The organism is Roseateles sp. GW821-FHT09H11 (genome assembly GCF_059415845.1).
Genome location: NZ_JBWKOA010000002.1, coordinates 457,445 through 510,966, shown reverse-complemented (window position 1 = coordinate 510,966; position 53,522 = coordinate 457,445). Strand labels below are relative to the sequence as shown.

The window sequence follows — 53,522 nt, the reverse complement described above, 5'->3', positions numbered from 1 at the left end:
CGCGATCTCGGCGCCGGCTTCGCCGCCGACCAGCTTCTTGATCACCAGCTGGTTCATGCCCAGGTTGGCCTGGTGCAGCCAGTAGCGGCTGACGTCGTTCGGCTGGATGTGCAGCGCGGCGAGGTGATGCTCGATGTGCGCCGCGGCGATTGGCACCACTTCCTTGAAGACCTTGCGGCCCTCCTGGCGGAAGGTCTTGTCCCGACCGTCGGGATCGCTGTCCTCGGCCTTGTTCATGAAGCCGAAGTTGTTGCGGATGTTGTTGGAGAACTGCGTCGCCAGCTTCGTGCCCAGGATCTCCCACTGCTCAGGCGCCGTCGCCAGATCGGCGCGCTCGACCACGATGGCCGTGCACACGTCGCCGAAGATGAAGTGGCAGTCGCGGTCCTTCCATTCCAGATGCGCGGACGTGATCTCCGGATTCACGATCAGCACGCACTTCGACGCGCCCGAGCGCACCGCGTTGTACGCCTGCTCCAGCGCGAAGGTCGCCGACGAGCACGCCACGTTCATGTCGAAACCGTAGCCGCCCGCGCCCAGCGCCTGCTGGATCTCCACCGCCATCGCCGGATAGGCGCGCTGCATGTTCGCCGCCGAGCAGAACACCGCGTCCACGTCCTCGGGCTTCCTGCCCGCCGCCGCCAGCGCCTTGCGCGACGCGTCGACCGCGATCTCCGCCATCAGCGACAGCTGGTCGTCCGCCCGTTCCTCGAAGCGCGGGTACATGCGCGTCGGGTCCAGCACGCCTTCCTTCTCGATCACGTAGCGCTGCTTGATGCCCGAGGCCTTCTCGATGAACTCCACGTTCGAGTGCACCAGCGCCTCGCGCGTGCCGGCGGCGATGGCCTCGGCGTGCTCGGCGTTCTGCAGGTCCACGTAGCGGTTGAACGAGTCCACCAGCTCGGCGTTGGTGATGACGTGCGGGGGCTGGTAGAGACCGGTGCCGCTGATGACGACGGAATGCATGTGGCTTGTCTTCTGATGTCGCCCGTTGCAGGGCCAAGGGGGCGAAGTTTAGCGAACTGCGCCCAAAAGCCCCCGATCGATGCATGCTGCACCGCAGCGCGGCGCGGACTTCCCGCAGCACGCGTAGAATGGGTCACCGGGCCCAAATTTTGGGACTCGGTTTTTTTTGGCCGGGTCCCAAGTCAAGCGCTCGCAGCCCAGGGCGTGCACTGCATCAACGCAGCCCGACTTTGCGACTTTGGACCATGGAAATCTTTGACTACGACAACATCCTGCTGCTGCCGCGCAAGTGCCGCGTGAACAGCCGCAGCGAGTGCGACACCTCCGTCGAGTTCGGCCCCCGCCGCTTCAAGCTGCCGGCGGTGCCTGCGAACATGAAGACGGTCGTCGACGAGTCCATCACCGAATGGCTGGCCGCCAACGGCTACTTCTACGTGATGCACCGCTTCGACCTCGATGCGATCGCCTTCGCCCGCACGATGCGCGACAAGGGCCTGCTGGTCTCGCTCAGCGCCGGCGTCAAGGAGGCGGATTACGCCCTCATCGACCGCCTGGGCGCCGAGGGTCTCGGCGCCGACTACATCACCATCGACATCGCCCACGGCCACGCCGATGCCGTGCAGCGCATGATCGGTCACATCAAGCACAAGCTGCCCGACACTTTCGTCATCGCCGGCAACGTCGGCACGCCCGAGGGCGTCATCGACCTCGAGAACTGGGGCGCCGACGCGACCAAGGTCGGCATCGGTCCGGGCAAGGTCTGCATCACGCGCTTGAAGACCGGTTTCGGCACCGGCGGCTGGCAGCTTTCGGCGTTGAAGTGGTGTGCCCGCGTCGCGACGAAGCCGATCATTGCCGACGGCGGCATCCGCCATCACGGCGACATCGCCAAGAGCGTGCGTTTCGGTGCCGCGATGGTGATGATCGGCTCGCTCTTCGCGGGTCACGAGGAATCGCCGGGCAACACCGTCGAGGTCGACGGCAAGCGCTACAAGGAGTACTACGGCTCCGCGTCCGACTTCAACAAGGGCGAGTACAAGCACGTCGAGGGCAAGCGCATCCTCGAGCCCGTGAAGGGCCACCTCGCCGACACGCTGCGCGAGATGGAGGAGGACCTGCAGAGCTCCATCTCCTACGCCGGCGGCCGCAGCCTCGGCGACCTGCGCAAGGTGAACTACGTGGTCCTCGGCGGAGAAAACGCCGGCGAACACCTGTTCATGTAAGGACCAGGCCCGCGGACAGCGAGCGCTGGTGGGGCCGGAATGATGCGAGGGGTTCCCGGAGGGATGCCCCTCGCGTCGTGGAGTGCCCGCGCCAGGCCTCACGCAGGAGTGCCCGCTCCAGCCCTCCCGCAGTTCAGGGAGCGCAGCGCCCTCCGCCCCTCCCGCTATGATGCCGCCCGTTGGTGCTCGCGCCCGGCTCCCTGCCGGCGCAGTTCAACGGGAATCAGGAGGGGCCGCACCCGCGCGGTCGTGGCCCCAACCTGAGCTGCCCCCGCAACGGTAAGCGGAAGGCGCGCCTCTTCTGAAAGCTGAGAGCGCGCGGCTCGTGTCTGAAAACCACTGGACGGTCGTCCGGGAAGGCAACACGGGTTCATTCTTCCGACAGCCCGGATACCGGCCAACAGGCGGATCGTCGCCGTCCCTCCAGGGGGATGGTGCGTCCATTCCGCATGCGGCCGCGGGGAAGCGGCCGTCTGCCGCTGCTCATCCGATTCCGACATGCAAGCCTCTTCTCCCCGCGCCGCGTTGCGCGCCGTCGCCCGTGCTTCCGCGACCGCGCTGGTCGCCCTGCCCGCCCTGTCCATCGTCTCGACGGGCGCCTTCGCGCAGTCTTCGCTCGATCCCGTCGTCGTCATCGGCACCCGCGAGCCGCAGGCGCTGAGCAAGAGCGTGGCCGACGTCGTCCTGATCGACCGCGACACCCTGCGCGACAGCGGCGCCGCCAGCGTCGAAGAGGTCCTGCGCCGCTACGCCGGCCTGCAGGTCCTGCAGAACGGCGGTCCCGGACAGACCGCCGGCTACCTGCTGCGCGGCACCAACACCAACAGCACCATCGTGATGATCGATGGTCTGCGCGTCGGCTCCGCGACGCTGGGCCAGGCGGCCTTCGAGTCGATGAGCCTCGACCAGATCGAGCGCATCGAGGTGCTGCGCGGTCCCGCCTCGGGCCTGTACGGCTCGGACGCGGTCGGCGGCGTGATCCAGATCTTCACGAAGCGGGGTCAAGGCCCGCTGAACATCACCGCCGGCGTCGCCGTCGGCGAGTACGACTCGCGCAAGGCGGACTTCGCGCTCAGCGGCGCGCAGGCCGGCTTCGACTACGCGGCCAGCATCGGTCGCGAGACCAGCGACGGCGTGTCGTCGATCCGCCCGAACGACATCAACGGCTACTACAACCCCGACCGCGACGGCTTCCGCCGCACGTCGGCCACGGCGCGGCTGGGCTTCACGCCGGCCGAGGGGCATCGCATCGGCGTCAGTGCCTCGCAGAACAAGCTCAACGCGCAGTACGACAGCGCCAATTTCAATCCGCCGGACTTCCTGCCGGATGCGTCGCCGGACTTCCGCAACCGGCTGACGACCCGCGTGGTCAGTGCCGATTACCGCGGCACGCTGTCGCCGATCTGGACGACGACCGTGCTGGCGACGCACGGCATCGACGACTCGCGCTCCGGCGCGCCGGATCCCGTGCCGTTCAAGACGACCCGTGATCAGGCCACCTGGCAGAACGCCCTGCGCCTGGCGCCGGACCAGCAATTGCTGCTCGCCTACGAGCATCTGTCGGAGAAGGCCGAAGGCGTCGTGACGGATGCGCTCAAGCGCAACAACAACGCCTACATCGCCGGCTACACGGGCCAGTTCGGCGCGACCTCGCTGCAGGCCAACCTGCGCCGCGACGACAACTCCGCCTACGGCGGCTTCACGACCGGCACGCTGGGCGCGAGCTACGCGATCACCGAGACCCTCAAGGTGCGCGCGCTCGCCAGCACCAGCTTCCGCGCGCCGACCTTCAACGACCTGTACTTCCCGTTCTATGGTCGTCCGGACATCCAGCCCGAACGCGGTCGCAGCATCGAACTCGGCGTGAACTGGCGCTCCGGCGCGAGCAGCGCCTCAGCCACGGTGTACCGCAACAAGGTCCGCGACCTGATCGTCTACAACCCCGATCCCACCGGCACCGAATGCCCGGCGGGCTTCTTCGGCTGCGCGGACAACATCGGTCGCGCCAAGCTGCAGGGCGCGACGCTGTCCGGCGCGCATCGCTTCGGCAACCTGAGCCTGACCGCGACGGTCGACTTGCTCGACGCGCGCAATGTGGAGACCGGCTCGCGGCTGCCGCGTCGCGCGGCGCATCAGGAGAGCGTCTCCGCCGACTACGACACCGGCGTGTGGAGCGTCGGCGCGTCGCTGACGGAAGTCGGCGCGCGGCCCGATGTCGGCGCGCAACTCGGCGCCTACGCGGTGACGGACCTGCGCGCGACCTGGCGCTTCCTGCCGCAGTGGCGCCTGGAGGCCAAGGTCCTCAACGTCGCCGATCGCGACGTGCAGCCGGTCTACTCGTACCAGGGTCTGGGTCGTCAGGCCTGGATCGGGGTGCGGTATGACATGAAGGGCTTCTGAGCCGCTCGAAGCTGCATGAGGCTGACTGAGGCCGCATGAGTCGCATGAGGCCGCGCGACGAATCGCTCGCGCGGCCCTTCAATCGCACCCTGCTTGACTGGTAGCGATGCCACTGCGGCATCCATCACGGCGCCTCCCCCCGACGCGGGGGACGCATTCGCGCGGAAGCCACGCGCGCGCCCTTTAGCATCCCGCCCCTTCAGCAACAAACACGACAAGTCGGGGAGTGGGAAATGGTGCGGATGTCGAAGTCCTGGGGTCGCGGCGTGATGGCCGTTCTGGCGGCGTTGGCCGTCGCGGGGCTGCTCAACGGTTGCGGGGGCGGCGGCGACGATGACTGCGAGGTCACCGGCGAACGCGCCGACGTCTACTTCACGCCCAGCGTGCCGCTCACCGGCCAGGTGGCGCAGGACGCGCTGACCTACAAGCTGAACCAGCGCAATACCTGGACGCTCCAGGCGCGCGGTATGACGCAGGCCTGTCTCAAAGGCTTGAAGGTGGAGGTGCGCGATCCGCAGTTCGGGCTGCCGGCCGGCTTCACGTTGAACGAGACGACAGGCACGATCGAGAGTCCGGTCATGTCGCGCCCCATCGAGGGCACGTGTTTCCTCAACGTGACCAATGCCAACGGCACGACGACGCAGCACAGCGCAGCCTCGATCAACCGGGTCTGCCCGGCGGACTACAAGTTGATGGAACGCGTGACCGCGGTGATCGTCACTTCGGACCGATACAACCAATCGACGCGCGTCGTGACGGCCGTGGCTTTCCAGCCGGCGCCGTAAGGCGCGGATCCTGCGTCAGGATGCCGGGCGCGCGGCGGTGCATTCGATCTCGACCCGCGCGCCCAGCGCCAGCCCGTTGCAACCGAACGCGCTGCGCGCCGGCAGCGGCCGGTCGCCGAAGAACGCGCGGTAGACCTCGTTGAAGACGCCCCACTCCGCCATGTCGGCGAGCATCACCGTGCAGCGCATCAGGTGCTCGACGCCGAGGCCTTGCGCCTGGAGCGCGGTCTCGATGTTGCGCAGCGTCTGGAGCGCCTCGGCGCGGATGCCGCCTTCCACCAGCTCCAGCGTGCCGGGCTTGTTGCCCAGCTGACCCGACAGGAACACGAACGGCCCGAAGGCCGTGCCCTCGGGGAACGGGACGCTGGCGGGGAGGACGAGGCCGCTGTTGAAGCGGTGGATGGTGTCGTGGGTCGTGCTCATCGAAGGCTCCTCATTTCGTCATCCCCATCGCCGCTTCCAGCTGGGCCGGATCAAACACCCGCCCCGCCTTGATCGTCTTCACCACCTGCCGCAGCGCGGCGATGTCCTTCAGCGGATCGCCGTCCAGCAGCACCATGTCCGCCTGCTTGCCCGCCGCGATCTCGCCGCGTTGCCCCGCCACGCCCAGCACCTGCGCCGGCGTCAGCGTCGCCAGGCGCAGCACTTCCGCGTTGGGGATGCCGGCGCGCACGTAGAGCTCCAGCTCGCGGTGCAGCGTGTAGCCCGCGAACGCATCCGTGCCCGGCATCAGCGTCACGCCGCCGTCGTGCAGCCGCTTGACCAGCTGCAGCAGCCGCGGCAGCGCCTGCCGGTACGCCTCCTCCTTGCCCGGCGGCACCGCCACCGCGCCGGACAGCAGCCGCCGGCGCACGGTCGGCGGGAAGCGCTCGGCCATGCCCTTCAGCGCCGCGGGCGGCTCGCCCGGCGCGCCCGAGTACAAGCCCTCCAGGATCGCCACCGTCGGGTCGAGCACCGTGTGCCGGCGCCGCAGCTCCGCGATGAATCCCGTCACCGGCGCGCTGTCGAGGTCCAGCTGCAGCAGCTTCTCCGCCATCACCGTGTAGCGGTCCTTGCCTCGCGTGTCGGCGACCTCGGGGAAGAAATTCAGCACGATGAAGTTCAGGTGCTGGATCTCGTCCGCGCCAGCGTCGATGAACTGCCCCGCCCGCATGAACGCGGGCACGTGGCCGCTGACGCGCAGGCCGCGCGCATGCGCCATGTCGGCGATGGGGCGCACCAGCTCCGGCTTGAAGGACGAATAGATCTTGATCTGCTCGTAGCCGCGATCGGCGTACCAGTCGACCGCCTTGCGCGCCTGCTCGACGGTCTCGACGCGCACGTCGGTCGGACCGGCCAGCGGTCCCACGCCTTCGACGATGCCGGCCTTCACCACGCGCGGACCGAGCTCGGTCCCGGCATCGAAGCGCTTCACGCGCTCGATCAGCGGGACGTTGTCGTTGGCCATGTCGCGCGCGCTGGTCACGCCGGCGATCAGGTCGAAGACGCCATCCGTGCCGGAGAAGTGCTGGTGCACGTCCCACAGCCCCGGCATCAGGAATCGGCCGGCGGCCTCGATGACCTCCGTGCCCGCCGGCGCCGGGGAAGCATCGTCGGGCTCGACGTGCACAATGAAGCCGCCGCGGATCAGCACCCGCATGTCTTCCCGCGCCGTCAGGTCGCGCGGCTCGAACAGCCGCGCATGGCGGATCAGCAGGTCGCCCTGCGGCACATGCGTCATCCGCTTCGCCAGGTCCGCGGACCAGCGCTTGTCCGCGTCGCGCTGCGCCGCGGAGAGCCGCGCCAGCGCCGGCACGTCGCGCGCCTCCAGCACCTCGAACCAGTCGTCGATCACGGCGGCGGTCTGCAGGCGCTCGTCCAGCCACACCGCCACCGGCGTGAAGTCGATGCCCGAGATCAGATGCAAGGTCAGCCGACGTCCGCCCGCCGCGATCGTCGGTCCCTTCGCGAGCGTCGCCTCGCCCGCCGGCAGCAGGGCCAGGCGTTGTCCCGGCGCCTTCAGCAGCGCGCGCGCGAGCACGCCGGTGAACTCCGGCGGCGCGTTGGCGGGCAGGTAGAAGGCGCCCGCTTCCGGCCACGCCGCGCCGCCCTGCTCCACGCGGTTCTTCCATGACGCCTTGCCGTACGCGCGGTCGAAGCGCTCGGTGAGCGGAACCTTCCAGTAGTCATTGCCTTCGGCCTCGTAGCGCAGCGGCAGGCCGCGCGCATCGAGCGTCCAGCGCGCGCGGAGCTGATCGCCGCGGCCGCGCTCGCTGAAGGCGTAGTCGACCAGCACCTCGTCGCCCTGGCGGCTGAGCGCCTGCCGGCCGACGGTCATGCCGTGGATCTGGACCTGCGACAGCTGCGCCTTCGCGCCCGGCAGCACCTGCGGCGCGGGCAACGCGGCCTGGGCGGCATGAGCATCGGCGGCCGTCGGCGCCCAATTGCGCTCGTGATCGTCGTGCGCGCGGGCGGCCGGCGCCCAGAGCACCGCACACAAGGCCACACCCAGCGCGGCCCGCGTCGCGGCATGCATGGCGGTCAGCCGGCATTTCGTCGTTCTTGTCATTCCCAGGTCTCCGTCATCAGCCGGCGGAAGTTGCCGTGCAGGATCTTCTCGATGCGCGCCGCGCGGTGTCCCCGCGCCGACAGCAGCCGTGCCAGCTGCTGGTACTGGTCCGGCCCGCACAGGTCCGGCAGGAACAGCCCCACGTCCGCCGTCTCGCCCGGCGCGCCGATGCCCAGGCTGCGGCGCAGCGCGATCTCGTCCTCAAGGTGCTTGCGGTAGGCGGCCATGTCGTCGTAGTGCGTGCTGCCGCCGTCGGAGCCGAGGCCCACGTGGTCCTCGCCGCAGACGTCGATCGCATGCTCCAGATGCGAGATGAGGTCTTCCGCATGCGGCTGCCCGCTCATCCGCAGGTAAGGCATGAAGTACAACCCGACCACCCCGCCCCGCTCGGCAAGCAGCCGCAGCTCGGTGTCGCTCTTGTTGCGCGGATGATCGGCGATTGCGCGGCAGCCGGTGTGCGTGATCGCCACCGGCTGGCGCGCCCGTCGCAGCGTGTCCAGGCAGGTGCGCTCGCTGCTGTGGCTCAGATCGACCAGCACCCGCCGCTGCTGCAGGCGCTCGACCACCTCGGCGCCGAAGGCGCTCAGGCCGTCATCGTCTGGCACCGTCGCGCCGCAGCCCACCGCGTTGCGGCCGTTGTAGGTCAGCTGGATCACCCGCACGCCCAGGTCGGCGAAGTGGTCCACGGCCGCCACGTCGGTGCCCAGCATCTCGGTGTTCTGGAAACCGTAGATCACGCCGATGCGGCCATCCCGGCGCGCCGCGGCGAGGTCCTCGCCCGTGCCCACCTTCAGCAACTGCGGATGCGCCGCGATGAACGCGTCCCAGCCGGCGATGTCGCGCTCCGTGGCGGAACGCGCATCGTCGCTGCCGGCGACATGACCCAGCGTGACGTTGACCGCATAGAGCCCCGACGCCAACGCGTCGTCCAGCGAGCGCGCATCGACGTGCTGCGCGCTGCTGGCGTAGGCCATCGCGCGACGATCGCCGGAAGTCGGCTGCAGATGCGGGAGCAATGGCCGGTTTGGGTTGTCCAGGACACCGAGGGCGTTCAGGACGGGCAGCAACGAGGGTTTCATGCGTGCGCGGACACCATGTTCTTTGAGAGATGATCGCGGCTACAGCCCCGCGATCTCCAGATCCCCGGACGGGATCGCCGACAACTCTAGAATATTATTCTAATCATGCCCACGAAGACCGCCAAGGCCGTCGCGAGGACCGAGCAAGTACTGAAGGCCGCCTATCCGGAGGACCGCGCCGAGACCAAGCGGCTGATCCTGGCGCAGGCCTTGTCGGCCTTCAACGCCCGCGGCATCGAGGCCACGACGATCGACGACCTGCGCGCGGCCAGCGGCCAGAGTGTGGGCACGATCTATCACCACTTCAAGAACAAGGAAGGCGTGGTCGCGGCGCTGCTGTTCGCGGCGGTGGACGACCAGAGCCGCGCCATCTCGGCGCGGATCGGCGGGCTGGAGGACAGCCATGCGGTGGTTGACGCGTTGATCACCGCCTATGTGGACTGGATCACCGAGCATGCGGAGCTGGCGCGTTTCTACTTCATCGCCCGCGAGGTGGTCGCGGGCGGGCCGTTCGGCGACGACCTCCGGGTGCGGATCGCGGCGCGATACGCGCCGATCGACGCGTGTTTCGCGCGCGACGTGAAGTACGGGCGCGTGATGCCGCTGCCGGAGGAACTGATCCCGGCGCTCGTGCTGGGCGCGGCGGAGTGGTACAGCCGCTCGTGGCTGGCGGGACGCCGGCTGGCGAGCCCGGCGGACCGGGGGGCGATCCTGGCCGAAGCCGCCTGGCGGTCGATCGCGCGGCACATCTGAATTCCACCTCGGCAGCCGTGTCCGCCAGGTGTGCGGCGCCTGCTCGCCGGGAAGCGCCTGGGGTCAGGTATTGAGCCGGCGCAGTTCTTCCAGGAACCGCCCCGCGGCGATGTCCGACGGCCAAGGTTCCCACGGCGTCCCACCGTACGCGGCATGCAAGGGATCCGCGTCCAGCACCGGGTGGGTGATGCCCAGCACCTCGCGGACTTCGAGCTCGGACCAGCCCGTGCAGCGCACGGCTTCGGTCGCGGCGGCGGTGCTGTCGGCGCGCTTGTGCGTGGCGTGCGTGTCGGGCGTCCACGCGGGCAGTCGATATCGGACGGCGATCGCCGCCATCAACCGGTCGCCGACAACGCGGAAGGGCTCGCCCAGCACGCGCTTGAGCGGCGAGATGCAATCGAACCCGAGGAAGCCCTCCTCCGCGTCGTGCAGGAGCTCCGCGCGCTGCAGCGCGGGCGACAAGGGTTCGCCGCCCTCGTCAGCCCATGACCGGCGCAGCGCGAGCACCAGCAGCGAATGCTGCGCGACCGACAGCGGCCAGGGCCAGACGGACTCGCCGCCCCAGCGGTAGGTGCGCGCCAGGCGCAGCGCGAGGTCCTGATCGGTCCAGGCGTCGGGGGACGGATTGATCAGGTCGAGCGCCGCCCCGGAGGGCAGGCGGATCCAGGCGCGGGGGCTGTCGGTCATGCGATCGACTGTAGCGAGCGCCGCGGCGCGCCCTGTCAGCAGGGCTCAGTCCATCTGCTCGCGCAGGGCCTTGGCCTTGGCGCGGTAGAACTTCGCCGAGGCGGCGTTGCCGGCCTTCTCGAAGCGGTCCGCGACCGACGTGGCGGCCTTCGCGGCCTCGTCGAAGGCCTGGATGAACACCTGGCGGTCGTCGCTGGGGACGAGCTTGCCCTGCTCGAAGCGGCCGGCCATGTAGCCCTGGTCGGGGATGTCGACGACGCCCAGCGCCATTTCGCCCTTGGCCACGCGGCCGAGGAACATGCGCTTCACGGCGGCGCCCTGCTGCTCCTTGAGCACGCCCAGGCCGTCGGCCCGGTCGGCGGCGCAGGCGCCGTCCCAGCGCGCCGATCCCGCGGCCCAGCCGTCGGGCAGCGTGGCCACGTTGCAGGCGGCCAGCGTGGGCTGGCAGGCGGCGGTCATCACCAGGCCCGACAGGGCCAGCAGGCGGAAGGCGGAGATCAGGCGGAGCTTCATGACGACAAGTATCCATGCGGCGACGCGCACCGGTGGGCGCGCGTCGCGGAGATTGAAACAACGGGTGTCGCGGCGGGCGGCACCCCCGGTGGTCGGGACCGACGCACGGGGCCGGCGACCGCGGTCGCCGGCCGGCAGATCAGGCGAGGTGGCTCAGACCAGGCGCGGCGCCCACTGCGCGACCAGCGAGCGGCTGGCCTCGAAGTGCATCGCGTCCTCGGTGCGGAACGCGGCACCCCAGTACCAGCCGTGGCGATTGAAGATCGGCGCGATCAGCGTCAGGCCGACCTGCACCTTGCTGTCGCCGCGGCGGTCCAGGACGCCGTTGAGGGTCAGGTCGATCGCCGTGCCCCACGAGTGGTTGGAGATGCCGGTCGTCGAGCCGCGGATGTTGCGGCAGCAGAGCATGCCGGCGGTGCCCAGCGCCGCGTAGACGGCGGGCTGCTCCTTGCGGATGTCTTCCATCACGGCGGCCAGGCTGTCGACGGCCAGGTCCAGGCCGGTGGCCTTGAACGGGCCCACCGACTTCGACACGATGTGCTTCTTCAGCTTCTCGTTGGTCAGCGGCTGGCAATCCTGCGAGTACGAGTGACGCGGCTGGCCCAGCGCCTGGACCATGTAGGACGAGGACACGGCCACCAGGCCGGGGTTCATCGTGTGCGCGTCGGGCCGCGGCACGAGCGTGGTCAGCAGGGCGCGGGCGCTGCCGGCGTCGCCGCTGGCGGCGACATGCTGGGGCGTCGCGGCGGAGGTGCTGCCGGCGCTGGTGGTCGACGCCGCCGTGGCGGTGTGCGTGGGCGTGGCCGTGGAGGTGGGGCGAGCGGCGGTGACCGGGCGGGCGGCGGCGGCCGGCGCGACGCGCGCGGCCGGCGTGGCGGCGTGCGTGCTCGAGGACTCGGCGGGCGCGCTCAGGCGTTTGAAGGTGCGGCCGTTGGGGTCGACGCGCCCGTCAGGCTTGCTCATGAAGCCGCGCTGGAAGCGCAGGATGCCGTCGACCGTCAGCGGGCCGCACAGGCCGTCGACGCGACCGCGATAGAGATGACGGGCCGTCAGCAGACGCTGGACGGATTCGACGTCGGCCTTGCGATTCTTGCCGGCGGCGCCGACGGAGTCGATGAGATGAGCTTGCACGCGGGAATCCCCTTGCTGTCTGATGTCGGATGGCAGATGCATTCTGGGCATCGACCTGCGGCGGCGACATTGACCAAGGTCACGCCGACGGGCTCGCGTCCCTTTCAGCTGTGACGGACGGTAACGCGGAGCGCCCAGCGCCCCCCCGGTCAAGCCCCCGCGGCGGCGCCGACGAGCTCGCAGAAGCGCGCCATGTCGACGTTGCCCCCGCTGATGACGATGCCGACGCGCTGGCCTTTCAATCGATCCTTCATCGCCTTCGCGGCGGCGAAACCCAGGCAGCCGGTCGGCTCGACCAGCATCTTCATCCGCGACGCGAAAAAGCCCATCGCGTCGACCAGTTCCGCGTCGGTCGCGGTGAGGACGTCGTCGACGTGCTGGCGGATCAGCGCGAAGGTGATGTCGCCCAGGTGGGGCGTCTGCGCGCCGTCGGCGATGGTGCGGGGCGTGTCGATGGTGACGATGGCGCCGCTGCGGAACGACTGCTGGCCGTCGTTGCCCGCCTCGGGTTCGACGCCGTACAGCGTCGCCTTCGGCGAGAGTGCGCGCGTCGACAGCGCCGTGCCCGACAGCAGGCCGCCGCCGCCCAACGGCGTGAAGACGGCGTCGAGCGCGCCGACCTCGTCGAACAGCTCCTTGGCGGCGGTGCCCTGCCCCGTCAGCACGTCGGGGTGGTCGAACGGCGGGATCAGGGTCAGGCCGTGCTTCTCGGCCAGGTCGCGGCCGATCTGCTGGCGGTCCTCGGAGTAGCGGTCATAAAGGACGACGTTGCCGCCGTAGCCGCGCGTGGCAGCGATCTTGGCCGCGGGCGCGTCCTTGGGCATGACGATGGTCGCCGGCATGCCGAGGATCCGCGCGGACAGCGCGATGGCCTGCGCATGGTTGCCGGACGAGAACGTCACCACGCCGAAGCGGCGCTGTTCCGGCGTGAAGCGCGACAGCGCGTTGAACGCGCCGCGGAACTTGAAGGCGCCCATGCGCTGGAAGTTCTCGCACTTGAAGAACACCTGCGCGCCGAGCAGCTCGTCGACGGTGCGCGAGGTCAGCACCGGCGTGCGATGCGCCTGACCGTCGATGCGGCGGGCGGCGGCCTCGACGTCGGCGTAGGTCGGGAGCGCCACGGGCGTGGCGGCGGCGGGGGACGTGGCGGTCATCTCTGCTCCTGAACGAAGGGCCGGGCCATCATGCCGCAGGGCTGTATCGGAACAGCGTCGGACCGGCCATTCAGGCCTGCCAGACCCCGTACCCGGCCTCGCGCAGGCCGATGGCGAGCTCCACCTCCATCTCCCGCGCGGCCTCATAGGGCATGGGGTTGTAGACCTCGTACAGCTGCGGCAGCAGGCGCAGGCCGTAGTCGAAGACGAAGCGGTTGGACTGGATGCCGGCCTTGTGCTTGTCGAAGCGCAGGTCGGGATCGAGCCCCGTCATGCCGACGTAGACGAAGGGCATGCCGAGCCGATAGTCCGGATTCGACTTGCGGAAGCGCGGCTCGTTCCAGACCTGGTCGGCGAGCTCGACGACGTAGACGTAGTGGTGATGGCGCTTCTCGCGCGGCGCCTTGGCGGCGGGCTTCGCCGGCCGTTTGGCAGCCGGTTTCGCAGCCGGCTTGGCTGTGGTTTTGGCCGCAGGCTTCGCGGCGGTCTTCTTCGACGCCGCGACAATGGCCTTCTTCTTCCGCTGCCCGCCCTCGCCCGCCATGCCGCTGTCCCCTTACCTCGATACCGCCCCGGTGCTCGCCGAGCGCGTCTTCGTCCATGAATCCGCCCAGGTGATCGGCGACGTGACCCTCGGTCCCGACAGCTCGGTCTGGTGCAACGCGGTGCTGCGGGGCGACGTGAACCGCATTGTGATCGGCACCGGCACCAACGTGCAGGACCTGACGATGGGGCACGTCTCGCACAAGAACCCGAAGAAGCCGGAAGGCTCGCCGCTGATCATCGGTGACCACGTGACAGTCGGTCACTCCGTCATCCTGCACGGCTGCCGCATCGGCAACGAATGCCTGATCGGCATGGGCAGCATCGTGATGGACGACGTCGTCATCGAAGACCGCGTGATGCTGGGCGCCGGCAGCCTGGTGTCGCCGGGCAAGGTGCTCAAAAGCGGCCACCTCTACATCGGCCGACCGGCGATGCCCGTGCGCGAACTGACCGCCGACGAGATCGCCTACCTGAAGTACTCCGCCGAGCATTACATCCGGGTGAAGGACAACTACCTGGGCGCTTGATGCAGGGCCCTGCCGGGCGCTCGGCGCCTCACGGGATCACCAGCTCCTCCGGCATGAGCTTGCCCAGATGGCTGCAGGTCGGTGCCTGTCCCGGATCGATCCGTTCGGGATCCACGCCCTCCTGTTCAGCGATGCGGGTCATGGCGCCGCACATGTGCGGGTAATGCATCGAGGCGACGCTGTCCCGGCGGTGCACGGCGCGATATTGCTGGAGGAACTTCGCCGCGCCCGGCGAGGCCGCGGCGAGCTCGGTGAGGTACCGCTTGTACGGCTCGACGATCGGCTGTCCGGCCTTGTGCTCGGTCCACATGCGGAACGCGCCGATCGCCGCAACCGCGAAGACCGCGAACCCGATCAGGATGCCCCACTCGCGCCAGAATGATTTCTTGATGACTGCTTCGGTCATGCGTCCTCCCTGTGTCGACAGCGGCGGATTTTGACCTGCCGGAACACTGCCGCATGGCCCCCGCCGATCAGACCTCCCTCTTCGATCTCGACCCGCCCGCCGACGCGCTGCCCGAGGGCATGACGTATCGTTCGGGCTTCCTGTCGTCGGGCGAGGAAAGCGCGTTGATCGAGCTCATCCGCTCGCTGCCGCTGGAGGCCGCGCAGTACAAGGCGTACACCGCGCGGCGCCGCGTCATCAGCTACGGCGGCAGCTTCGACTACGACACCAACCGGCTGCGCCCGGCACAGGCGCTCATCGAGGAACTGGAGCCACTGCGGCAGCGTGTCGCGGAATGGGCAGGTATTGCGCCGGAGGCTCTGGTGCACACGCTGGTGGCCGAGTACTCGCCCGGCACGCCGCTGGGTTGGCATCGCGATGTGCCGGACTTCGAGGAGGTCTTCGGCGTCTCGCTGGGCGCGGCAGCGACGTTGCGCTTCCGCCCCTACCCGCCCGATGCGCCCAAGCGCGCCGACGTCATCAAGGTGAGCGTCGAGCCGCGATCGATCTACGCGCTGCGAGGACCGTCGCGATGGGCGTGGCAGCACAGCGTCGCGCCGGTGGAACGGCTGCGCTGGTCGATCACGTTCCGGACGGCGCGGCGGGATCGATGAAGGCGCTCATCCGCTGATCGCACGACGACGGGCCGCTCGACATCCTCGCGCTTGACCGCGTTCGCGCGGCGCCACTACGATGACAACCGCTCCGCAGCCATCACCCTGGCACCGGGCCGTAAGCGTTTACGTCAGCCAACGCGCAACCCCACTGGCATTCCGACGCCTCAGCGTCGTGCCGGCTTGCGCATAGGCATTTCATGACCACGCACACCACCACGGTCCGTTCCACGCTCAACCATCTGAGCTTCCCCTCCCACGACGTTCCCGCGACCGCCGCGTTCTTCGAACACTTCCTCGGCTTCGCCGTGCTCTCGATGGGCAGCAGCCGCGTCGTGAAGAAGGACGCCCTCGACATCGTCATCGAGGACGCCCGCGATCGCGACATCCATTGGCCCGGCAACTTCCACATCGGGGTCGAGGTCTCGACGCTGACGGATCTGCAGCGCATCCACGCCGACATGCTCGGCGCGGGCGTGCCAATGGAGACCGAGCTGATCTCGCATGCGCGCGGCTCGCGCTTCTTCTGCTGGATGCCGGGACGGCTGATGCTCGAGGTCAACACCCGCGAGGACGCGGCGCCGGAGTTCCGCAGGACCTTCGCGAGTCAGCAGGCCTGAAGACCGACGGCTGACCGGTGACAACGGCTGACAGCTGAAGCACCGAGCCGGCGGCCTCAAGCCGCCGGCTTGGCCTTCTTCGGCTTGGCGGCCGCGTTGTTCAGCGCCGCGGCCGCCTTGAACAGCGCCTTCAGCGCCGTCTCGTCGATCTTCTCGCCCTTGCGGATGTCGATGGCGCGGCGCGCGTTGCCGTCGAGGCTCGAGTTGAAGAGCTTGCCCGGATCCGCCAGCTTCGCGCCCTTCGCGAAGGTCATCTTCACGACCTCCTTGTAGGTCTCGCCGGTGCAGATCTGGCCGTTGTGCTCGAACACCGGCGTGCCACGCCATTTCCACGTCTCCTCGACACCCGGCACCGCCTCCTTCATGAGCTGGCGCAGCCGCGCAAGCAACTCGCCGCGCCAGTCGCCGAGCTCCGCGATGCGGGCATCGATCATCTTGGAAGCGTCCACGCCAGGCACGTTGTCGTCGCTGGGCGCGGCGCTCCTGAAGGTGCTCTTGGCGACCGGCGTGACCGCCTTCTTCGCCACGTACTTCGCGGCGTGCCTGGCGGCGCCGGTCAAGGGCTTCTTCTTCGGATCGGTGGTGCTGGGCATTCGAGTCTCCGGGGTCAGTTCTTGAGCTGCTGGATACGGATCATGTTGCCCGCCGGGTCGCGCACGCCGAAGTCGCGCACGCCGTAGGGCTGGTCGGTGGGTTCCTGCACGATCTCCGCGTCCCGCGACTGCAGGCGCTGGAAGGTCGCGTCCAGGTCCTTCGCGCCCAGCAGCAGCATCGCGTAGGTGCCCTTGGCCATCATCTCGGCGACGGTGCGCTTCTCCTCGTCGGTGAGGCCGGGCGTGGCGTTGGGCGGGAACAGGACGATGGACGTGTCCGGCTTGCCCTTCGGCCCGATCGTGATCCAGCGGTTGCCGCCGAAGGCGACGTCCTTGCGGATCTCGAAGTCCAGACCGTCGCGATAGAAGGCCAGCGACTCCTCGGCGTCCGCGTGCGGCAGGAAGGTCGAATGAATGGTGATGTCCATGCGTGTCTCCAGATGGGTGGTGTCAGAGAGGTCGGCGGCCGTCGCCGCCGGGGTCCGGACCCTTGGAAGACAGTCTAGGGGGACGTCTTCTCCGGCGCTTCTCGAATCCTGATCGGACGCGTCACCTGTTTGGCGACGCAGGACGGCAGGCCTTCGGCCTCGGCCGCCGAGTCGCGGCGGTAGACGCTCGGCGGCATGCCGACCAGCTCGGTGAAGCGCGTGCTGAAGGTGCCCAGCGACGAGCAGCCGACCTCGAAGCAGACTTCGGTGACGCTGAGGTCGCCGCGGCGCAGCAGCGCCATCGCGCGCTCGATGCGGCGGGTCATCAGGTAGGCGTAGACCGATTCGCCGTAGGCCAGCCGGAACTGCCGGCTGAGGTGCCCGGACGACATGCCGATGCCCAACGCGAGCGCCTCGACGTCCAGCGGCTGGGCGTACTCGCGGTCGATGCGGTCACGCACGCGCCGCAGGCGCGCGAGGTCGCGCAGGCGGGTGCTGGAGGCGTCGGGCGTGGCTGCGACCTCAGGGGCGACGGTGGGCATTCCGGCATCCTAGCGGCGAGATCCGCCCAGGGTTTTCCCTCAACGATCCTAGGGGGTGCCTCCCCCGGATGCATACAAGGCACTCCGACGGTGCGCTTCCTAGACTGGGCTGGCCCGGTGCATCTCGCACCGCGGCACCTCATCAAGGGAGACACCATGACTCAGCCAGCTTCGCTGCGGACCGCCTGGCGGACCGCAGCCTTGTGCGCAGCCTTCGCCACCTTCGCGGCCGGCAGCGCCTCGGCCCAGATCGGTCCCGACCCCACCTCCGCCAGCCTGAACGCCACCTCGGGATCCTTCGCGGTCGCGACCAGCAACGTGACGCTCGCACGCGGCTTCGGCGGCGGCACCATCTACTACCCCACCACCGCCGGCCGTTACGGCGTGGTCGCCATCAGCCCCGGCTTCACCGCCACCGAATCCAGCATCGCCTGGCTCGGCCGCCGCCTGGCCACCCACGGCCTGGTGGTGATCACGATCAACACCAACACGACGCTGGACCAGCCCGCCAGTCGCGCCACGCAGTTGATGGCGGCGCTCAACCACGTGGTCAACAGCGCCAGCAGCACCGTGAGAAGCCGCGTGGACAGCACGCGGCTGGCCGTGGCCGGCCACTCGATGGGCGGCGGCGGCGCGTTGATCGCGGCCGAGGACAACCCGACGCTGAAGGCCGCGCTGCCGCTGACGCCGTGGAACCTCAGCACCAGCTTCACCCAGGTGCGGGTGCCGACACTCATCGTCGGCGCCGACGGCGACACGGTGGCCTCGGTGGCCGTGCATGCGCGGCCCTTCTACGCCAGCCTGCCGGCCACGACCTTCAAGGCCTATGCGGAGCTCAACGGCGCCACCCACTTCACGCCCAACAGCACCAACACGCCGATCGGCCGCTACGGCGTGACCTGGATGAAGCGCTTCGTGGACGCGGACACGCGCTACTCGCCGTTCCTGTGCGGCGCGCCGCACACGGCCTACGCGACCGCGCTGGTCTTCGACCGCTACAACCAGAACTGCCCCTACTGAGCCCGATGGAGGACGCCATGTCGCACATGTCCGATCGCAAACGGGGTCGGCGCGTCGCGCTGGCCCTCGCCGCCGGCCTCGGCGCCGTGGCCCTCCTCGCCTGGCTGGCCGCCGGCGCTCACGCGCCGGCGGTCGTCGAGGACCCGAAGACGGCATTCCCCTGGTCCCGCTCGACCGCCGCTTCCGAGGCCGTCGGCACGCCGACAGCGTCGGCCCGAGTTCCGGTCGACGCGGGCGCCGCGGGCGCCGCGGTCCCATTGCCCGCAGCGGTGCCAGGTCTTGATGGGAAGCCGCAACGCGTGTTCCGTACCGATGCACGGGGGCGGCTCGTCGTCGACCAGCCGATGCGCCTGCGCGCCGAATCGATGCTGGCGCTCAACGAAGGCGATGCGCTGGCCGCCCGCATGGAGGCCGAACTCGCCGGCCTGCCGGCGCCGGCCGCCGCGCGCGCCCGCGAACTGGTGGCGCAGTTCGAGGCCTACCAGACCGCCCAGGCCGCCGCATTCCCGCCGGGCCAGGCGCCGCTGGTGCCCGAAGAGGGACTGGCGCAACTGCGGACGATGCAGGCGCTGCGAGCCGCCCACTTCGGCGAGGAAGCGGCCCAGCAGATGTTCGCGCAGGACGACGCCGTCGCGCGTCGCATCCTGGAGCTCATGCGCGAGGACACCTCGACGGCGCGCAGCATGGAGGAGAAGGCCATGCGCGCGCAGGTCCGCTATGACCAGGAGCGCGGCACGGTTCAGCCTTGACGCGGCGGCGTCGCAGGACGCAGCATGCCGCCATGATGTCTGGCAACTTCGTCGGCCCTCGCCTGGGCCTGTTGGGCGACAGCTTCATCTACGCGAGCGGCGCCGTGCGCTCGCGGGTGCGGCGGCACTCGGTGACGCTGGCCTGCGCGCTGACGCCGCAACCGCTGAGCGTCAGCGTCGACGGGCAGCATTGGCAAGGCCGCCTGGTGGCGGTGCGTCCGTTTGCATCGCGCGCCATCGACTCCGGCGGGCAGCCGGTCGTGCTGATCGACCTCGAGCCGTCCCACCCGCGCTACAACACCTTCAGCCGCTGGCCGGATCGCGCGCCGGTGCGGGTGCTGGATGACCAGGACTTCGCGGGCCTGCTGGACTGCGCCGCCGCCTTTGCCCGCGATGCCTTGAGCGGACGGCGGCTGCGGGCGTCGGTGCAGATGCTGGTGGGCAGCGTGGCGGACAGCGTCGCGCCGCATCGGCCGCTCGATCCGCGCGTGGCGCAGATGATGGCGGGCCTCCGGCTCGACCCCGCACAGGATCTGGCCGCGCTCGGCGCGCCGGTCGGCATGACCGCCGCGCAGGCGTCGCGCGGCTTCCTGCGATCGCTGGGCATCTCCGCGCGGCAATACGCGCTGGCGGTGAAGATCCAGCGCGCAGCGATGTTCTTCGGCAGCGGACGCGCCCTGACCGCCATCGCGCAGGCGTCGGGATTCACCGACTCCGCCCACTTGGCGAAGGTGTGGATGCGCTGCTATGGCGACTGCCCGTCGCGCTACTTCGCGGAGCACCGCAGCACGCAGGACGGTCGCGTGGACCATGCCTGGCGGCAGCAGGTCAGCCTGGCGCAGGGCTTGAGCGGCGCTTGAGCGGCGCTTGAGCGAGGCTCGATCCGGAGCGCTTCGGCCCTGGCTTCAGCCTCGGCCTCGGCGCTCCGAAGCCGTTACTTCGCTGCCGCCGGGAAGGCCGGCAGCTTGCCGATGTCGCGCGGGTCGTGCTGGATGATGACCGTCGCCTTGAGGTTCTTCTCGATCTGCTTGACGCGCTGGATCGAGGCGAGCGTCTGCGCGCGATCGTCGTTGAAGCCGGGCACGCCGTCGTGCTCGTAGTTCTCGTGGAAGTGGACGGAATCGCCGCTGAGGATCACCGGCCCCATCTCCTTGAGGCGGACCAGCAGGATGCTGTGCCCCGGCGTGTGGCCCGGTGCGCGCAGGACCATGACGGTGCCGTCGCCGAAGACGTCCTTGTCCGCGCTCAGCGGCTCGACCTTGCGCTTCTCGGCGATCCACTCGGCGAAGCCTTTGGCGTTCGCGCCGGCCACGGGCGGCGTCGCGTTGATGGCTTCCCAATCGGCCTTGCCGATCAGCAGCGTCGCGTTCTTGAACAGGCTCACCTGACCGGTGTGATCGGCGTGGAAGTGGCTGATGCCCACGTACTTCACGTCGGCCGGATCGACCTTGATCTGCTTGAGCAGATCGCCCAGCGGCTTGTTGGTCGCGTTGGGCGCGGAGCCCGGCAGGTAGCCGGTGTCCCAGACCATCACGTCCGAGCCGTGCCGGATGACGTAGCAGCTGAAGGTGAAGGGCTTGCTCGTCTCGGTGTAGGCGAAGGTGTCGCTGAAGCGCCGAGGGTCGTTGGTCCCGTTGCCGCAATCGAGCCGCGTCAACGTGACCTCCTGAGCCGCCGCAGACAGGGAAGTCAGGGCCAAGAGTGCGCCCGCGGTGAGCGCCATCCAGAAGCGTGTGGTCATGTCGTCTCCTTGATCGCGGCGATGATAGCCACGAAGCAGCCCGGCGTGTGCCGGGTCAGTCACGGACGAGTCGATCCGTCAGCCAGTCACACCGGGAAGCGGACAGGGTCCGGCGCTTTTGAGCGACGTCGCCACGGACCATCCCATCAACCCGTCCGGCGCCTTGACCTGCACTGCGCCCGCGTCACAGGTCCGTCGTCCGATCACCACCAGGTCCGACTCGCGGGCGATCATCCGGGGCACGGCGCCAGGATGGCCGGAGGCCACCGCCGCCGCGTCCTGCTCGGTCCTGAAGACGGAGACGGCATCCGCCGTCAGCATCGAGTCCTCCTCGGGCTGCACTGTCTGGCAAGCAGACAGGCCGAAGAGGATCGCGATGGCCGTTGCGCTTCGGGCAACATTGAATCGGTGAAAGTGCTGCACGCCTTGATTCCCTGAAGGTTCTTTTCGCGGCAGGATTATTGAGCCGCGGGCGGCATGGCCGTCAATCCACCAGACGGTCGGCAGCCCCCGCTCAGAACAACGCGCGCGCCAAGGCTTGCGAGTAGCCCGCCTGGACCCCGGCGCCCGAGGGGCTCGCGGTGGCCTCCGGCGCCGTCGGTGGCTCGATGCCGCGTCCGGGCATCGCTGGCGCAGCCCCTCGGTCTGGCCAGGCATCGGTCGCCGCCGTCATGGCGCACCGCAGCTCCAGCCCCGGCCCTGGTATCCGCCGATGCGCGCTCAAGCGCCAGCCGTGCGCCGCCGCGATCTCGGTGCAGATCGACAGCCCCAGGCCGGCCCCCTGCTCTCGCCGGTCGGCACCGCGCCAGAAGCGCTCGAAGATGCGCGGCAGGTCCCGCTCGGCCACGCCTTTGCCCTGGTCCGCGACCGCGAAGCCGTCCGGCCCCGCCATCAGCGTGACCACGCCTTCGCGCGGGCTGTGCTGGATCGCGTTCTCCAGCAGGTTCTTCAGCAGCGTGAACAGCGCCCCGCGATCCGCCCGCCAGAAGCGCAGCGACGGGCTCACGTGCAGGCCCAGGGTCACGTCATGCCTCGCGGCCACGCGCTCCATGAACTCGAAGACCTCACGCAGTGCCGGCGTCGGATCGATCGCCTCGACGCGGTAGTTGCGCTGCTCGCTGGCCTCCGCCAGCAGCAGCAGTTGCTGCACCTGCCGCGCGACGCGGTCGATGTCGTCCAGCACCTGGTCGCGCCACGCGCCGGACTCGACCAGCTCCACCTGCGCGCGGATCAGCGCCAGCGGCGTCTTCAGTTCGTGCGCGGCATTCGACAGAAACTCCTGCTGCGTCCTGAAGCCGCCCTGCAGGCGGTCCAGCGCCGCGTTGAAGGCCTCGATCAACGGGCGCAGTTCCCGCGGCTGACCCGCCGCCGGCAGCCGGTCGGCCAGCGTGCGCGGTTCGATGCGGCGTGCGGCGCTGGAGGCTTCCCGCACCGGTTGCAAGGCCTGCCGCAGCGCCACGTGGATCGTGATCAGGAACACCAGCACGAAGGTCGCGCCCAGGGCGATCACCCCCTGCCGGAACACGTCGAAACCGATCGACTTCCGCATCAGCAGCACCAGACGATCGGTGACGGCGAACTGGATGTACCAGCGGCGCCCGGCATGGTCGTAGGGCACGGTGGCCGCGTGCATCGCCACGCCGTTGCGGTGGAAGGTGAAGGACTGGCGTCGCGGCTCGAAGGGCTTCCAGTCCGGTGCGAACGTGGTCTTCAATCCGTCGGGGGCATACGCGACCCGGCCCTCGCGGTCGGCCACGCGCAACATGACCTCGTTGCGCAGGCTGTCGAAGACCCAGGGCTCGATCGCCTTCTCGTTGATGCCGACCGGCCAGCCCTGCGCATCGAAGCGCAGATTGCGCGCCAGTGCATCACCGTTGTCCTCGATCTGGTCACGCAGCACCCAGCGCGTGAACGGCTCCCACAGCACCATGGACGCCACGCCCACCAGTACCGCGCTGAGCACCATGCTGGCCCCCAGCACCGCCAGCACGCGGTTGCGCAGGCTATTCGGCCACCGCATCTTGAAGCGCATACCCGTGGTTCCTGAGATTGACGATGCGCAGCGCCGAGCCGAGGGAATTCAGCTTCTTGCGCAGGCGATGCAGCGCGACGTCGAGCGCGTTCGGCGTCACCGCCTCGGACAGGCCCCAGGCCGCCGCCTCCAGCGCCGCGCGCCGCACCGTGCGCCCCTGCTGCTGCACCAGCGCGATCGCGATCTGAAGCTCCGCCGGCGCCAGCGCCACCGAGACCTCGCCGCGCACCAGCAGCGCCTCCTCGATGACGACCTCGATGTCGCCGAAGACGGCGCGCGACGGCCGTACCGCCACGGACCGGCGCATCAGCGCCCGCACGCGCGCCACGAGCTCCTCCATCGGGAAGGGCTTGGCGAGGTAGTCATCGGCGCCGGATTCGAGTCCGTCGATGCGGTCGTGCAGCGCGTCGCGCGCCGTGAGCATCAGGCACGGCGTGCCCTGATGCGCGGCGCGCAGGCGCTTGACCAGCGACAGGCCGTCGCCGTCCGGCAGGCCCCGGTCGATGACCAGCGCCGCGTAGCCGACGTCGCGATGCGCGACCCAGGCGGCTTCCATCGCGTGGAAGACATCGGTCGGAATGCCGGCGGCCTGCAGGGCCTGACGGATCAGGCCGGCCAGCCGGACGTGGTCCTCGACCAGGGCGATTCGGTTCATGGGCAGCGGGGGCGGAAATGCGGATGTTAAGGGCGCATCCTCCGTTCCCCCGACTTACCCGCGGCTTACCGGGCCTCGTCCTCCACGGGCTCGTGGTACTGCACCACCGGCACGCCGTCGCGGATCGCCTGCTCGTAGACGCCGAGCATGCCCAGCGCCTCGCGCAGGTCGTCGCGGATGGCGGCGGTGGCCACGACCGCTTCGTCGTCGTTGCACAGCGCACCCTCCTCGTCGTCGTCGCGCTTGAGGCGGCAGACCAGCTCGGCGATGACCGCGGCATGCTCGATGCGCTCGCGCAGCGTCTTCATCGCCACGCCGACCGTGATGTCGCGGCGCGGCACGCAGTACTCGACGTTGCCCGGCGCGAAGCGGCTCAGCGTCGGGTACATGCGCGACTGGTAGAGGAAGGCTTCGAACTCCTCGCCGTTCAGGCGCAGCAGCGGTCGCAGTTCCATCAGGCGGCGCTGCATGAACAGCGTCTTCGCGCGACGGGGAGCCGAAGCGGCGGCGGACACCGGTGGCGGCGCGGGCGGCGCAGGCGGCATGCCGCCGCCGGCGCCCGCATCGAGGGACATCGCATCGAGGGACATCGCGTCGAGCGCCCTCGCGGCGAGGTCGGCGCCGGGATCGTCGTCGAGCTCGTCATCGAGGCTGGCGTGGAAGCCGGCCGGGACACGGAAGCGGGCCGAGGCGGCCGAGGCGGCCGAGGCGGCTGAAGAGAAGGAAGGGTTGGAAGCGCCGCAAGGGCTGGCTTGAGAAGAGGAAGACGAGGACATCGGGGACATGGACCACTCCAGTCAGATCGGATCAATTCATAAACATCACCTTCGTCGGGATGACATGGACCGCGCCTGACGACGCGGGAGAGGGATCTTCCTGCGACACCCGCAAGACCTGGCACGAAAAGATCAATGAAATCGATTCAATGAAATCGTTGGCATCGGCGCCACACGGGTTCTCGCAGGAGGACCGACCTGTCTCGGTAGGCGAATCGCCGGATCCCACTCGCATGAGTGGGTGAGCACGAGTGGGTGAGCCCGCCGCTCAGGGGAATCTCACCACCGCCTCGAAGCCCGGCTGCGCGTTGCGCAGCTCCAGTCGGCTGCCGTGCGCCTCGGCAACCAGCCGGCACAGCGACAGGCCCAGACCCACGCCGCCCTCGCTGCGCGCCCGCGCCTCGTCGGGGCGGAAGAACGGCTGGCCGAGCTGCGGCAGCGCCTCCGCCGGCACGCCCGGCCCGTGATCGCGCACGGTGAGCGTCGCGCCGTCGCCATCACGTTCGACGCTCACCATCACCGGCCCGACGTCCGGGTCGTTGTGCCGCAGGGCGTTGTGGACGAGATTTCTCAGCAGCAGTTGCACCCGCATGCGATCGAGCTTCAGCACGGGCAGGTCACGGTCGACGCGCAGCGCGACGCCCGGCTGGTCCTGCTCCCGCGCCAGCGCGCCAAGGTCGCAATCGCTGACCTGCAGCGCACGGTGGCCGCTGCCCAGGCGCTCGCTCTCCAGCAGCGCCGAGATCAGCTCGCGCATCTGGCCCAGCTCGTCCAGCAACGCCGCTTTCGAAGCGCCCTCGTCGACCAGTTCCGCATGCAGCCGCGCCCGCGTCAGCGGGCTTCTCAGCTCGTGGCTGATCGCCAGCAGCAGCGCGCGCTTGCCGTCGAGCATCGCCTGGATGTCCTCGGCCATCTGGTTGAAGCGGTGCGCGAGGTCGCCGATCTCGTCGCGGTGGTAGATGGGGACGCGATGCGCGAGGTCGCCCCGCCCGAACGCTTCCGCCCCCGCCGCCAGCTCGCGCAGCGGCCCCACCAGGTGGCGGATGCCGCCGTAGGCAAGACCTGTCACCAGCAGCAGCAGCGGGATCGCCCAGAGCAGGCCGTACTCGACCTGCATCGACGCCCACAGGATGCCGATCCCGGCACAGGCCAGCACGACGAAGATCGCGATCAGCCGCGCGCCCAGCGAATGCTTGAAATGCGCATGATGCCGATGCCAGCGCTGGTGCCAGCGGTTGCGCGCCCGCATGTGCCAGCGCCAGCCGCGCTCGCGCGGGAACGGAATGCCCTTGGCCTCCATCTCCGCCCAGCGGCGCATCTTCTCCAGCTTGTGCAGGCGCCGGACCTGCCGTTCCCGGCGACGCCAGTCGTCGCGCCGCCGCTCATGGTGGCGGGGATCGTTCCAGTGGTCGTAGGGATGGCGCGGATCGTTCATGCGCCCTCCTCGCCCGCGGCCGGCAACGCGAAGCAGTAGCCCGCGTTGCGCAGCGTCTTGAGCGCCTCCAGCGGTTCGAGCTTGCGACGCATCCGGCTCACCAGGATGTCGACCGCCCGGGTGAAGATGTCGGCCTCCTGGCCGCGCAGCTGGTTCAGGATCTCGTCACGCGAGAACACGCGCCCGGGTTCTCGCGCCAGCATCACGAGCAGTTCGTACTCGGTGCTCGTCAGCTCGACGGGGCCGCTGGCCACGGTGACCTGTCGGCGTGCGGTATCGATGTCCAGGCCCACGAAGCGCAATGTCGTCGCGGCCGGCGCCGCCGCCGCCGCGGGGGACAGTCGCGTGCGACGCAGGATCGTCTGCAGTCGCGCCGCGAGCTCGCGCGGCTCGAAGGGCTTGGACAGGTAATCGTCCGCGCCCAGCTCCAGGCCGACCACGCGGTCGGTCAGGTCGCCGCGCGCGGTCAGCATCAGGATGGGGATCTCGCGCCACGGCTCCGTCCCGCCGCGCACGCGCTTGCAGAACGCGAAGCCGTCCATCTCCGGCAGCATGCCGTCCAGGATCAGCGCGTCGAAGCGCTCCTCGGCCAGGCGCGCGAGCGCGGCGCTCGGCCGCGTCACGGCGCTCAGCGCGAAGTCGAAGCGCGCCAGGTAGCTCGCCAGCGGCGCGGCCAGCGCCTCGTCGTCGTCAATCAGCAGCAATCGATGCATCGTGGCGTCCATTGTGGCCGTGCCGGACCAGCGTGATCGCCCGCTCGGGACAGGCCTTGACGCAATGGCCGCAGGCGCGGCACACGTCGGCGTTCGGCGTGAACGCCTGCTGCCAGCCGTGCGCGTAGCCGCGCAGCTTGCCGAACAGGTTCAGCTCCTTGCGCCGTTCCACCGGCAAGGTGCCGACCGAGAAGACACCGTAGGGGCAGACCTCGACGCAATCGCCCTTGCCTTCGCAGCGGTTGCGGTCGATGACCGGCCGCAGCAGCCCGGGGGGCTGCCGGCAGTCGCGGCTGTCCATCAGAGGCTCCGGTCGTCGGCGGCGTCGCGCGGGACCGGACGGTCCCGACCGTCGCGGCCATCGCGTCCCTCGCGTCCGTCGCGGCCCTCTCCCCGCCCCGCCCGGCGACGCAGCCGGCGCAGCAGGAAGCGCAGCATCTGCTGCTGGTCGAAATCCAGCGCGTCGAAGAAGTCGCCGGAGGCCGCGACCAGCGCCGGACCGGTCGCGCGCAGCGCTTCGATCTGGCCGTCGAAGAGCTCCTGCGCCTCGTCGCGACGGAAGTTCTCGGTCTCGACGAGGCGGGCAACCTCCGGGCCGCGCGCCAGCGCCTTGACCGCGCGCCGCGCCGCGGCGAGCTGGCTGATCAGCCGCTCCAGCAGTTCGGCCTGGCTGTCGCTCAGGTCCAGAAAGGCGCGGGCCCGGGCTTGCAGCCTCTCGCCGCGGCCGGCGTGGTGGGCATCGGATCCCAGGCCCCCGCCGAAGCCGCCCCACCCATGACCGCCGTGGTGACCATGGCGACCGTGGTGGCCGTGGCGACCGTGTCCGCGTCCATGTCCACCGCCATGCCCACCGCCATGCCCGTATCCAAGACCGCCCCACCCCCAGGGGAAGCCGCCGAAACCGCCGAAGCGGTACCAGGGGCCGGTGACGGGCAGCGGGCCGTAGTAGCCATCGTCACACACAGGGCCGACAGGACTGAAACGACCATCGTGGTCGAAGTGAGCGTGCTGACGTTCATGGTGGTGGCTCCAGCGTCGAAACAGATGCATGTTGCAATTCCTCGGTAAAGCCCGGGTGTCCGGGCGGTGAATCCATGTCGCCATGATTCCCATGCCCCCTCGCCAGGGCATCTCACCGCGGTATCGCTGTTTTTCGTTTTGTATCGCCGTTGCCCTGTCCGAGGGAATGCCTCAAAGGGGGGAACTGGGCGAAGCACGGAGGAAAGGCGTCGGAAACAGCGTCCCTGCTGACACGACGCGTCAGGGAGTCGGAATTCGACACGCGGTCCGCCGCCGGGCCGCCATCCCCCGTCATCCCCCTCTACTTCCCTCTGATGCCCCTCTGATCCCCCTGTGGGGTGTCCCCCGTCTCCGGCCGCCCGCCAGGGGCGTCGCAGGGCCCCGCCCCTCTACAATCGCCGGCTCACCTTGTCCCTCGCCCAGATGACACCGCCTCACGGCGGAGCGCCCCCATGACCGAACTCGCCAAGTCCTTCGAACCCGCGTCCCTGGAAGCCCACTGGGGCCCGCTGTGGGAGTCCAAGGGCCTTTATGAGCCGACGCTCGATCCGGCCAAGCCGTCGTTCAGCATCCAGCTGCCCCCGCCGAACGTGACGGGCACGCTGCACATGGGCCACGCGTTCAACCAGACCATCATGGACTCGCTGACGCGCTACCACCGCATGCGCGGCCACAACACGCTGTGGGTCCCCGGCACCGACCACGCCGGCATCGCCACGCAGATCGTCGTGGAGCGCCAGCTGCAGGGCCAGGGCCAGAACCGCCACGACCTGGGCCGCAAGAACTTCGTCGCCCGGGTCTGGGAGTGGAAGCAGCAGTCCGGCTCGACCATCACGCAGCAGATGCGCCGCATGGGCGACTCGGTGTCCTGGGGCCACGAGTACTTCACGATGGACGAGAAGCTCTCGCCCGTCGTCGTCGACACCTTCGTCAAGCTCTTCGACGAGGGCCTGATCTACCGCGGCAAGCGCCTCGTGAGCTGGGACCCGATCCTGAAGTCCGCCGTCTCCGACCTTGAGGTCGAGAGCGAGGAGGAAGACGGCTCGCTGTGGCACATCCGCTATCCGATGGCCGAGGGCGATGAGTCGCTGGTCGTCGCGACCACGCGTCCCGAGACCATGCTGGGCGACACCGCCGTCATGGTCCACCCCGAGGATGAGCGCTACAAGCACCTGATCGGCCGCCAGGTGAAGCTGCCCATCACGGGCCGCCTGGTGCCGGTCATTGCCGACGAGTACGTCGACAAGGAATTCGGCACCGGCGTCGTCAAGGTCACGCCGGCGCACGACACCAACGACTACCAGGTCGGCCAGCGTCACCAGCTGCCGATGCTGACGATCTTCACGCTGGACGCGACCGTCGTGGACACGATGGACGAGATCCCGGCCGAGTACCGCGGCCTGGACCGCTTCGCCGCGCGCAAGCTGATCGTCAAGGCGCTCGAGGACCAGGGCCTGCTGGTCGAGGTCAAGAAGCACAAGCTGATGGTGCCGCGCTGCACCCGCACCGGCCAGATCGTCGAGCCGATGCTGACGGACCAGTGGTTCGTCGCCACCCGCAAGCCGGGCAAGGACGGCAAGTCCATCGCGCAGAAGGCGATCGACGTCGTCGCCAGCGGCGAGGTGAAGTTCGTGCCCGAGAACTGGGTCAACACCTACAACCAGTGGATGAACAACATCCAGGACTGGTGCATCTCGCGCCAGCTGTGGTGGGGCCACCAGATCCCCGCCTGGTACGGCAGCAACGGCGAGGTCTTCGTCGCCCATGACGAGGCCGAAGCCCAGGCCAAGGCCACGGCGGCCGGCTACACCGGCCCGCTGACGCGCGACGAGGACGTGCTGGACACCTGGTACTCGTCGGCGCTGGTGCCCTTCTCGACGCTGGGTTGGCCGGCCAAGACGCTGGAGCAGGACCTCTTCCTGCCGTCGTCGGTGCTGGTGACCGGCTACGACATCATCTTCTTCTGGGTCGCCCGGATGATCATGATGACGACGCACTTCACCGGCCAGGTGCCCTTCAAGCACGTCTACATCCACGGCCTGGTGCTCGACGCGCAGGGCAAGAAGATGAGCAAGTCCGAGGGCAACGTGCTCGACCCGGTCGACCTGATCGACGGCATCGAGCTGGCCCCGCTGCTGGACAAGCGCACGCAGGGCCTGCGCAAGCCCGAGACCGCGCCCAAGGTCCGCAAGGCCACGGAGAAGGAATTCCCCGAAGGCATCCCCGGCTACGGCGCCGATGCGCTGCGCTTCACCTTCGCGGCGATGGCGACGCTGGGTCGCAGCGTCAACTTCGACAGCAAGCGCTGCGAGGGCTACCGGAACTTCTGCAACAAGCTGTGGAACGCCACGCGCTTCGTGCTGATGAACACGCAAGGCCAGGACTGCGGCCTGGTGGAGCACACGAAGGAACAATGCGCCCCCGGCGGCAGCGCCCACGGCTACCTGCAGTTCTCGCAGGCCGACCGCTGGATCGTCAGCGAGCTGCAGAAGGTCGAACAGGCCGTCGCGCAAGGCTTCGCGGACTACCGCCTGGACCAGGTCGCCAACGCGATCTATTCGTTCGTGTGGGACGAGTACTGCGACTGGTACCTGGAGCTGGCCAAGGTCCAGCTGCAGACTGCGCAGGCCGAAGGCAACGACGCCGCGCAGCGCGCCACGCGCCGCACGCTGATCCGGGTGCTGGAGACCATCCTGCGCCTGCTGCACCCGATCGCGCCGTTCATCACCGAGGAACTCTGGCAGACCGTCGCCCCGATCGCGGGTCGCAAGTCCACCGAGTACCTGGTCACGGCCGCCTACCCCGTCGCCCAGCCGGAGCGCATCGATCCGCAGGCCGTGGCCTGGGTCGAGCAATTGAAGTCGGTGGTCGGCACCTGCCGCAGCCTGCGCAGCGAGATGGGCCTGAGCCCGTCCGACCGCGTGCCGCTGCTGGCCGGCGGCGACCTGTCCTTCCTGCGCGAGGCGGCGCCCGCGCTGAAGGTGCTGGCCAAGCTGCAGAGCGTCGAGCTGATCGAGGACGAGACCGCCTTCAACGCGCAGAGCGCGATGTCGCCGGTGCTGGTGCACGGCGCGGCGCGTCTGGCGCTGAAGGTGGAGATCGACGTCGAGGCCGAGCGCGCCCGCATCGCCAAGGAGACGGCCCGTCTGGAAGGCGAGATCACCAAGGCCAAGGCCAAGCTGGACAACGAAGGCTTCGTGGCGCGCGCGCCGGCGGCCGTCGTGGAGCAGGAACGTCAGCGCATCGCCGACTTCAGCGCCACCGTGGCTCGGCTAAAAGATCAGGCAGCGCGCCTGGGTGGGTCGGCCTGAACTCAGGCTGGACGGCGGGCGTGGCCAGGATCTCCGAGATCCGCCGCGCCACGCTCCACGCGGCGCGCATGCGTGACTCGCGCGTCGTCGCCGAGATCCGCGGCGTGACCTGCAATCCGGGCACGCCATGCAAGGGACGCCCGGCTTCCATGAGGCCGGGCTCCATCAGATCCAGCCAGGCCGCCAGCAGCCGGCCGCCTTGCAGCGCATCGGCCAGCGCCTGTTCATCGAACAGCGCCGAGTGCGAGGTCGACACCAGCACCTGCGACGGCTTGCAGAAGTTCAGCACCCGCTCGCCGATCAGGCCGCGGTAGCGCGGGAAGTAGGCCAGCTGCACGCTGACCGCGTCGGCGGCCTGCATCAACTCGCGCAAGCCATAGGGTTCGATGCCCCACTGACCCCAGAGCGGGTCGGCATGGTGCAGGCTGGGGTCATAACCGATCACGCGCGCACCAAAGGCCGGCAGCAGCGTCGCCAGTTGGCGCGCCGACGGCGTGAGGCCGACCAGGCCGACCGTGGCGCAACCCAGCTCGCGTCCCACCCAGTTGCCATCCGCCCCTTGCACGGGGACGCGGCGCAGCAGTGCCAGCAGCGCGCCGATCACAAACTCGGCTTCCGCCGATGCCGCCGCGGTCGGCGCACGCACGACCTCGATGTTGGCGGCGCGGCAGGCTTCGAGATCGATGTTCTCCGCGCCGGCGCCGATGCGGCCCACGGCACGCAGGCGAGGCGCGCGCCGGACCATCTCCGCATCCAGCGCGATCGAGGCGGGCAAGAAAATTGCCTGGGCCTGCGCAACATGCTCTCTCAAGGCGTGCGGCGCCTCCGCCAGATCGGGTGCGGCCTGGATGACGTGGCGCTCCGCCAGCCATTCCAGGACGTCAGCCTCCAGCGGTTCCAGGACTAGCACTGCCATGAGCGGTTTGGAGAGGTTTGTTTGATTTTCTTTCAGCTGCGCCGTGCAAGAATGCCGGCGCAATTACCGTCGGAGTGTACGTAAATGGCCCTCATCAACAAGGCAATCTTCCCGGTTGCCGGACTCGGCACACGCTTTCTGCCCGCCACGAAGGCGCAGCCCAAAGAGATGCTGCCGGTGGTCGACAAGCCGCTGATCCAGTACGCGGTGGAGGAAGCCTACGCGGCGGGCATCCGTCAGATGATCTTCGTGAACGGCCGTAACAAGCGTGCCATTCCGGATCACTTCGACACCGCCTTCGAACTCGAGACCGAACTGGAAGCCGCCGGCAAGAAGGAACTGCTGGCGATGGTCCATTCGATCAAGCCGGACGACATGGAGTGCATCTACATCCGCCAGCCCAAGGCCCTGGGCCTGGGCCATGCGGTGCTGTGCGCGCAATGCGTCGTCGTCAACGAGCCCTTCGCGGTGCTGCTGGCCGACGACCTGATGGTCGGCAAGCCGCCGGTGCTCAAGCAGATGGTGGACCAGTTCGCCGAATGGCAGGCGTCCATCCTGGCGGTCCAGGAAGTGCCGCCCGAGCACACCAAGCGCTACGGCATCGTGGCCGGCGCGGCGATCAGCGACCGACTGATGGATCTCACCCACATGGTCGAGAAGCCCGCCCCCGAGGACGCGCCGTCGCGCCTGGGCGTGGCCGGCCGCTACATCCTGACGCCGGGCGTGTTCCGCGAGATCGCGACCCAGCCGCGCGGTGTCGGCGGCGAGATCCAGCTGACCGACGGCATCGCCGCGCTGATGCGCCGCGAGAAGGTCTTCGCCTTCCGTTATGAAGGCAAGCGCTACGACTGCGGCAGCAAGGAAGGCTTCCTGCAGGCCAACGTCGAACTGGCGCTGGCGCACCCGGAACTGGGCGCCAGCTTCCGCGAGTACCTCAAGGCCCTGGAAATCTGACCGCGCTGAACTTCTGACGGCAGGACTTCCCGTCACTGCCGCGTCATGAAGCACGAAGGCCACGCATCGCGTGGCCTTCTTCATTTCCGGGGATGTCTTCGACTCAGCGTCGTTTGAGCACGTGGATGTACTCGTCGCCCGCCGAGCTCTGCTCGACCAGCTCGTTGCCGGTCTGTCGCGCGAAGGCCTGGAAGTCGCGCGTCGAGCCGGGATCCGTCGCGACGACCTTCAGCAGTTGGCCGCTTTCCATCTCCGCCAGGGCCTTCTTGGCCTTGAGGATGGGCAGCGGGCAGTTCAGGCCGCGGGTGTCGAGTTCCTTGTGAATGTCCATGAGAGCGTCCTTGCCGCCGATGACCGGGGGCGATGAAGCGGATTCTAGTCAGCCCCCTCAGCCGCGAGGCGCCATCCACTTCGGTTCGATGCCGCGCCCGCGCAGCCAGTCCGCCAGCGCCTGGCCGGTGCCGGCGGGCCAGCACTCGAGCTGCTCCGGCGGCGTCAGCGTGTACTCGACCAGTTCCGGCGACAGCGTGACCTCGCCGCGCGCCGGCACGTGGTACGCGATGATGACCTGGTTCTTCTTCTGGAAGTCGTAGACGCCGATCAGCGTCGCGCCCAGCGCTTCCAGCGAGGTCTCTTCCAGCACCTCGCGCCGGATGCCCTCTTCCGGCGACTCGCCGGCTTCCATGAATCCGGTGATCAGGCCGAAGAACGGTCCCGGCCACGCCGCGTTGCGCGCGAGCAAGACCTGGCCCTCGCGGTCGACGCATTCGACGACGGCGGCCAGCACCGGCGTCGGGTTGTTCCAGTGGGTGAAGTCGCAGTTCGGGCAACGCAGCCGGGTCTTCGGGCCGCCGTCTTCCGGCAGCTCGATCCATGCCAGTTCACTGGCGCATTGCGGGCAGAAGCGGAAGCTCATGAGGCGTGGGCGCGGTGGCGCCTGCGTGTCGCGATGCGGCCATCATCCCTGATTGGCCGCGCGGCGTCAGGCCGGGAAGACGCCCGTCGACAGATATCGATCACCCCGGTCGCAGACCACGAAGACGATCGTCGCGTTCGAGACCTGGCGCGCGATCTGCATCGCGACCCAGCAGGCGCCGGCGGCCGAGATGCCCCCGAACAGGCCTTCCTCGCGCGCCAGGCGGCGGGCCATGTCCTCGGCGTCGGACTGGCCGACCAGCACCAGCTCGTCCACGGTCTCGGGCCGGTAGATCTTGGGCAGATACGCGGCCGGCCACTTGCGGATGCCGGGAATGCGCGAGCCCTCGGCCGGTTGCGCGCCGACGATGCGCACCTCCGGGTTCTTCTCCTTCAGGAAACGCGACACGCCGGTGATCGTGCCGGTCGTGCCCATCGCGCTGACGAAATGCGTGATACGCCCGCCGGTGTCGCGCCAGATCTCGGGCCCGGTGGTTTCGTAGTGGATGCGCGGGTTGTCGTTGTTGGCGAACTGGTCGAGCACCCGGCCCTTCCCGTCGCGCTGCATCTGTTCGGCCAGATCGCGGGCGTATTCCATGCCGCCGGAACGCGGCGTCAGGATCAGTTCGGCCCCGAAGGCCTTCATCGTCTGGGCGCGTTCGACCGAGAGGTCCTCCGGCATGATCAGCACCATGCGGTAGCCCCGGATCGCGGCGGCCATCGCCAGCGCGATGCCGGTGTTGCCGGACGTCGCTTCGATCAGCGTGTCGCCGGGCTTGATCTCGCCACGCTCCTCGGCGCGCCGGATCATGCTGATGGCGGGGCGGTCCTTGACCGAGCCCGCCGGGTTGTTCCCTTCGAGCTTGGCCAGCAGCACGTTGCCGCGCGCCGCCAGTTCGGGCCCCAGCATGCGTTGCAGCCGAACCAGCGGCGTGTTGCCGATGACGTCTTCCAGGGTCGGATAGCTCGTGGGGTCGAAGGCGCTTGCATCACTCATAAGCATGCATTCTCTCAGTGGAGGCGTGTTCCTGCGTGGCATAATGTCTTTCTCATTTCGTGGCTCACCGTTGCCTCCACGGCAACGCTTCCGAACCCCGAAACAGATCATGCAGGCCACCCCCGGTGGCTCCGCACGCAGAAAGTTGCCGTGACGCCCGGATGGCGAAATCGGTAGACGCAGGGGACTCAAAATCCCCCGCCGCAAGGTGTGCCGGTTCGAGTCCGGCTCCGGGCACCACCCTCCAGGTGGTCAGGTCTTGGCAACTCCTCTTCCGCGACTCCTCTTCCAATCGTTCCGCGTTTTTCGGCAGGCCGTTCCGCATGCCAAGCCACGCCACGGACGTCCTGGCCGCCTCTGTCAGGTTCCCGTCATCCCGCTGAAGGGAAAGCCGTGCGCGGCCCGGGTCGGGTCTTGCGCATGCCCGGGCTACACTGGTCCGAACGCATTGGCTTGACCTCATGTCCATTGCGCCTTCCCAACGCGCCGTCCGCGGTGCCTTCTGAAGACGCCTGCCCCATGCCCTTCATTCCTCCGGTGACCAAGGCCTTCATGCTGATCTGCGTGGGCCTGTTCTGTCTCCCGATCGTCATCACGCCGCTGGCGTCGATGAATGTCGGGATGGAGTTGTGGCCGCTGAATTCCGGCAGATTCGAGTTCTGGCAGCCGATCACCTACGCCTTCCTGCATGGCAGCGTCGCCCATCTGTTCTTCAACATGTTCGGGCTCTGGATGTTCGGCTCCGAGCTGGAGACGGTGTGGGGCGGCAAGCGCTACGCGCAACTGCTGGTGGCCAGCGCGCTGACCGCCGCCGCGGCGCAACTGGTGTTCACGCTGCTGATGGGATCGCTCGCGCCCACCGTCGGCGCGTCCGGGGCGCTGTTCGGCCTGCTGCTGTCCTACGGGCTGCTGTTCCCGGACCGGGTCATCATGCCGCTGTTCCCGCCGATCCCGATGAAGGCCAAGTACTTCGTCGCCATCTTCGGCGCGCTCGAACTGTTCCTGGGCATCACCGGCGGCAGCGGCATCGCGCACTTCGCGCACCTGGGCGGCATGCTCGGCGCCTGGCTGATGATCAACTACTGGCGCGGCAGCCGCCGGCGCTGAGCCGTCCTCGCCCTCGGCCCTTCCCTTCAGTCGTCGCGCCCTCTTCAGTCCTCGACGGCGAGCAGCCCCTCGCGCGGCGTCGGGTAGCGCAGCCGCAGGCGCAGCTCGCGCTTGAGGCGCCGGTTGTCCATCCGGCGCGATTCGTTCATGAAGCTCATCTGCATCGGCGAGAACACGCTGGAGGCGTCGGTCCGCGTGACGCGGGACGGTGGCGGCAGGCCGCACACGGTGGCGGCCAGCTCGAAGTAGTCGCCCATCAGCAGCTCGCTGTCGTCGCTCGCGTGCAGGATCCGCTGCGTCGGGCCGCGCATCAGCGCCAGCACGCAGGCGCGCGCCAGGTCGTCGGCCTGGATGTGGTTGGTGTAGACATCGTCCTCGCGCGCCAGCACCGGCAGCCCCTTGCCGAGGCGCTCGCGCGGATGCCCGCCGTCGCGGTTGAACGCGTAGATGCCGGGCACGCGCAGGATCGTCACCGGCGCGCCCGTCGCGCGGCCCCACTGGCGCAACTGGTCCTCGGCATCGACCCGGCGCCAGGCGCGGTCATTGGACGGATTGGGACGGCGCGTCTCGTCGATGCGCGCGCCCCCGCAATCGCCGTAGACCCCGCTCGTGCTCGCGTAGACCAGATGCGCCGGTGCCGCCGAGCGCGACAGCGCCTGCAACAGCCGCCGGGTGCGCTCGTCGGTCCGCCCCTGCGCGGCCGGCGGCGCCAGATGCAGCACGCGGTCCGCGAGCCCCGCGAGCCGCCCCAGCGTCGCGGCGTCGTCGAGGTTGCCGATCAGCGGGATCGCGCCGGCGGTGCGCAGTTCATCGACCCGCGCGGCGCTGCTCGTCAACGCCATCACCGTCCAGCGCCCGGCCAGTTGCCGCAGCACACGCATCCCGACATCGCCGCATCCGACGATCAGCAGACGGCTGCGGCGGCCGCGGCGGTGGACGGAGGGCGAGGCGGGATTGGCACCGGACATGGCGGGTCGAAGCGGGGCTGGGGCAAAATGGCGGGCCAGTTTAGATCGCCTTCATGGCTCGAACGGCTCGCGCCCCGGTCTGCGGACCGCGCGGGCCGTGTCGCTTCGGCTGGCTTCCCTTTCTTCAAGACATTGCGCGGACCTCACCCCGCGCCGACTCCGCATCATGAGCTTCCAGGTCACCGTCCTGCCCGCCGGCCGCAACTTCACCGTCGACGACGACGAAACCGTGCTGGCCGCGGCCATCCGCCAGGGCATCGGCTTGCCCTACGGCTGCAAGGACGGCGCCTGCGGTTCCTGCAAGAGCCGGCTGATGGAGGGTCAGGTCGTGCACGGCGAGCACCAGACCAAGGCGCTGTCGCCTGAAGAAGAAGCCGCCGGCCTGATCCTGACCTGCTGCGCCAAGCCGCAGACGGACTGCACCGTCGAGGCCCGCACCGTGCCCGGCGCCGGCGAGTTCCCGGTGCTGAAGCTGCCCAGCCGCGTGATCACCGTCGAGAAGCCGGCCGGCGACGTCGCCGTGGTCAGGCTCCAGCTGCCGGCCACGCAGAACCTGCAGTACCGGGCCGGCCAGTACGTCGAATTCATCCTGCGCGACGGCGCGCGACGCAGCTACTCGATGGCCAACGCGCCGAGCCGCCTCGGCACGCCGCCGGCGATCGAGCTGCACATCCGCCACATGCCCGGCGGCAAGTTCACCGACCACGTCTTCGGCGCGCTCAAGGAGAAGGACATCCTGCGCATGGAAGGCCCGTTCGGCAGCTTCTTCCTGCGCGAGGACAGCGACAAGCCGATCGTGCTGCTCGCCTCGGGCACGGGCTTCGCGCCGATCAAGGCGATCCTGGAGCGCATCCAGGACGAGGGCATCACCCGGCCCGTGACGCTGTACTGGGGCTGCCGGTCCCAGGCCGACCTCTACCTGCACGACTGGGCCGTGGCGACCGCCGCCGCGATGCCGAGCTTCACCTACGTGCCGGTGCTGTCCGAGCCGAAGGCCGAGGACGGCTGGACCGGCCGCACCGGCTTCGTCCACCAGGTCCTGATGGCGGACCTGCCCGACCTGTCGAAGCACCAGGTCTATGCGTGCGGCGCGCCGGTGATGGTGGAGTCCGCGCAGCGCGACTTCGTCGCGTCCTGCGGCCTGCCCGCCGAAGAGTTCTACGCCGACGCGTTCACGTCCGAATTGGATAAACACGCGGGCTGATCCGGTCCACGTAGCGCCCCGGCAATCCCGCGTTCACGGCGTGACATGTGCCATCCCGGGCGCGACGCTCCATACTTTCGCGCATGAAGCATTTCCCGCCGCCGTACTCCAGCGCCGCGCAGTTCGAACATCAACTGCAGAACCTCGGCCACACCGTCATCGCGCCCGAGAGCCTGACGCACTGGCTGCACTGCCAGGCCGGGGATCTGCGCGCGCTGCAGACCTACTGGAACGACCTGCCCCCGGACGCCTACCTGCGCGACGGCGGCCGCTACCGGTTCCGGCGGCATGCGAGCTTCGTCGTGGACTCGCAGGCCGAGCCGTCGGTGCGTCTGGCGCCGCATCGCGCGCATTGGCAGCCGGTGGACTACAACGCGCTGCACGGCGGCATCGAACGCTGGTTCGAGCCGATGGATCCCGCCGCCGTCGACCTGCCGATCTGGCCGCGGCTGCTGCTGGGACTGGCCTCGGTCGCGGACCGGCTCAAGGGCGCGCGGCCCTGGTTCATCGAGGCGCACCAGTTCCGCATCGACACGGCGGGCGGCATCGGCCGGCCCACGCCCGAGGGCGCGCACCGCGACGGCGTGGACCTGGTGGCGGTGTTCATGCTGGCGCGCCACGGCATCAAGGGCGGCGAGTCGCGCGTCTTCGAAGCGGATGGCCCGCGCGGCCAACGCTTCACGATGATGGAGCCGTGGACGCTGCTGCTGCTCGACGACGAACGCGTCATCCACGAGACCACGCCGATCCAGCCGATCGATCCCGCGCATGCCGGCCATCGTGACACGCTGGTCGTGACGCTGCGCGCGGACGCGTTCATGGGGCGCTGACCAGCGGCACGCCCGGGTCGGGCAGTTCGGCGAAGAAGGTCGAGCCGTTGCCCGGCGAGCTCATCACCCCGACGCTGCCGCCCTGGGCCTCGACGATGCGCTTGCTCAGCGCCAGACCCAGGCCGGTCCCGCGATAGCGGCGGCGTTCTTCCGAAGGCAGCTGCGTGAACTCGGTGAACAGCCGGGGCAGATGCTCGGCCGCGATGCCCGGGCCGGTGTCGCAGACCTCCACCCGGAAGCCGTGTGCCCCGGTGCGCCGGCCGCGCACGACGATCTCGCCGTTCGCCGGCGTGAACTTCCAGGCGTTGGACAGGTAGTTGTAGAGCACCTGACGCAAGCGCAGCGGATCGGTCCAGACGCTCCCCAGTCCGTCATCGATCTCCATCCGGACCGTCATCGCCTTGTCGGTGAAGCTGCCCGCCACCACGTCGACCACTTCGCGCGCCAGCTCGGCGACAGGGGTCGCTTCCGGATGCAGGTCGATCCCGCCGGCCTCGATGCGCGCCATGTCTAGGATGTCGTTGATCAACGCCAGCAGATGGCGGCCGCTGGCCAGGATGTGTCCGCCGTAGCGCTGCACCGCCGGACTGTCCGGCCCGGCGGCGCCGTCGGTCAGCAGCTGGGAGAAGCCGATGATCGCGTTCAGCGGCGTGCGCAGCTCGTGCGACATGTTGGCCAGCACCCGACCCTTCTGCCGGCTGACTTCCAGGATGCGCTTGTTCTCCAGCTCCAGCTCCGCGCTGCGCAGCCGCAGCGCCTGCGAGCGCATCCGCTCGCGGCCCTCGCGGGCGCGGACGATCGCGTAGTCGATGGCCCTCAGCAGCGAGCGCGGGCGCACGTCCTGCTTGGACAGATAGTCCTGCGCGCCGGCCGTCATGCAGGACAGCGCGAGCTGGTCGTCCTCCATGCCCGTGAGCACGACGATCGGCGTATCGCGCGCCTGCGCCCGCACGGCCTTCACGCAGTCGATGCCTTCCCCATCGGGCAGGCGCAGGTCCAGCAGGATGGCCGACATGCGCTGCTGCTGCAGCGCGCGCACGGCCTCGTCCAGCCGCGCGGCCCGCAGCACCGGACGGGGCGGCACCGTGCCGCCCTCGGCCAGCAGGTCGGTGATCAGGTCGGCGTCGCCGTCGTTGTCCTCCACCAGCAGGATCGGCCAGGGCGCGCGTCGAGGCTCGAGGGCCAGGTCGTCGGGCAAGGCGCTCATGGCAGTTTCACCACGGTGAACCAGAAGCCCTCGATCGCCTGCACGATGGACTGGAACGCCACCAGCCCCACCGGCTTGGTCACGTAGCAGTTGGCCCCCAGCTGGTAGCTCCTGACGATGTCGTGCTCGGCGTCGGACGAGGTCAGCACCACCACCGGGATCTCCCGCAGGCCGGGCTCCTGCTTGATGCGCGCCAGCACCTCGCGGCCGGTCACCTTGGGCAGGTTCAGATCGAGCAGGATGAGGTCGGGCGGCATCGCCGCCTCGAATGGCGGCTGGCGCAGCAGCCGCGCCAGCGCCTGCGCGCCGTCGACGGCCACCGCGATGTCCAGCATCAGCTTGCCCTGCTCCAGGGTCTCGATCACCAGATCGGCGTCGCCGGGGTTGTCCTCGACCAGGAGCACGCTCAGCGGCCGGCTCACGAGAACTGCTCCGGTTGGGCTGCGGGCAGCGTGAAGGACACGACGCTGCCGCGCCCCGGCTCCGAGTCGATCCGGATCGTGCCGCCATGCCGTTCGACGATGCGCTTGGCGATCGCCAGGCCGATGCCGCTGCCGTCGTATCGGCCCTGCTCGTGCAGCCGCTGGAACATCTGGAAGACGCGCTCCGCGTACTGCATGTCGATGCCGATGCCGTTGTCGCCGACCCTGAACCGCCAGCGCGGGCCCTCGCGCTGGGCCTCGACGCGCACGCGCGGCGCCGCCTCGGAGCGGAACTTGATGGCATTGCTCACCAGGTTCTGCAGCAGCTGATGCAACTGGACCTCGTCGGCCAGCACGAGCGGCAGCGGCCCGGCGTCGACGGTGCCGCCAGACTCCCTCAGCAGGCGCTGCAGGCCGTGCGTCACCGCGGCGAGCACCTCGTCCGCCGCGACCGGCGCCAGCGGCTTGCCCTGCGATCCCACCCGCGAGTAGGCCAGCAGATCCGCCACCAGCCGCTGCATGCGGCGCGCCCCGTCGGAGGCGTAACGGATGTACTTGTCGGCCCGCTCATCCAACTGGCCCGCATAGCGCTGCGCCAGGAGCTCGGTGTAGTTGGCGACCATGCGCAGCGGCTCCTGCAGATCGTGCGAGGCGACGTAGGCGAACTGCTCCAGGTCCGCGTTGCTGCGCCGGAGCTCGTCCTCGTAACGTTCCCGCGCGCTCTTGCGCTCGGTGATGTCGATGATGGAGGCGAGCGTGCACAGGCCCTCGGCGGTCTCGATCGGACTCAGGCCGATCTCGATCGGCACCTCCTCGCCGCCCTTGCGCCGTCCGAAGAGGTCCCGCCCCGCGCCCATGGGCCGCGTTTCCGGCTGCGCGAAGAACTGCGCGACGTGACGCGGGTGGTCGCCATGGAAGCGGTTGGGGATCAACAGCTCCACCGAGGCGTCGAGCAACTCGTCGCGGGCGTAGCCGAAGAGCTCCTCGGCCTTGCGGTTGACCAGCCGGATCCGGCGCTGGCGATCCACGAGCACGATGGCGCTCGGGATCGCCTCCACGATCGACCGGTACCGGTCGTCGCTGCGATCAGTTGACATGCGGAGCCTCCCTGACGATTGGATTCGTCTTGTGTCCTTCTCCGATGGATAGGTGTAACACGTCGTTGCTCGTGCGCCAATCGCCCGACATGGGGACCTCGGGGTGCTGCGGCGCGGGCGCGACAGGGCGGCTTAAACTCCGGGGCCGGTGCGCCACAAGCGCAGCGGACCCCGCCGGATCGCCGCGATCCGGTCTTCTTCAAGCATCACAAGTGCAGGTTCCCATGAACGCCATCACCGACATCGCCCGCGCGCTCGCCGCCGGCTCGACCGACGCCATCCCCTCCTCCCTCTTCGGCCTGCCCGACCAGGCCCCGCACGAACGCGTGCTGCTGGCCGCCGATCCGGTGACCGGTCTCAAGGCCATCCTGGCGGTGCACAGCACCGCGCGCGGCCCGGCCTTCGGCGGCTGCCGCTTCTGGAGCTACGACAACGAACTGGCCGCGCTGAACGACGCGCTGCGCCTGTCGCAGGGCATGAGCCTGAAGAACGCGCTGGCCAACCTGCCCTTCGGCGGCGGCAAGGCCGTGATCATCAAGCCGCAGGGCGACTTCGACCGCGCCGCGCTGTTCGCGGCCTTCGGTCGCGCAGTGCAGTCGCTGGACGGCGCCTACATCACCGCCGAGGACGTCGGCACCACCACCGCCGACATGCTGGGCATGATGGCGCACACGCAGTACGTCTCGGGCATCCCGCGCGACGGCGCCTTCGGCGGCGACCCCAGCCCCAAGACCGCGTACGGCGTGTTCGTGTCCATCGATGAAGGCGTCAAGCGCGTGCTGCGCCGCGAGTCGCTCGAGGGCGTGCGCGTGGCGCTGCAAGGCCTGGGCGCGGTGGGCTGGCACCTGGCCGAATACCTGCACCGCGCCGGCGCGAAGCTGGTCGTCGCCGACGTGAACGCCGAGAAGGTCGCGCGCGCGCAGACCGAGCTGGGCGCGAAGGCCGTCGGCATCCATGAGATCCTGGCCGCCGACGTCGACGTGGTCGCGCCGTGCGCGCTGGGCGCAACGCTGAACGCGCAGTCCATCCCCGCGCTGCAGGCCGCGCTGATCGCCGGCGCCGCCAACAACCAGCTCGCGACCGCCGCCGACGGCGACGCGCTGCAGGCCCGCGGCATCACCTACCTGCCGGACTACCTCGTGAACGCCGGCGGCATCATCAGCGTCGCGCGCGAGTTCCGCAACGAAGGCGAAGAGAACGCCGTGATGGCCGAGGTCGGCCAGATCCGCGGCCGCGTCGCCGAGCTGCTGGACCGCATCCGCGTCAGTGGCCAGACGCCGGCCCGCGAAGCGGACGCCTGGGCGCGTTCGCTGCTGGTCAAGCCGGCCTGACGACACGGGAGCCGCCGCGCTCCTCGATGACAACGGCGCCTTCAGGGCGCCGTTTTTCGTCTGCCTCCACCACCGTCCGAGGCTGTCCCAACGATGGCTCACGCAATCCGCGTGCCCGCCGCGCACACCCCGTTACATCGGACCGTGTGCCTGATTTCAGCGATCCGGTTGCCTCCCGTCCCCGCCAGGGACTTCATCTCCCCACGCCGGGCTGCCGGTCGCGCACAAGCCCGATGGCATCGACGTATACCGCCGCCTGAGTTCCGCGCAGCCCGTTGCGGAGCCGAACCCAGGAGACCGTCATGACGACGTCCATGAAGTGCTTGAAGTCCATGAAGTCCTTGCCCCTCGCGGCGCTGGCGATCGCGGCCGCGAGCCTTGCGATGCCCGCCGTCGCGCACGACATCGTCTACACCGCGCCGCTGAGCGGCGCGGCCGAGTTCCCGCCGAACGCCTCCGCCGGCACCGGGCTGGCGCGGGTGACCTTCAACGACGACGACTTCACGATGCGCGTGCAGGTCAGCTTCGCCGGGCTGACCGGCACGACGACGGCGGCGCACATCCACTGCTGCACGGCGGTGGCGGGCGCCGGCAACGCGGGCGTCGCGACGACGACGCCGACCTTCCCGAACTTCCCGCTCGGCGTGAGCTCCGGGAGCTACGACCAGACTTTCGACCTGACGCAGACCAGCAGCTGGAACGCGGCCTTCATCAACGCCAACGGCGGCACGATCGCGGGCGCCTTCGCGGCGCTGTCGACGGGGCTGGCGGGCGGCAGTGCCTACCTCAACGTGCACTCGACCTTCGCGCCGGGCGGCGAGATCCGCGGCTTCCTGACTGCGAGCGCGGTGCCCGAGCCGTCGAGCTACGCGCTGATGGTTGCCGGCCTGCTGACGGTCGGCGGACTGGCGCGGCGACGCGCGCGCCGGTCCTGACCCTCCCCCCCCCCAGTCACCGCTGTCATCCCTCGACACACGTCGGGGACACGCCGAGCGTTCGAACCCCGCCCGGCCTCTGTATGCTCGCCCCACAGGAAAGTCCCGCATGATTCCCCCGTGCTGACGCGGCTCCGATTTGGGATGCAGCGCCAGGCGCAAACCGGAGCCATAGCGGGGCTATGGCGAGGATTTGCAACGACGCGATGCGCCCAAATCGGTGCCGCGGCAGCACGGGGGAGGGGCAGGGAGATGGTGATCGAGAGGTTCTGGTTACGCTGGCCCGCGGCGGTACTTGTCTTCGTCGCCGCGACCTGGCTCAACCTGTTCCTCCAGCCCGCGCTCAACAGCCGCGAGCCGCTGCTGCCCTACTTCCCGTCGCTGGTGATCGTCGGGCTGGTCTGCGGCCTCGCCCCGGCGCTGACCTTCCTGGTGGCGGCCAGCCTGGCGATCCTCTACTTCTGGATCGAGCCGGTCGGGCAGATGTTCCCGGTCAACTCGTTCGCGGACGCGGCGATGGTCGTGCTGTTCCTGCTGACCGGCTCGCTGGTCGCGACGGTCTCGGCGTGGGCGGGCCGGCTGATGCAGAAGGAGCGCAACAGCCGGCGCCGTCTCAACCTCGCGCTGGCGGCGGGCCGCATGATCACCTGGGACTGGGACGCGGTCACCGGATTCGCCACCACCGGCGGCGGCGCGAAGCAGCTGTTCGGGCGGAACTGGGCGTCGATGGACGACATGCTCGCCGGCATGTCCGCGCAGGACGCCGCGCGCTTCCGCGACCGCTACCGCTACGCGACGGAGAGCGGCGGCCGCTTCAGCCTGGCCTGCCCGATCACCCGCGCGGACAACGACGAGGTCGTGTGGACGCAGTTCGACGGCTACGTGAGCCTGGACGCGAAGGGCCGCGCGGTGCATGCCTACGGGGTCGCGGTCGACGTCACCTCGCAGCAGGAGGCGCTGCGCGCGAGCCAGGCGGCCGAGGAGCGCTTCCACCTCGCACTGCAGAGCGGCAAGGTGATGGCATGGGAATGCGACGTCCAGGGCCGCTACACCTGGGCCTTCAACACGCCGATGGGCTTCACGCGCGAGGCGCTGATCGGCGCGGAGGTCGGCAGCCTGGTCGGCGAGCCGGAGTTCGCCGGCATCGTCCGCGAGGCGGTGATCACGGGCCAGGCGATGAACCTGGCGCAGCGCACGACGCACGGCGGCAGGACCTACCAGCTGCTGACCTCGCTGCGGCCGATCACGGCGCACGACGGGCAGGTGCAGCGGGTGATCGGCGCGACGGTCGACGTGACCGAGCTGTCCGCCGCGCAGGAGGAACTGCGTCGCGAGAGCGAGCGCAAGGACTCGTTCCTGGCGACGCTGGCGCATGAGCTGCGCAACCCGATGGCGCCGATCCGCTACGCGGTGGCGATGCTGCGGCAGTCGTCGTCCGACGACACCCGCGCGCAGGCCACGGACATCATCGCGCGGCAGTCGGCGCACATGGCGCGGCTGCTCGACGACCTGCTGGACATGAGCCGCATCACGCGCAACGTGGTGGAGCTCAAGCGTCAGGTCATCGACCTGCGCACGGTGGTGAGGCAGGCGCTGGAGGCGATCGAGCCGCTGTACAGCGAGATGAAGCACCGCGTCACGCTGTCGCTGCCGCCGACGCCGGTGCCGGTCGACGGCGATCCGACGCGGCTGCAGCAGGTGCTGGGCAACCTGCTGGACAACGCGGCCAAGTACAGCCCGGAGCCGGGCGAGGTGCACGTGCACGTGGCGGTGGTCGCGGACCGGGCGCAGATCACGGTGACGGACCGGGGCGTGGGCATCGCGCCGGCGATGCAGCCGCGGGTCTTCGAGCTCTTCACGCGGATCGACGCGCGCGGGGCGGCGCCGTCGGGGCTGGGCATCGGCCTGGCCGTGTCGAAGCAGCTCGTGCAGCTGCACAACGGCACGATCACCGCGGCGAGCGAGGGCCTGGGGCACGGCAGCCGCTTCACGGTCACCCTGCCGCTGGCGGACAACGGGCAGACCCCGCACGCGAACGAGCCCGGGGCCGGCGGCGACGGGACACGCCCGACGGCGACGCAGGCGCAGACCCTGGTCCTGGTCGTCGACGACAACGTGGACGCGGCCAACACGCTGGCCGAGGTCCTGCGCGGCGTCGGTTATCGCGCGACGGTCGCGTACAGCGGCGAGGAGGCGCTGGCGGTGTTCGACGACACGCAGCCGCGCGTGGTGCTGCTGGACATCGGGCTGCCGGGGCTCTCCGGGACGGACGTCGCGCGGCGGCTGAGAGCGACGCGCGGCGCCGAGCCGCTCGCGCTGATCGCGATCACCGGCTGGGGTCAGCGCTCCGATCGCGACGCCACGGCGGCCGCGGGCTTCGACGCCCACCTGGTGAAGCCCGTGGAGTTCAACGAGCTGGAGCAGGTGATGCAGGAGCTGCTGGACGCCAGCCACTGACCGGCCGACGGCTCAAGCCAGCAGCGCCGCCCCGATCACCAGGCCCACGACGCCCATCAGCAGCAGCGGCAGATAGAGCCCCGCCAGCAGCCCGCCACGCCAGATCCCGCCCCACCAGCTCGTGCCGTAGACGACCCGCAGCGCGATCACGCCATGCAGCAGCACCAGCGCGGCGATGACCGTCGCCAGCGCGGGCATCACGAGCGCCAGCAGATAGGCGACGAACCAGCAGGCATGCAGGTGCAGCGCGAAGACGAAGTGCTCCGCGTACTTCATCCGCCGTCGCAGGAACATCAGCGCCAGCAGGCCGGCAAAGACCGGCTGCATCAGCAGCATCGCGTAGGGGGCGAGCTTGTCCATGCGCTTCTGCACCTGCGCGACCGAGCCGCCGGCCAGACGCTCGCCGACGTGGTCGAGGCGGCGCTCCCACCAGTTGCAGGTGCTGCCCGGGCTGGAACAACTGCCTTGACGCGCCTGCGCCATGGCCTGTTCGTCGCGCTTGACCGTGAGCATGTGATCGCCCGGCAGCAGATGCACGGCGATGAAGAACACGAAGCTCAGGCTCAGGTACAGGCGCAGCGGCTGGACATAGCGCCGGCGCCGGCCGATGAAGTACTCGCGCGTCAGACGCCCCGGCAGGAACAGCATCGCCCACAAGGTCCGCCACAACGGCCCTTCGAGCGCGACGTAGTGGCCGACGAACTCATGGATGAACTCCCGCATCGAGGCCGCATGCAGATGCGCCTCCTGACCGCAATGGGGACAGAAGTGCCCGCCCGGCTGGAGCGACAGGTCGCAGTTGTGGCAGGTCGCGGCGCCGGAGGTCGGGTGGCGGGCCGGAGAGAGAGGCGTCATTGCAGGCGGCTCCGAAGTCGTCGTGGACGCGCCGGCTGCTCACTCCCTGCCGGCGGCGCGGGCACGATGATAGGTCGGGCGCCCGGGCACGCCGGGCCGGGTTCCCCCGGCACCGCGGCGCTGGCATGCCGGTTGCCTGTTGTCGGCGAGGGCCTCAGGAGGAGGCCGCCAGCACAACAGGAGATCGTCATGACCCATCGCCCCCTGGCCGCCGCCGTCCTCGGCGCTGCCGCCCTGCTGACCGGCCTCGGTGCCGCGGCCCAGTCCGTCGGCAAGGCCTCGGACCCCGAGCGGGACGTCGGCCGCGCCGCGCCGGGGCAGGACAACTCCTACTTCAACGTGACGGCGAAGAACCGCATCCCCGCGCCGCTGCTGCCGCTCAAGAAGGGCCAGTGCGTGATCTGGTATCCCGAGAAGGGCATCGCGGAACACACCGGACCGATGCCGTGCTCGCCGCTGCCCAAGGTGGCACCGGGCGGCTGGCTGATCGCGCCGTCCAAGGATCCGGTGATCCTCGAGGCGGCGGTCTATCACGCGGAGAACCCCGGCGTCGTCATCGCGCGCGGGTCCTTCGACGCGCGCACGCGCTACCTCGTGCGCACGCTGGATCCGGACAGCAAGATGGACGTGGAAAAGGCCCAGAAGGGCCAGCAGGGCCAGAAGGGACGCTGAACGCCTCCGCGTCTTCGCGCTCCCGATCCGTCAGGGCAGCACCTTCACCTTGATGTTGCGGAAGTGCGCCTCGCTCTCCGGATCGTGGCCCTGCAGCGCGAAGGTGCCGCTGGCCAGGTAGCGCTTCTCCAGGCCCTTCTTGCGGACGAGGGGCGACTCTTCGGTGTAGTCGGCCGTCTTCTCGCTGTTGACGAAGGTGGTGACGTGCTTGCCTTCGACGCGCACGGTCAGCGTGAACCACTGGTGGTCCGGCGACACGACCTTCATGTAGTCCTGCACGCCCCACAGGCCGCCGGTGCGGCTGGGGTCGCTGTGGGAGTTGTTGACCTGCACCTCATAGCCCAGCTCGGGCCAGCCCACCTCCTGCCACCTGGTGTGGAAGTAGACGCCGGAGTTGGCCTTGGGGAAGGTCATCACGTCGACCTTCAGCTCGAAGTTCCTGAAGTCGTGCTGCTGCACCGGCCCCATGTAGAACAGGTGCGAACGCGGGCCGCGGACGACGATGGCGCCGTCCTTCACGCTGAAGGAGCCGGGCTGGTCGCTGGCGCGCCAGTGGTCCAGGCTCTTGCCGTCGAACAGCAGTTGCCAGCCGGCGGCGGTCTCCTCGGCGGTGAGCGTGTTGGGCATGTCGGCGGCGTGGACAGTGGCGGACAGGGTGAAGGCGGCAGCAGCCGCGGCGACAACGGGAGCAAGGCGCATCAGGCGACTCCAACGATCTGCAGGACCTTGAGGGGCGGGCCGTCGAAGGTGACGGAGGGGATGTTGCCGACGAAGCCGACGTCCTTCATGCCGTCGGGCGTCGTGTAGAAGCCGCCGGCGGTCAGGTCGCGGAAGCGCTTGAAGAAGCGCGCGGCGGTGGCGAACTCGGGCTTGGCCGTTTCGGTCCAGCAGATGTCGTCGGCGATCTGAGATTGCTGGGCGACATCGAGCTGGTCGAAGCGCTTGCCGCCGAAGCGCCGGTGGCTCTCGGCCTCCAGCCAGTCCAGGCCGTTCACGATGACGGGCTTGTCCTTGGCCTGGTTGGGATACGGCGCGCTGACCCATTCGTCGATGAAGCGGTGCACCTGCAATTGCGCGGCGCTGGGCGACTGGTCGTCGGCCGGGATGATCAGGCCGCACAGCGCCTGCGCGGTGCGGTTCTGCGCGGCGTTGAAAGTCAACGGCCACAGCTCGCCGGACTGGTAGCTCTTCGTCAGCGTGGGGTCGGTGCCGTAGCCCTTGGGCTTGCCACCGATGCCCGCCTTGCCACCCTTGGTGGCGGGCGTGGCACCGGCCGACACGTCGACGCTGAGCGCCGCGGCGGCGGCCAGCATCCATTGCAGGGTCGTTCTGCGGTCCATGCTCAGAGCTCCTTCTTGCGGAAGCGGTCGACGATGTGGTCGGCCTGGCGCCAGGCCAGCGCCATGATGGTCAGCGTGGGGTTCTTGTCGGCGTTGGAGGCGAAAGGCGCACCGTCGGACAGGAACAGGTTGGGCACGTCCCAGGTCTGGCCCCAGCCGTTGGTGACGGAGGTCCTGGCGTCCGCGCCCATGATGGCGCCGCCGACCTCGTGGATGATCGAGCCGCCGGGCGCGATGGCCTTGCGGCCGTCCAGCTCGGGACCGCCGTCGAGCACCCGGCCGCCCATGGCCGCGATGATCTCGGCGAAGGTCTTCTGCATGTGGGCGGCCTGGCGGGTTTCGTGCTCGGCCCACTGCCAGTGGAAACGCGGCACGGGAATGCCGAAGCGGTCTTTCGTCGTCGGGTCGATCTCGCAGAACGAGTGCTCGTTGGGGATCATCTCGCCGCGGCCGGAGAGATACACGAACGAGCCGAAGGTGCGGCGCACGTCCTGCTTGAACGTCGCGCCGTAGCTGCCCTTCGTCAGCCATTCCAGGTTCGCGCCGGTGCTGGCGCCGGGCATGCGGCGGCCGGTGCCCAGCTCGATGTGATAACCGCGGGGGAAACCCAGGCCCTTCTCGGCCCAGCCCTTGCCCTGCCGGCCGTACAGCCACCAGGGGGCGTACATGTGCGAGCCCCCTGCCCCGTCTTCGTTGTGCGGGGGCAGGTTCTCCAGCAGCGGCACCTGACCGGACAGGTCGCTGCCGACGGTGTCCATCACGTACTTGCCGACCTTGCCGCTGCTGTTGGCCAGGCCCTGCGGATAGGCGCTGGTCTTGCTGTTGAGCAGGATGCGCACCGACTCGCAGGCGCTGGCGGACAGCACGACCGCGCGGCCCCTGGCCTCGATGTGCTTGCCGGTCTTGCGATCGACGAAGCGCACGCCGCTGGCCTTGCCGTCCTTGGTGGTCACCTCGTAGACCATGGCGTCGCACAGCACGTCGAGGTTGCCGCTGGCGAGCGCCGGCGGCAGGTGCACCGCAGGGCTCTGGTAGGTCGCGCCGATGGAGCAGCCGCGCGAGCACGGCGTGGCCCAGAAGCAGGCGGCGCGCTCGCGCATGGACTGCGCGACCAGCGCCTGCGCGCGCGGGTTGCCGGGATGCAGCAGCGCGGGGAGGCGGGTGTCGTCGAGCTTCGCCGTCAGCACCGCGCGGTGGATGGGCACCACCGGGATGCCGAGCTTGCCGGCGCGCTGGGCGATGAGGCGTTCACCCACGCGCGCGGCGGGCGCGGGCAGCAGGCAGCCGTCGGGCGAATCGGGCGTGTTCTCCAGGCCCTCGTTGCTGCCGTAGATGCCCACCAGCATCTCGACCTTGTCGTAGTACGGGGCCAGGTCTTCATAGCCGATCGGCCAGTCGAAGCCCAGGCCGTCGCGGCTGTGCGGCTTGAAGTCGTAGGGCCCGTTGCGCAGCGAGATGCGGCCCCAATGATTCGTGCGGCCGCCCAGCATGCGGGCGCGCCACCAGTCGAAGCGCTGCTCCTCGTTGTCGGAGGCCTGCGTGTAGGGCTCGCCCGGCACCTGCCAGCCGCCGTCCACGGTCGCGTCGTAGAAGCCGAAGGGCTTGTCCGGCGTGCCCGCGCCGCGCAGCGGGGCGTCGTGCGAAGCCTGGAACATCGGCGTCTCGGTGCGGAAGTCGTAGTACCGGCCGGCTTCCAGCATCAGCACCTTCACGCCCTCGAGGGCCAGCGTGTAGGCCGTCTGGCCGCCGCCGGCACCCGAGCCGACGACGATGACGTCGTAGTCGCGCGCCATGTTGCGCGTCGTCACAAAACCCATGCGCCCCTCCTGAACAGGTCGGCGGAGTGTGCCACCGGCTCCCGCGTGCCTGGCGGCCGCCCATCGTGGCCGTGCGTCCTACGCGCGCCTGCGTTCCAGGCTGACGTCGCCGCCGGGCACGGGGACCTAGGCTGTGCCTATGGGATTCCACCGACTCCTCGGGCGCCTGGCGATGACGCCCTTCTCCAAGGCCTTGCCCGCGATGGGCGACACGGAACGTGCCGCGCTCGAAGCCGGCACGGTGGGCTTCGAGGGCCAGCTCTTCGCCGGCCAGCCCGATTTCGATGTGCTGATCGCGCGAGGTCCCAATCGCCTCACCGACGAGGAGCGTCGTTTCCTCGATCACGAGGTGAGCACGCTCATCGGCATGCTCGACGACCACGCCATCGACACGGCCGGCGACCTGCCGCCCGAGGTGTGGCGGTACCTGCGCGAGCACCGCTTCTTCGGGATGATCATTCCCAAGGAATACGGCGGCCTGGGCTTCGGCCACTACGCGCACGCCGAGGTCGTGACCCGCATCGCCACCGTCAACACCGCCTGCGCGGTGACGGTGATGGTGCCCAATTCGCTGGGCCCGGCCGAACTGCTGCTGCGCTACGGCACGCCGGCCCAGCAGCAGCACTACCTGCCGCGCCTGGCCGATGGCCGCGAACTGCCCTGCTTCGGCCTCACCTCGCCGTACGCGGGGTCGGACGCCGCCTCCATCCCCGACCGCGGCGTACTCACCGAGCGCGTCATCGACGGCCGCTCGGTGCGTGGCTTCAGCGTGCGCTTCGACAAGCGCTACATCACGCTCGCGCCGGTGGCCAGCGTGGTGGGCCTCGCCTTCCAGGCGATCGATCCCTCGCGGCCCGAAGGTCAGCAGGAACTCGGCATCACCTGCGCGCTGCTGCCCGTGCCCACGCCCGGCATGGAGATCGGTCACCGCCACCGTCCGATGGACTCGGCCTTCATGAACGGCCCGATCCGCGGCGAGGACGTCTTCGTGCCCATGGACTGGGTGATCGGCGGCGAGGAACGTGTCGGCCAGGGCTGGCGCATGCTGATGGAATGCTTGGCCGCCGGCCGCGCCATCTCGCTGCCGGCGCTGGGCGCGGCGATGCAGCAGACGGCGCTGTTCGTGGTCAACGGCTACGGCCAGGTGCGCGAGCAGTTCGGCCTGCCCATCGGACGATTCCACGCGATCGCGGGCATCACCGCGCAGATGGCCGCGCGGCTCTACGCCACCGACGCCGCGCGGCGCTACACCGCCGCGGCGCTCGATGCCGGCGAGCAACCCAGCGTCGCCAGCGCGATCCTCAAGGTGCAGCTCACCGAGGCGGGACGCCGCGCGGTCAACGACGGCATGGACGTGCTCGGCGGCAAGGGGATCATCTCCGGGCCGCGCAACCTGCTGGGCGTGGCCTACCGCCATGCGCCCATCGCGATCACGGTGGAAGGCGCCAACCTGCTCTCGCGGGCGCTGATCATCTTCGGCCAGGGCGCGACGCGCTGCCATCCCTTCGTGCTGGAGGAGATGTCGGCCGTGCAGGCCAAGGACGAGGAGCGACTCGGCCGCGCGCTCGCGGGCCATGTCGGCCATGTGATGCGCAACCTCTGGCGCAGCCTGGCGCACACGCCGCTGCGCGGGAAGCCGCCGGCCGACCTGCGCGCCGAGGCGACGCTCATCGCCTCGCTGTCGGCCCGCTACGCGCTCACCGCCGACCTTGCCATGGGTCTGCTGGGGGGCAAGCTCAAGCGCATGGAGCTGCTGTCGGCGCGGCTGGGCGACGTGCTCGCCGCGCTCTACCTCGCGGCCGCCTGCGTGTGGCGCTATCAGGTCGAGAACGACCCGGCGACGCTGCCCGTGGCGCGGGCAGCGATCCGTCTGCAGCTGTACGAGGCCGCGACGCTGCTGCGCGAGCTTTACGCCAACCTGCCCTCGCGCTTGCTGCGCGCGGTGGCGCCGATGCTGCTGCACGGCACCGGCCACCTCGCCCCGTTGCGCGACCGCGAGGCCATCGCGCTGGCCGACGCGCTGCGCACGCAGCCGGAGCTGGTGCGCCGTCTGTGCCCCGACGTCTCGCGTCCGAAGCACGGCGGCCTGCTCGACCTGATGAGCGCGCTGGATGCGGCCCGCAAGCTGGGCGACGAGGTGCCCGAGCTCAACAAGGCGCTGCGCCGCTCCGGTTCGCTGGAAGAGGTGGCGCGTGGCTCACGCGATCCCGACGCGGCGCTGGCCTATCTGCGAGCCGCGGCGCAGGTGATTGCCGTGGATGAGGACGAGCCCCGAAGCGCTGGCGACGTTGAACGGATTCAGCCGCGTCTGCGCATCTCGGCCGGATAGGGTCCGCGCGACATCACTGCATTGCTGCATCAAGTCGGTCGGTCCGGCTCCGCGCTAGTACATTCGCGATTCAAGGCGCCGAACACCCGGCCCGCGCATCGCCTCCCAGCCCGCGCATCACCGAGCCGCTGCAATGCCAAAGCTCAATACCGCTCTCTGGACC

At 69.5% G+C, this 53,522-nt stretch carries 55 protein-coding genes, 1 tRNA gene, 1 pseudogene and 1 riboswitch (2 of these 58 running past the window's edge); of the genes and pseudogenes, 22 read left to right on the top strand and 35 right to left on the bottom strand.

Annotation, left to right across the window (positions count from 1 at the left end; genetic code table 11):
- A protein-coding gene (locus AC07PR_RS09385) for a beta-ketoacyl-ACP synthase III (protein WP_495135109.1) crosses the window boundary here: on the bottom strand, window positions 1–966 show its 5' portion. 156 nt of this gene lie to the left of the window's left edge; only the first 966 of its 1,122 coding nucleotides appear in the window; it begins with the start codon at window positions 964–966; its stop codon lies off the left edge, out of view.
- 245 nt (window positions 967–1,211) lie between these two features.
- On the opposite strand from AC07PR_RS09385, the gene AC07PR_RS09380 reads away from it, so the two are divergent.
- The 3 genes from AC07PR_RS09380 (at window position 1,212) to AC07PR_RS09370 (ending at window position 5,374) form a co-directional block, all read left to right on the top strand.
- Window positions 1,212–2,189: a GMP reductase gene (locus tag AC07PR_RS09380; RefSeq protein WP_495135108.1), complete on the top strand. Its 978-nt coding sequence runs from the start codon at window positions 1,212–1,214 to the stop codon at window positions 2,187–2,189.
- 163 nt (window positions 2,190–2,352) lie between these two features.
- A riboswitch (cobalamin riboswitch) is annotated at window positions 2,353–2,605 on the top strand.
- 82 nt (window positions 2,606–2,687) lie between these two features.
- Complete coding sequence (locus AC07PR_RS09375; RefSeq protein WP_495135107.1) at window positions 2,688–4,589, top strand: TonB-dependent receptor domain-containing protein; 1,902 nt, start codon at window positions 2,688–2,690, stop codon at window positions 4,587–4,589.
- A 242-nt stretch (window positions 4,590–4,831) separates the two neighbouring features.
- On the top strand, window positions 4,832–5,374 hold the full coding sequence (locus tag AC07PR_RS09370) for a hypothetical protein (protein ID WP_495135106.1): 543 nt from the start codon (window positions 4,832–4,834) through the stop codon (window positions 5,372–5,374).
- A gap of 15 nt (window positions 5,375–5,389) precedes the next feature.
- Here the strand turns inward: AC07PR_RS09370 and AC07PR_RS09365 are convergent, their stop codons facing one another.
- Genes AC07PR_RS09365 through AC07PR_RS09355 form a run of 3 tightly spaced genes read right to left on the bottom strand, consistent with a single transcriptional unit; the run spans window position 5,390 to window position 9,001 of the window.
- A complete protein-coding gene (locus AC07PR_RS09365) occupies window positions 5,390–5,797 on the bottom strand; it encodes a RidA family protein (RefSeq protein ID WP_431104243.1) in 408 nt (135 codons plus the stop codon).
- Window positions 5,798–5,807: 10 nt separating this feature from the next.
- On the bottom strand, window positions 5,808–7,922 hold the full coding sequence (locus AC07PR_RS09360; RefSeq protein WP_495135105.1) for an amidohydrolase family protein: 2,115 nt from the start codon (window positions 7,920–7,922) through the stop codon (window positions 5,808–5,810).
- Entirely contained in the window at window positions 7,919–9,001 is a 1,083-nt protein-coding gene (locus AC07PR_RS09355) for a dipeptidase (protein WP_495135104.1), read from the bottom strand. Before AC07PR_RS09355 ends, AC07PR_RS09360 begins: the two co-directional genes overlap by 4 nt.
- A gap of 105 nt (window positions 9,002–9,106) precedes the next feature.
- Between AC07PR_RS09355 and AC07PR_RS09350 the strand changes: the two genes are divergently transcribed.
- The gene (locus AC07PR_RS09350) at window positions 9,107–9,754 is read left to right on the top strand and encodes a TetR/AcrR family transcriptional regulator (protein ID WP_377153955.1); all 648 of its coding nucleotides are present in this window, start codon (window positions 9,107–9,109) and stop codon (window positions 9,752–9,754) included.
- Window positions 9,755–9,817: 63 nt separating this feature from the next.
- On the opposite strand, the gene AC07PR_RS09345 is transcribed toward AC07PR_RS09350, so the two are convergent.
- From AC07PR_RS09345 to AC07PR_RS09325, 5 genes and pseudogenes are all read right to left on the bottom strand, one after another.
- Window positions 9,818–10,441 (bottom strand): phosphohydrolase, encoded by a 624-nt coding sequence (locus AC07PR_RS09345; protein WP_495135103.1) that lies wholly within the window; start codon window positions 10,439–10,441, stop codon window positions 9,818–9,820.
- Between the two features lie 45 nt (window positions 10,442–10,486).
- The gene (locus tag AC07PR_RS09340; protein ID WP_377153951.1) at window positions 10,487–10,954 is read right to left on the bottom strand and encodes a hypothetical protein; all 468 of its coding nucleotides are present in this window, start codon (window positions 10,952–10,954) and stop codon (window positions 10,487–10,489) included.
- A 153-nt stretch (window positions 10,955–11,107) separates the two neighbouring features.
- The gene (locus tag AC07PR_RS09335; protein ID WP_495135102.1) at window positions 11,108–12,085 is read right to left on the bottom strand and encodes a M15 family metallopeptidase; all 978 of its coding nucleotides are present in this window, start codon (window positions 12,083–12,085) and stop codon (window positions 11,108–11,110) included.
- 149 nt (window positions 12,086–12,234) lie between these two features.
- Window positions 12,235–13,239: a threo-3-hydroxy-L-aspartate ammonia-lyase gene (locus AC07PR_RS09330; RefSeq protein ID WP_495135101.1), complete on the bottom strand. Its 1,005-nt coding sequence runs from the start codon at window positions 13,237–13,239 to the stop codon at window positions 12,235–12,237.
- A gap of 70 nt (window positions 13,240–13,309) precedes the next feature.
- Window positions 13,310–13,630, bottom strand: a pseudogene (locus AC07PR_RS09325) (hypothetical protein); the annotation flags it as partial.
- Window positions 13,631–13,781: 151 nt separating this feature from the next.
- Between AC07PR_RS09325 and AC07PR_RS09320 the strand changes: the two are divergent.
- The gene (locus AC07PR_RS09320) at window positions 13,782–14,312 is read left to right on the top strand and encodes a gamma carbonic anhydrase family protein (protein ID WP_495135100.1); all 531 of its coding nucleotides are present in this window, start codon (window positions 13,782–13,784) and stop codon (window positions 14,310–14,312) included.
- 28 nt (window positions 14,313–14,340) lie between these two features.
- On the opposite strand, the gene AC07PR_RS09315 is transcribed toward AC07PR_RS09320, so the two are convergent.
- Window positions 14,341–14,718, bottom strand: a complete 378-nt coding sequence (locus AC07PR_RS09315) for a hypothetical protein (protein WP_495135099.1) — start codon at window positions 14,716–14,718, stop codon at window positions 14,341–14,343.
- A 53-nt stretch (window positions 14,719–14,771) separates the two neighbouring features.
- On the opposite strand from AC07PR_RS09315, the gene AC07PR_RS09310 reads away from it, so the two are divergent.
- Both AC07PR_RS09310 and AC07PR_RS09305 read left to right on the top strand, forming a co-directional pair.
- Window positions 14,772–15,371, top strand: a complete 600-nt coding sequence (locus AC07PR_RS09310; protein WP_495135098.1) for an alpha-ketoglutarate-dependent dioxygenase AlkB — start codon at window positions 14,772–14,774, stop codon at window positions 15,369–15,371.
- Between the two features lie 200 nt (window positions 15,372–15,571).
- Window positions 15,572–15,991: a VOC family protein gene (locus AC07PR_RS09305; RefSeq protein WP_377153941.1), complete on the top strand. Its 420-nt coding sequence runs from the start codon at window positions 15,572–15,574 to the stop codon at window positions 15,989–15,991.
- Window positions 15,992–16,047: 56 nt separating this feature from the next.
- Here AC07PR_RS09305 and AC07PR_RS09300 read toward each other — a convergent pair whose 3' ends face one another.
- From AC07PR_RS09300 to AC07PR_RS09290, 3 genes are all read right to left on the bottom strand, one after another.
- A complete protein-coding gene (locus AC07PR_RS09300; protein WP_483109261.1) occupies window positions 16,048–16,425 on the bottom strand; it encodes a DUF1801 domain-containing protein in 378 nt (125 codons plus the stop codon).
- Window positions 16,426–16,598: 173 nt separating this feature from the next.
- The gene (locus tag AC07PR_RS09295) at window positions 16,599–17,012 is read right to left on the bottom strand and encodes a VOC family protein (protein WP_377153939.1); all 414 of its coding nucleotides are present in this window, start codon (window positions 17,010–17,012) and stop codon (window positions 16,599–16,601) included.
- A gap of 74 nt (window positions 17,013–17,086) precedes the next feature.
- Entirely contained in the window at window positions 17,087–17,554 is a 468-nt protein-coding gene (locus AC07PR_RS09290) for a helix-turn-helix transcriptional regulator (protein ID WP_495135097.1), read from the bottom strand.
- A 156-nt stretch (window positions 17,555–17,710) separates the two neighbouring features.
- On the opposite strand from AC07PR_RS09290, the gene AC07PR_RS09285 reads away from it, so the two are divergent.
- The 3 genes from AC07PR_RS09285 to AC07PR_RS09275 are packed head-to-tail and all read left to right on the top strand — an operon-like array spanning window position 17,711 to window position 20,183.
- Window positions 17,711–18,574, top strand: coding sequence for an alpha/beta hydrolase family protein (locus AC07PR_RS09285; RefSeq protein WP_495135096.1), 864 nt, complete (start codon window positions 17,711–17,713; stop codon window positions 18,572–18,574).
- A 17-nt stretch (window positions 18,575–18,591) separates the two neighbouring features.
- Window positions 18,592–19,323 carry a lipase secretion chaperone gene (locus AC07PR_RS09280; protein WP_495135095.1) on the top strand — a complete coding sequence of 244 codons (732 nt, stop codon included), beginning with the start codon at window positions 18,592–18,594 and terminating at the stop codon, window positions 19,321–19,323.
- A gap of 32 nt (window positions 19,324–19,355) precedes the next feature.
- Window positions 19,356–20,183 carry a helix-turn-helix domain-containing protein gene (locus AC07PR_RS09275; protein WP_495135094.1) on the top strand — a complete coding sequence of 276 codons (828 nt, stop codon included), beginning with the start codon at window positions 19,356–19,358 and terminating at the stop codon, window positions 20,181–20,183.
- 74 nt (window positions 20,184–20,257) lie between these two features.
- Here the strand turns inward: AC07PR_RS09275 and AC07PR_RS09270 are convergent, their stop codons facing one another.
- The 9 genes from AC07PR_RS09270 to AC07PR_RS09230 form a co-directional block, all read right to left on the bottom strand.
- Window positions 20,258–21,064 carry an N-acyl homoserine lactonase family protein gene (locus AC07PR_RS09270; protein WP_495135093.1) on the bottom strand — a complete coding sequence of 269 codons (807 nt, stop codon included), beginning with the start codon at window positions 21,062–21,064 and terminating at the stop codon, window positions 20,258–20,260.
- Window positions 21,065–21,142: 78 nt separating this feature from the next.
- Window positions 21,143–21,487 (bottom strand): hypothetical protein, encoded by a 345-nt coding sequence (locus AC07PR_RS09265; RefSeq protein ID WP_495135092.1) that lies wholly within the window; start codon window positions 21,485–21,487, stop codon window positions 21,143–21,145.
- A gap of 91 nt (window positions 21,488–21,578) precedes the next feature.
- Complete coding sequence (locus tag AC07PR_RS09260; protein WP_495135091.1) at window positions 21,579–23,096, bottom strand: sensor histidine kinase; 1,518 nt, start codon at window positions 23,094–23,096, stop codon at window positions 21,579–21,581.
- Window positions 23,068–23,751 (bottom strand): response regulator transcription factor, encoded by a 684-nt coding sequence (locus AC07PR_RS09255; protein ID WP_483106964.1) that lies wholly within the window; start codon window positions 23,749–23,751, stop codon window positions 23,068–23,070. The genes AC07PR_RS09260 and AC07PR_RS09255 overlap by 29 nt, the downstream gene beginning before the upstream one ends.
- Window positions 23,752–23,816: 65 nt before the next feature.
- Window positions 23,817–24,536, bottom strand: a complete 720-nt coding sequence (locus AC07PR_RS09250) for a hypothetical protein (protein ID WP_495135090.1) — start codon at window positions 24,534–24,536, stop codon at window positions 23,817–23,819.
- Between the two features lie 259 nt (window positions 24,537–24,795).
- Window positions 24,796–25,962, bottom strand: a complete 1,167-nt coding sequence (locus AC07PR_RS09245) for a HAMP domain-containing sensor histidine kinase (RefSeq protein ID WP_483106966.1) — start codon at window positions 25,960–25,962, stop codon at window positions 24,796–24,798.
- Window positions 25,959–26,675, bottom strand: coding sequence for a response regulator transcription factor (locus AC07PR_RS09240; RefSeq protein ID WP_495135089.1), 717 nt, complete (start codon window positions 26,673–26,675; stop codon window positions 25,959–25,961). Before AC07PR_RS09240 ends, AC07PR_RS09245 begins: the two co-directional genes overlap by 4 nt.
- Window positions 26,653–26,976 (bottom strand): 4Fe-4S binding protein, encoded by a 324-nt coding sequence (locus AC07PR_RS09235; protein WP_377153906.1) that lies wholly within the window; start codon window positions 26,974–26,976, stop codon window positions 26,653–26,655. Before AC07PR_RS09235 ends, AC07PR_RS09240 begins: the two co-directional genes overlap by 23 nt.
- Window positions 26,976–27,725, bottom strand: a complete 750-nt coding sequence (locus AC07PR_RS09230) for a hypothetical protein (protein WP_495135088.1) — start codon at window positions 27,723–27,725, stop codon at window positions 26,976–26,978. Before AC07PR_RS09230 ends, AC07PR_RS09235 begins: the two co-directional genes overlap by 1 nt.
- Window positions 27,726–28,147: 422 nt before the next feature.
- On the opposite strand from AC07PR_RS09230, the gene AC07PR_RS09225 reads away from it, so the two are divergent.
- A complete protein-coding gene (locus AC07PR_RS09225; protein ID WP_483106969.1) occupies window positions 28,148–31,006 on the top strand; it encodes a valine--tRNA ligase in 2,859 nt (952 codons plus the stop codon).
- Here the strand turns inward: AC07PR_RS09225 and AC07PR_RS09220 are convergent.
- Complete coding sequence (locus AC07PR_RS09220; protein ID WP_377153899.1) at window positions 30,948–31,922, bottom strand: NAD(P)-dependent oxidoreductase; 975 nt, start codon at window positions 31,920–31,922, stop codon at window positions 30,948–30,950. The genes AC07PR_RS09225 and AC07PR_RS09220 overlap by 59 nt on opposite strands.
- An 84-nt stretch (window positions 31,923–32,006) precedes the next feature.
- Between AC07PR_RS09220 and galU the strand changes: the two genes are divergently transcribed.
- Window positions 32,007–32,876: a UTP--glucose-1-phosphate uridylyltransferase GalU gene (gene galU / locus AC07PR_RS09215; RefSeq protein WP_377153896.1), complete on the top strand. Its 870-nt coding sequence runs from the start codon at window positions 32,007–32,009 to the stop codon at window positions 32,874–32,876.
- Window positions 32,877–32,979: 103 nt separating this feature from the next.
- Here galU and AC07PR_RS09210 read toward each other — a convergent pair whose 3' ends face one another.
- The 3 genes from AC07PR_RS09210 to cysM form a co-directional block, all read right to left on the bottom strand.
- Window positions 32,980–33,207, bottom strand: coding sequence for a sulfurtransferase TusA family protein (locus AC07PR_RS09210; protein ID WP_067274265.1), 228 nt, complete (start codon window positions 33,205–33,207; stop codon window positions 32,980–32,982).
- 57 nt (window positions 33,208–33,264) lie between these two features.
- The gene (locus AC07PR_RS09205; RefSeq protein WP_495135087.1) at window positions 33,265–33,792 is read right to left on the bottom strand and encodes an NUDIX domain-containing protein; all 528 of its coding nucleotides are present in this window, start codon (window positions 33,790–33,792) and stop codon (window positions 33,265–33,267) included.
- Window positions 33,793–33,858: 66 nt separating this feature from the next.
- A complete protein-coding gene (cysM, locus tag AC07PR_RS09200; protein ID WP_067274271.1) occupies window positions 33,859–34,788 on the bottom strand; it encodes a cysteine synthase CysM in 930 nt (309 codons plus the stop codon).
- Window positions 34,789–34,943: 155 nt separating this feature from the next.
- Here cysM and AC07PR_RS09195 point away from each other — a divergent pair.
- Window positions 34,944–35,028, top strand: a tRNA-Leu gene (locus AC07PR_RS09195).
- Between the two features lie 279 nt (window positions 35,029–35,307).
- Window positions 35,308–35,895, top strand: coding sequence for a rhomboid family intramembrane serine protease (locus AC07PR_RS09190; RefSeq protein WP_377153889.1), 588 nt, complete (start codon window positions 35,308–35,310; stop codon window positions 35,893–35,895).
- Window positions 35,896–35,939: 44 nt separating this feature from the next.
- Here the strand turns inward: AC07PR_RS09190 and AC07PR_RS09185 are convergent, their stop codons facing one another.
- Window positions 35,940–36,863, bottom strand: coding sequence for an NAD-dependent epimerase/dehydratase family protein (locus tag AC07PR_RS09185; RefSeq protein WP_495135086.1), 924 nt, complete (start codon window positions 36,861–36,863; stop codon window positions 35,940–35,942).
- 166 nt (window positions 36,864–37,029) lie between these two features.
- Here AC07PR_RS09185 and AC07PR_RS09180 point away from each other — a divergent pair, with 166 nt between their 5' ends.
- Window positions 37,030–38,067, top strand: a complete 1,038-nt coding sequence (locus AC07PR_RS09180; RefSeq protein ID WP_495135085.1) for a CDP-6-deoxy-delta-3,4-glucoseen reductase — start codon at window positions 37,030–37,032, stop codon at window positions 38,065–38,067.
- A gap of 83 nt (window positions 38,068–38,150) precedes the next feature.
- Window positions 38,151–38,897, top strand: a complete 747-nt coding sequence (locus AC07PR_RS09175) for a 2OG-Fe dioxygenase family protein (protein WP_377153883.1) — start codon at window positions 38,151–38,153, stop codon at window positions 38,895–38,897.
- Here the strand turns inward: AC07PR_RS09175 and AC07PR_RS09170 are convergent.
- From AC07PR_RS09170 to AC07PR_RS09160, 3 genes are read right to left on the bottom strand one after another with little or no spacing between them, the layout of a single operon-like run.
- Window positions 38,884–40,104 (bottom strand): hybrid sensor histidine kinase/response regulator, encoded by a 1,221-nt coding sequence (locus AC07PR_RS09170; RefSeq protein ID WP_495135084.1) that lies wholly within the window; start codon window positions 40,102–40,104, stop codon window positions 38,884–38,886. The two genes, AC07PR_RS09175 and AC07PR_RS09170, sit on opposite strands and share 14 nt — an antisense overlap.
- On the bottom strand, window positions 40,101–40,526 hold the full coding sequence (locus tag AC07PR_RS09165; protein WP_377153878.1) for a response regulator: 426 nt from the start codon (window positions 40,524–40,526) through the stop codon (window positions 40,101–40,103). Before AC07PR_RS09165 ends, AC07PR_RS09170 begins: the two co-directional genes overlap by 4 nt.
- Window positions 40,523–41,623, bottom strand: coding sequence for a sensor histidine kinase (locus AC07PR_RS09160; RefSeq protein WP_495135083.1), 1,101 nt, complete (start codon window positions 41,621–41,623; stop codon window positions 40,523–40,525). The genes AC07PR_RS09165 and AC07PR_RS09160 overlap by 4 nt, the downstream gene beginning before the upstream one ends.
- Before the next feature lie 224 nt (window positions 41,624–41,847).
- Between AC07PR_RS09160 and AC07PR_RS09155 the strand changes: the two genes are divergently transcribed.
- The gene (locus tag AC07PR_RS09155; protein WP_377153872.1) at window positions 41,848–42,954 is read left to right on the top strand and encodes a Glu/Leu/Phe/Val family dehydrogenase; all 1,107 of its coding nucleotides are present in this window, start codon (window positions 41,848–41,850) and stop codon (window positions 42,952–42,954) included.
- Between the two features lie 193 nt (window positions 42,955–43,147).
- Here the strand turns inward: AC07PR_RS09155 and AC07PR_RS09150 are convergent, their stop codons facing one another.
- On the bottom strand, window positions 43,148–43,288 hold the full coding sequence (locus AC07PR_RS09150) for a hypothetical protein (RefSeq protein ID WP_377153869.1): 141 nt from the start codon (window positions 43,286–43,288) through the stop codon (window positions 43,148–43,150).
- Between AC07PR_RS09150 and AC07PR_RS09145 the strand changes: the two genes are divergently transcribed.
- Together AC07PR_RS09145 and AC07PR_RS09140 are read left to right on the top strand one after the other, a co-directional pair.
- Window positions 43,287–43,889, top strand: coding sequence for a CHRD domain-containing protein (locus AC07PR_RS09145; protein WP_483106973.1), 603 nt, complete (start codon window positions 43,287–43,289; stop codon window positions 43,887–43,889). The two genes, AC07PR_RS09150 and AC07PR_RS09145, sit on opposite strands and share 2 nt — an antisense overlap.
- A gap of 252 nt (window positions 43,890–44,141) precedes the next feature.
- Window positions 44,142–46,346 (top strand): hybrid sensor histidine kinase/response regulator, encoded by a 2,205-nt coding sequence (locus AC07PR_RS09140; protein WP_495135082.1) that lies wholly within the window; start codon window positions 44,142–44,144, stop codon window positions 46,344–46,346.
- A 12-nt stretch (window positions 46,347–46,358) separates the two neighbouring features.
- Here the strand turns inward: AC07PR_RS09140 and AC07PR_RS09135 are convergent, their stop codons facing one another.
- On the bottom strand, window positions 46,359–47,201 hold the full coding sequence (locus AC07PR_RS09135) for a DUF3667 domain-containing protein (protein WP_495135081.1): 843 nt from the start codon (window positions 47,199–47,201) through the stop codon (window positions 46,359–46,361).
- Between the two features lie 189 nt (window positions 47,202–47,390).
- Here AC07PR_RS09135 and AC07PR_RS09130 point away from each other — a divergent pair, with 189 nt between their 5' ends.
- Window positions 47,391–47,873 carry a hypothetical protein gene (locus AC07PR_RS09130; protein ID WP_495135080.1) on the top strand — a complete coding sequence of 161 codons (483 nt, stop codon included), beginning with the start codon at window positions 47,391–47,393 and terminating at the stop codon, window positions 47,871–47,873.
- A 30-nt stretch (window positions 47,874–47,903) separates the two neighbouring features.
- On the opposite strand, the gene AC07PR_RS09125 is transcribed toward AC07PR_RS09130, so the two are convergent.
- The 3 genes from AC07PR_RS09125 to AC07PR_RS09115 are packed head-to-tail and all read right to left on the bottom strand — an operon-like array spanning window position 47,904 to window position 51,030.
- Window positions 47,904–48,572 carry a 3-keto-disaccharide hydrolase gene (locus tag AC07PR_RS09125; protein ID WP_483106977.1) on the bottom strand — a complete coding sequence of 223 codons (669 nt, stop codon included), beginning with the start codon at window positions 48,570–48,572 and terminating at the stop codon, window positions 47,904–47,906.
- Window positions 48,572–49,213 (bottom strand): gluconate 2-dehydrogenase subunit 3 family protein, encoded by a 642-nt coding sequence (locus AC07PR_RS09120; RefSeq protein ID WP_495135079.1) that lies wholly within the window; start codon window positions 49,211–49,213, stop codon window positions 48,572–48,574. Before AC07PR_RS09120 ends, AC07PR_RS09125 begins: the two co-directional genes overlap by 1 nt.
- A gap of 2 nt (window positions 49,214–49,215) precedes the next feature.
- A complete protein-coding gene (locus AC07PR_RS09115) occupies window positions 49,216–51,030 on the bottom strand; it encodes a GMC family oxidoreductase (protein ID WP_495135078.1) in 1,815 nt (604 codons plus the stop codon).
- Between the two features lie 139 nt (window positions 51,031–51,169).
- Between AC07PR_RS09115 and AC07PR_RS09110 the strand changes: the two genes are divergently transcribed.
- Together AC07PR_RS09110 and AC07PR_RS09105 are read left to right on the top strand one after the other, a co-directional pair.
- On the top strand, window positions 51,170–53,359 hold the full coding sequence (locus AC07PR_RS09110) for an acyl-CoA dehydrogenase (RefSeq protein WP_495135077.1): 2,190 nt from the start codon (window positions 51,170–51,172) through the stop codon (window positions 53,357–53,359).
- 133 nt (window positions 53,360–53,492) lie between these two features.
- A protein-coding gene (locus tag AC07PR_RS09105; protein WP_483106981.1) for a cupin domain-containing protein crosses the window boundary here: on the top strand, window positions 53,493–53,522 show its start. The gene runs 432 nt beyond the window's last position; 30 of the gene's 462 nt are visible here — the first part of the coding sequence; it begins with the start codon at window positions 53,493–53,495; its stop codon lies beyond the right edge, outside the window.

Bases quoted from the DNA above. Each gene is read 5' to 3' on its own strand.
- AC07PR_RS09380 (WP_495135108.1), top strand. From the start codon at position 1,212: ATGGAAATCTTTGACTACGACAACATCCTGCTGCTGCCGCGCAAGTGC.
- AC07PR_RS09375 (WP_495135107.1), top strand. From the start codon at position 2,688: ATGCAAGCCTCTTCTCCCCGCGCCGCGTTGCGCGCCGTCGCCCGTGCT.
- AC07PR_RS09370 (WP_495135106.1), top strand. From the start codon at position 4,832: ATGTCGAAGTCCTGGGGTCGCGGCGTGATGGCCGTTCTGGCGGCGTTG.
- AC07PR_RS09365 (WP_431104243.1), bottom strand. From the start codon at position 5,797: ATGAGCACGACCCACGACACCATCCACCGCTTCAACAGCGGCCTCGTC.
- AC07PR_RS09360 (WP_495135105.1), bottom strand. From the start codon at position 7,922: ATGACAAGAACGACGAAATGCCGGCTGACCGCCATGCATGCCGCGACG.
- AC07PR_RS09355 (WP_495135104.1), bottom strand. From the start codon at position 9,001: ATGAAACCCTCGTTGCTGCCCGTCCTGAACGCCCTCGGTGTCCTGGAC.
- AC07PR_RS09350 (WP_377153955.1), top strand. From the start codon at position 9,107: ATGCCCACGAAGACCGCCAAGGCCGTCGCGAGGACCGAGCAAGTACTG.
- AC07PR_RS09345 (WP_495135103.1), bottom strand. From the start codon at position 10,441: ATGACCGACAGCCCCCGCGCCTGGATCCGCCTGCCCTCCGGGGCGGCG.
- AC07PR_RS09340 (WP_377153951.1), bottom strand. From the start codon at position 10,954: ATGAAGCTCCGCCTGATCTCCGCCTTCCGCCTGCTGGCCCTGTCGGGC.
- AC07PR_RS09330 (WP_495135101.1), bottom strand. From the start codon at position 13,239: ATGACCGCCACGTCCCCCGCCGCCGCCACGCCCGTGGCGCTCCCGACC.
- AC07PR_RS09320 (WP_495135100.1), top strand. From the start codon at position 13,782: ATGCCGCTGTCCCCTTACCTCGATACCGCCCCGGTGCTCGCCGAGCGC.
- AC07PR_RS09315 (WP_495135099.1), bottom strand. From the start codon at position 14,718: ATGACCGAAGCAGTCATCAAGAAATCATTCTGGCGCGAGTGGGGCATC.
- AC07PR_RS09310 (WP_495135098.1), top strand. From the start codon at position 14,772: ATGGCCCCCGCCGATCAGACCTCCCTCTTCGATCTCGACCCGCCCGCC.
- AC07PR_RS09305 (WP_377153941.1), top strand. From the start codon at position 15,572: ATGACCACGCACACCACCACGGTCCGTTCCACGCTCAACCATCTGAGC.
- AC07PR_RS09300 (WP_483109261.1), bottom strand. From the start codon at position 16,425: ATGATCGATGCCCGCATCGCGGAGCTCGGCGACTGGCGCGGCGAGTTG.
- AC07PR_RS09295 (WP_377153939.1), bottom strand. From the start codon at position 17,012: ATGGACATCACCATTCATTCGACCTTCCTGCCGCACGCGGACGCCGAG.
- AC07PR_RS09290 (WP_495135097.1), bottom strand. From the start codon at position 17,554: ATGCCCACCGTCGCCCCTGAGGTCGCAGCCACGCCCGACGCCTCCAGC.
- AC07PR_RS09285 (WP_495135096.1), top strand. From the start codon at position 17,711: ATGACTCAGCCAGCTTCGCTGCGGACCGCCTGGCGGACCGCAGCCTTG.
- AC07PR_RS09280 (WP_495135095.1), top strand. From the start codon at position 18,592: ATGTCGCACATGTCCGATCGCAAACGGGGTCGGCGCGTCGCGCTGGCC.
- AC07PR_RS09275 (WP_495135094.1), top strand. From the start codon at position 19,356: ATGATGTCTGGCAACTTCGTCGGCCCTCGCCTGGGCCTGTTGGGCGAC.
- AC07PR_RS09270 (WP_495135093.1), bottom strand. From the start codon at position 21,064: ATGACCACACGCTTCTGGATGGCGCTCACCGCGGGCGCACTCTTGGCC.
- AC07PR_RS09260 (WP_495135091.1), bottom strand. From the start codon at position 23,096: ATGCGCTTCAAGATGCGGTGGCCGAATAGCCTGCGCAACCGCGTGCTG.
- AC07PR_RS09255 (WP_483106964.1), bottom strand. From the start codon at position 23,751: ATGAACCGAATCGCCCTGGTCGAGGACCACGTCCGGCTGGCCGGCCTG.
- AC07PR_RS09250 (WP_495135090.1), bottom strand. From the start codon at position 24,536: ATGTCCCCGATGTCCTCGTCTTCCTCTTCTCAAGCCAGCCCTTGCGGC.
- AC07PR_RS09245 (WP_483106966.1), bottom strand. From the start codon at position 25,962: ATGAACGATCCGCGCCATCCCTACGACCACTGGAACGATCCCCGCCAC.
- AC07PR_RS09240 (WP_495135089.1), bottom strand. From the start codon at position 26,675: ATGCATCGATTGCTGCTGATTGACGACGACGAGGCGCTGGCCGCGCCG.
- AC07PR_RS09235 (WP_377153906.1), bottom strand. From the start codon at position 26,976: ATGGACAGCCGCGACTGCCGGCAGCCCCCCGGGCTGCTGCGGCCGGTC.
- AC07PR_RS09230 (WP_495135088.1), bottom strand. From the start codon at position 27,725: ATGCATCTGTTTCGACGCTGGAGCCACCACCATGAACGTCAGCACGCT.
- AC07PR_RS09225 (WP_483106969.1), top strand. From the start codon at position 28,148: ATGACCGAACTCGCCAAGTCCTTCGAACCCGCGTCCCTGGAAGCCCAC.
- AC07PR_RS09220 (WP_377153899.1), bottom strand. From the start codon at position 31,922: ATGGCAGTGCTAGTCCTGGAACCGCTGGAGGCTGACGTCCTGGAATGG.
- galU (WP_377153896.1), top strand. From the start codon at position 32,007: ATGGCCCTCATCAACAAGGCAATCTTCCCGGTTGCCGGACTCGGCACA.
- AC07PR_RS09210 (WP_067274265.1), bottom strand. From the start codon at position 33,207: ATGGACATTCACAAGGAACTCGACACCCGCGGCCTGAACTGCCCGCTG.
- AC07PR_RS09205 (WP_495135087.1), bottom strand. From the start codon at position 33,792: ATGAGCTTCCGCTTCTGCCCGCAATGCGCCAGTGAACTGGCATGGATC.
- cysM (WP_067274271.1), bottom strand. From the start codon at position 34,788: ATGAGTGATGCAAGCGCCTTCGACCCCACGAGCTATCCGACCCTGGAA.
- AC07PR_RS09190 (WP_377153889.1), top strand. From the start codon at position 35,308: ATGCCCTTCATTCCTCCGGTGACCAAGGCCTTCATGCTGATCTGCGTG.
- AC07PR_RS09185 (WP_495135086.1), bottom strand. From the start codon at position 36,863: ATGTCCGGTGCCAATCCCGCCTCGCCCTCCGTCCACCGCCGCGGCCGC.
- AC07PR_RS09180 (WP_495135085.1), top strand. From the start codon at position 37,030: ATGAGCTTCCAGGTCACCGTCCTGCCCGCCGGCCGCAACTTCACCGTC.
- AC07PR_RS09175 (WP_377153883.1), top strand. From the start codon at position 38,151: ATGAAGCATTTCCCGCCGCCGTACTCCAGCGCCGCGCAGTTCGAACAT.
- AC07PR_RS09170 (WP_495135084.1), bottom strand. From the start codon at position 40,104: ATGAGCGCCTTGCCCGACGACCTGGCCCTCGAGCCTCGACGCGCGCCC.
- AC07PR_RS09160 (WP_495135083.1), bottom strand. From the start codon at position 41,623: ATGTCAACTGATCGCAGCGACGACCGGTACCGGTCGATCGTGGAGGCG.
- AC07PR_RS09155 (WP_377153872.1), top strand. From the start codon at position 41,848: ATGAACGCCATCACCGACATCGCCCGCGCGCTCGCCGCCGGCTCGACC.
- AC07PR_RS09145 (WP_483106973.1), top strand. From the start codon at position 43,287: ATGAAGTCCTTGCCCCTCGCGGCGCTGGCGATCGCGGCCGCGAGCCTT.
- AC07PR_RS09150 (WP_377153869.1), bottom strand. From the start codon at position 43,288: ATGGACTTCAAGCACTTCATGGACGTCGTCATGACGGTCTCCTGGGTT.
- AC07PR_RS09140 (WP_495135082.1), top strand. From the start codon at position 44,142: ATGGTGATCGAGAGGTTCTGGTTACGCTGGCCCGCGGCGGTACTTGTC.
- AC07PR_RS09135 (WP_495135081.1), bottom strand. From the start codon at position 47,201: ATGACGCCTCTCTCTCCGGCCCGCCACCCGACCTCCGGCGCCGCGACC.
- AC07PR_RS09130 (WP_495135080.1), top strand. From the start codon at position 47,391: ATGACCCATCGCCCCCTGGCCGCCGCCGTCCTCGGCGCTGCCGCCCTG.
- AC07PR_RS09125 (WP_483106977.1), bottom strand. From the start codon at position 48,572: ATGCGCCTTGCTCCCGTTGTCGCCGCGGCTGCTGCCGCCTTCACCCTG.
- AC07PR_RS09120 (WP_495135079.1), bottom strand. From the start codon at position 49,213: ATGGACCGCAGAACGACCCTGCAATGGATGCTGGCCGCCGCCGCGGCG.
- AC07PR_RS09115 (WP_495135078.1), bottom strand. From the start codon at position 51,030: ATGGGTTTTGTGACGACGCGCAACATGGCGCGCGACTACGACGTCATC.
- AC07PR_RS09110 (WP_495135077.1), top strand. From the start codon at position 51,170: ATGGGATTCCACCGACTCCTCGGGCGCCTGGCGATGACGCCCTTCTCC.